General features: G+C 73.1%; 48 protein-coding genes, 1 tRNA gene and 1 pseudogene. 20 read left to right on the top strand and 30 right to left on the bottom strand.

The annotated features are described in order from the left end of the window. The first annotated feature begins 143 nt into the window (after positions 1-143). Both ADK86_RS20720 and idi read left to right on the top strand, forming a co-directional pair. Positions 144-1,079 carry a cation diffusion facilitator family transporter gene (locus tag ADK86_RS20720; RefSeq protein ID WP_053697902.1) on the top strand — a complete coding sequence of 312 codons (936 nt, stop codon included), beginning with the start codon at positions 144-146 and terminating at the stop codon, positions 1,077-1,079. Positions 1,080-1,135: 56 nt separating this feature from the next. Continuing rightward, entirely contained in the window at positions 1,136-1,747 is a 612-nt protein-coding gene (gene idi, locus ADK86_RS20725) for an isopentenyl-diphosphate Delta-isomerase (RefSeq protein WP_053697946.1), read from the top strand. Here the strand turns inward: idi and ADK86_RS20730 are convergent. The 4 genes from ADK86_RS20730 to ADK86_RS20745 all read right to left on the bottom strand — a co-directional run bounded on the left by ADK86_RS20730 (position 1,722) and on the right by ADK86_RS20745 (position 3,700). After that, on the bottom strand, positions 1,722-2,222 hold the full coding sequence (locus ADK86_RS20730; protein WP_053697903.1) for an ATP-binding protein: 501 nt from the start codon (positions 2,220-2,222) through the stop codon (positions 1,722-1,724). The two genes, idi and ADK86_RS20730, sit on opposite strands and share 26 nt — an antisense overlap. A gap of 105 nt (positions 2,223-2,327) precedes the next feature. Then, positions 2,328-3,032: an HdeD family acid-resistance protein gene (locus ADK86_RS20735; protein WP_053697904.1), complete on the bottom strand. Its 705-nt coding sequence runs from the start codon at positions 3,030-3,032 to the stop codon at positions 2,328-2,330. Positions 3,033-3,146: 114 nt separating this feature from the next. After that, positions 3,147-3,220, bottom strand: a tRNA-Met gene (locus ADK86_RS20740). Between the two features lie 54 nt (positions 3,221-3,274). After that, a complete protein-coding gene (locus ADK86_RS20745) occupies positions 3,275-3,700 on the bottom strand; it encodes a MarR family winged helix-turn-helix transcriptional regulator (protein ID WP_053697947.1) in 426 nt (141 codons plus the stop codon). Between the two features lie 119 nt (positions 3,701-3,819). Here ADK86_RS20745 and ADK86_RS20750 point away from each other — a divergent pair, with 119 nt between their 5' ends. Then, positions 3,820-4,461, top strand: coding sequence for an MBL fold metallo-hydrolase (locus ADK86_RS20750; protein ID WP_053697905.1), 642 nt, complete (start codon positions 3,820-3,822; stop codon positions 4,459-4,461). Between the two features lie 29 nt (positions 4,462-4,490). Here the strand turns inward: ADK86_RS20750 and ADK86_RS20755 are convergent, their stop codons facing one another. After that, entirely contained in the window at positions 4,491-6,149 is a 1,659-nt protein-coding gene (locus tag ADK86_RS20755) for an ABC-F family ATP-binding cassette domain-containing protein (RefSeq protein WP_053697906.1), read from the bottom strand. 232 nt (positions 6,150-6,381) lie between these two features. Between ADK86_RS20755 and ADK86_RS20760 the strand changes: the two genes are divergently transcribed. Beyond that, positions 6,382-7,134 carry an enoyl-CoA hydratase/isomerase family protein gene (locus tag ADK86_RS20760; RefSeq protein ID WP_053697907.1) on the top strand — a complete coding sequence of 251 codons (753 nt, stop codon included), beginning with the start codon at positions 6,382-6,384 and terminating at the stop codon, positions 7,132-7,134. A 46-nt stretch (positions 7,135-7,180) separates the two neighbouring features. Here the strand turns inward: ADK86_RS20760 and ADK86_RS20765 are convergent, their stop codons facing one another. After that, complete coding sequence (locus ADK86_RS20765) at positions 7,181-7,576, bottom strand: hypothetical protein (protein WP_053697908.1); 396 nt, start codon at positions 7,574-7,576, stop codon at positions 7,181-7,183. Between the two features lie 138 nt (positions 7,577-7,714). Between ADK86_RS20765 and ADK86_RS20770 the strand changes: the two genes are divergently transcribed. Then, entirely contained in the window at positions 7,715-9,865 is a 2,151-nt protein-coding gene (locus ADK86_RS20770) for an ATP-binding protein (protein WP_053697909.1), read from the top strand. On the opposite strand, the gene ADK86_RS20775 is transcribed toward ADK86_RS20770, so the two are convergent. Next, positions 9,849-10,487, bottom strand: a complete 639-nt coding sequence (locus ADK86_RS20775; protein WP_053697910.1) for a DJ-1/PfpI family protein — start codon at positions 10,485-10,487, stop codon at positions 9,849-9,851. The genes ADK86_RS20770 and ADK86_RS20775 overlap by 17 nt on opposite strands. Positions 10,488-10,529: 42 nt before the next feature. Beyond that, on the bottom strand, positions 10,530-11,498 hold the full coding sequence (locus ADK86_RS20780; protein ID WP_053697911.1) for a GlxA family transcriptional regulator: 969 nt from the start codon (positions 11,496-11,498) through the stop codon (positions 10,530-10,532). A gap of 411 nt (positions 11,499-11,909) precedes the next feature. On the opposite strand from ADK86_RS20780, the gene ADK86_RS20785 reads away from it, so the two are divergent. The 3 genes and pseudogenes from ADK86_RS20785 to ADK86_RS20795 all read left to right on the top strand — a co-directional run bounded on the left by ADK86_RS20785 (position 11,910) and on the right by ADK86_RS20795 (position 16,237). Next, positions 11,910-12,782, top strand: a complete 873-nt coding sequence (locus ADK86_RS20785) for an SCO6745 family protein (protein ID WP_053697912.1) — start codon at positions 11,910-11,912, stop codon at positions 12,780-12,782. Between the two features lie 114 nt (positions 12,783-12,896). Continuing rightward, a pseudogene (locus ADK86_RS20790) lies at positions 12,897-13,649 on the top strand (SAM-dependent methyltransferase). Positions 13,650-13,801: 152 nt separating this feature from the next. After that, a complete protein-coding gene (locus ADK86_RS20795; protein WP_053697913.1) occupies positions 13,802-16,237 on the top strand; it encodes a Tex family protein in 2,436 nt (811 codons plus the stop codon). Positions 16,238-16,828: 591 nt separating this feature from the next. On the opposite strand, the gene ADK86_RS20800 is transcribed toward ADK86_RS20795, so the two are convergent. The 3 genes from ADK86_RS20800 to ADK86_RS20810 form a co-directional block, all read right to left on the bottom strand. Beyond that, positions 16,829-17,071, bottom strand: coding sequence for a hypothetical protein (locus tag ADK86_RS20800; protein WP_053697914.1), 243 nt, complete (start codon positions 17,069-17,071; stop codon positions 16,829-16,831). A gap of 198 nt (positions 17,072-17,269) precedes the next feature. Beyond that, positions 17,270-19,348, bottom strand: coding sequence for an FUSC family protein (locus ADK86_RS20805; RefSeq protein WP_053697915.1), 2,079 nt, complete (start codon positions 19,346-19,348; stop codon positions 17,270-17,272). 271 nt (positions 19,349-19,619) lie between these two features. Continuing rightward, positions 19,620-20,657 (bottom strand): hypothetical protein, encoded by a 1,038-nt coding sequence (locus ADK86_RS20810; RefSeq protein WP_053697916.1) that lies wholly within the window; start codon positions 20,655-20,657, stop codon positions 19,620-19,622. 185 nt (positions 20,658-20,842) lie between these two features. Between ADK86_RS20810 and ADK86_RS20815 the strand changes: the two genes are divergently transcribed. Then, positions 20,843-21,820 carry an FAD-dependent oxidoreductase gene (locus ADK86_RS20815; RefSeq protein ID WP_053697917.1) on the top strand — a complete coding sequence of 326 codons (978 nt, stop codon included), beginning with the start codon at positions 20,843-20,845 and terminating at the stop codon, positions 21,818-21,820. Between the two features lie 51 nt (positions 21,821-21,871). Here ADK86_RS20815 and ADK86_RS20820 read toward each other — a convergent pair whose 3' ends face one another. The 3 genes from ADK86_RS20820 to ADK86_RS20830 all read right to left on the bottom strand — a co-directional run bounded on the left by ADK86_RS20820 (position 21,872) and on the right by ADK86_RS20830 (position 27,096). Continuing rightward, positions 21,872-23,614 (bottom strand): BCCT family transporter, encoded by a 1,743-nt coding sequence (locus ADK86_RS20820; protein ID WP_053697918.1) that lies wholly within the window; start codon positions 23,612-23,614, stop codon positions 21,872-21,874. 65 nt (positions 23,615-23,679) lie between these two features. Beyond that, positions 23,680-24,993, bottom strand: a complete 1,314-nt coding sequence (locus ADK86_RS20825; protein ID WP_053697919.1) for a M14 family metallopeptidase — start codon at positions 24,991-24,993, stop codon at positions 23,680-23,682. Positions 24,994-25,128: 135 nt separating this feature from the next. Continuing rightward, positions 25,129-27,096, bottom strand: coding sequence for a Xaa-Pro dipeptidyl-peptidase (locus tag ADK86_RS20830; protein ID WP_078952147.1), 1,968 nt, complete (start codon positions 27,094-27,096; stop codon positions 25,129-25,131). A 231-nt stretch (positions 27,097-27,327) separates the two neighbouring features. On the opposite strand from ADK86_RS20830, the gene ADK86_RS20835 reads away from it, so the two are divergent. Next, complete coding sequence (locus ADK86_RS20835; protein ID WP_053697920.1) at positions 27,328-28,839, top strand: M1 family metallopeptidase; 1,512 nt, start codon at positions 27,328-27,330, stop codon at positions 28,837-28,839. A 61-nt stretch (positions 28,840-28,900) separates the two neighbouring features. On the opposite strand, the gene ADK86_RS20840 is transcribed toward ADK86_RS20835, so the two are convergent. Beyond that, positions 28,901-29,362: a hypothetical protein gene (locus ADK86_RS20840; protein ID WP_159393902.1), complete on the bottom strand. Its 462-nt coding sequence runs from the start codon at positions 29,360-29,362 to the stop codon at positions 28,901-28,903. A gap of 348 nt (positions 29,363-29,710) precedes the next feature. Between ADK86_RS20840 and sph the strand changes: the two genes are divergently transcribed. Further along, positions 29,711-30,715, top strand: coding sequence for a sphingomyelin phosphodiesterase (gene sph / locus ADK86_RS20845; protein ID WP_053697922.1), 1,005 nt, complete (start codon positions 29,711-29,713; stop codon positions 30,713-30,715). 29 nt (positions 30,716-30,744) lie between these two features. On the opposite strand, the gene ADK86_RS20850 is transcribed toward sph, so the two are convergent. The 4 genes from ADK86_RS20850 to ADK86_RS20860 form a co-directional block, all read right to left on the bottom strand. Continuing rightward, entirely contained in the window at positions 30,745-31,395 is a 651-nt protein-coding gene (locus ADK86_RS20850; RefSeq protein ID WP_053697923.1) for a response regulator transcription factor, read from the bottom strand. Further along, positions 31,359-31,697: a sensor histidine kinase gene (locus ADK86_RS45430; RefSeq protein ID WP_324611406.1), complete on the bottom strand. Its 339-nt coding sequence runs from the start codon at positions 31,695-31,697 to the stop codon at positions 31,359-31,361. Before ADK86_RS45430 ends, ADK86_RS20850 begins: the two co-directional genes overlap by 37 nt. 87 nt (positions 31,698-31,784) lie before the next feature. Further along, positions 31,785-32,705: a sensor histidine kinase gene (locus ADK86_RS20855; RefSeq protein ID WP_324611407.1), complete on the bottom strand. Its 921-nt coding sequence runs from the start codon at positions 32,703-32,705 to the stop codon at positions 31,785-31,787. Beyond that, positions 32,695-33,549, bottom strand: coding sequence for a CPBP family intramembrane glutamic endopeptidase (locus tag ADK86_RS20860; protein ID WP_234345951.1), 855 nt, complete (start codon positions 33,547-33,549; stop codon positions 32,695-32,697). The genes ADK86_RS20855 and ADK86_RS20860 overlap by 11 nt, the downstream gene beginning before the upstream one ends. Before the next feature lie 176 nt (positions 33,550-33,725). Here ADK86_RS20860 and ADK86_RS20865 point away from each other — a divergent pair, with 176 nt between their 5' ends. Beyond that, a complete protein-coding gene (locus tag ADK86_RS20865; RefSeq protein ID WP_234345952.1) occupies positions 33,726-35,204 on the top strand; it encodes an MFS transporter in 1,479 nt (492 codons plus the stop codon). A gap of 76 nt (positions 35,205-35,280) precedes the next feature. Here the strand turns inward: ADK86_RS20865 and ADK86_RS20870 are convergent, their stop codons facing one another. The 3 genes from ADK86_RS20870 to ADK86_RS20875 all read right to left on the bottom strand — a co-directional run bounded on the left by ADK86_RS20870 (position 35,281) and on the right by ADK86_RS20875 (position 37,943). Further along, a complete protein-coding gene (locus ADK86_RS20870) occupies positions 35,281-36,777 on the bottom strand; it encodes an amino acid permease (RefSeq protein ID WP_053697926.1) in 1,497 nt (498 codons plus the stop codon). A 395-nt stretch (positions 36,778-37,172) separates the two neighbouring features. After that, positions 37,173-37,331: a hypothetical protein gene (locus tag ADK86_RS43215; protein WP_159393903.1), complete on the bottom strand. Its 159-nt coding sequence runs from the start codon at positions 37,329-37,331 to the stop codon at positions 37,173-37,175. Between the two features lie 336 nt (positions 37,332-37,667). Continuing rightward, positions 37,668-37,943, bottom strand: a complete 276-nt coding sequence (locus ADK86_RS20875; protein WP_053697927.1) for a hypothetical protein — start codon at positions 37,941-37,943, stop codon at positions 37,668-37,670. Between the two features lie 589 nt (positions 37,944-38,532). Here ADK86_RS20875 and ADK86_RS20880 point away from each other — a divergent pair. Together ADK86_RS20880 and ADK86_RS20885 are read left to right on the top strand one after the other, a co-directional pair. Then, positions 38,533-39,264, top strand: coding sequence for a MerR family transcriptional regulator (locus ADK86_RS20880; protein WP_053697928.1), 732 nt, complete (start codon positions 38,533-38,535; stop codon positions 39,262-39,264). A gap of 87 nt (positions 39,265-39,351) precedes the next feature. Next, positions 39,352-40,746, top strand: coding sequence for an ATP-binding protein (locus tag ADK86_RS20885; RefSeq protein ID WP_053697929.1), 1,395 nt, complete (start codon positions 39,352-39,354; stop codon positions 40,744-40,746). 54 nt (positions 40,747-40,800) lie between these two features. Here the strand turns inward: ADK86_RS20885 and ADK86_RS20890 are convergent, their stop codons facing one another. The 4 genes from ADK86_RS20890 to ADK86_RS20905 form a co-directional block, all read right to left on the bottom strand. Beyond that, positions 40,801-42,975 (bottom strand): 3-hydroxyacyl-CoA dehydrogenase NAD-binding domain-containing protein, encoded by a 2,175-nt coding sequence (locus ADK86_RS20890; RefSeq protein ID WP_053697930.1) that lies wholly within the window; start codon positions 42,973-42,975, stop codon positions 40,801-40,803. A 32-nt stretch (positions 42,976-43,007) separates the two neighbouring features. Then, entirely contained in the window at positions 43,008-44,222 is a 1,215-nt protein-coding gene (locus tag ADK86_RS20895) for an acetyl-CoA C-acetyltransferase (RefSeq protein ID WP_053697931.1), read from the bottom strand. Positions 44,223-44,294: 72 nt separating this feature from the next. After that, on the bottom strand, positions 44,295-45,437 hold the full coding sequence (locus tag ADK86_RS20900) for an acyl-CoA dehydrogenase family protein (RefSeq protein WP_053697949.1): 1,143 nt from the start codon (positions 45,435-45,437) through the stop codon (positions 44,295-44,297). A 61-nt stretch (positions 45,438-45,498) separates the two neighbouring features. Next, the gene (locus tag ADK86_RS20905) at positions 45,499-46,716 is read right to left on the bottom strand and encodes a CaiB/BaiF CoA transferase family protein (protein WP_107088522.1); all 1,218 of its coding nucleotides are present in this window, start codon (positions 46,714-46,716) and stop codon (positions 45,499-45,501) included. Positions 46,717-47,082: 366 nt separating this feature from the next. On the opposite strand from ADK86_RS20905, the gene ADK86_RS20910 reads away from it, so the two are divergent. Continuing rightward, the gene (locus ADK86_RS20910) at positions 47,083-47,820 is read left to right on the top strand and encodes an MgtC/SapB family protein (RefSeq protein WP_053697932.1); all 738 of its coding nucleotides are present in this window, start codon (positions 47,083-47,085) and stop codon (positions 47,818-47,820) included. Positions 47,821-47,878: 58 nt separating this feature from the next. Beyond that, positions 47,879-48,313: a protein-tyrosine phosphatase family protein gene (locus ADK86_RS20915; RefSeq protein WP_053697933.1), complete on the top strand. Its 435-nt coding sequence runs from the start codon at positions 47,879-47,881 to the stop codon at positions 48,311-48,313. Here ADK86_RS20915 and ADK86_RS20920 read toward each other — a convergent pair. Together ADK86_RS20920 and ADK86_RS20925 are read right to left on the bottom strand one after the other, a co-directional pair. Beyond that, positions 48,289-49,785 (bottom strand): sialate:H+ symport family MFS transporter, encoded by a 1,497-nt coding sequence (locus tag ADK86_RS20920; RefSeq protein ID WP_053697934.1) that lies wholly within the window; start codon positions 49,783-49,785, stop codon positions 48,289-48,291. The two genes, ADK86_RS20915 and ADK86_RS20920, sit on opposite strands and share 25 nt — an antisense overlap. Positions 49,786-49,814: 29 nt before the next feature. Beyond that, entirely contained in the window at positions 49,815-50,753 is a 939-nt protein-coding gene (locus ADK86_RS20925) for a dihydrodipicolinate synthase family protein (protein WP_053697935.1), read from the bottom strand. Positions 50,754-50,947: 194 nt separating this feature from the next. Between ADK86_RS20925 and ADK86_RS20930 the strand changes: the two genes are divergently transcribed. Further along, a complete protein-coding gene (locus ADK86_RS20930; RefSeq protein ID WP_053697950.1) occupies positions 50,948-52,174 on the top strand; it encodes a saccharopine dehydrogenase family protein in 1,227 nt (408 codons plus the stop codon). A gap of 16 nt (positions 52,175-52,190) precedes the next feature. Here the strand turns inward: ADK86_RS20930 and ADK86_RS20935 are convergent, their stop codons facing one another. Then, positions 52,191-52,925, bottom strand: coding sequence for an endonuclease V (locus tag ADK86_RS20935; RefSeq protein WP_053697936.1), 735 nt, complete (start codon positions 52,923-52,925; stop codon positions 52,191-52,193). 138 nt (positions 52,926-53,063) lie between these two features. Here ADK86_RS20935 and ADK86_RS20940 point away from each other — a divergent pair, with 138 nt between their 5' ends. Further along, positions 53,064-53,630: a GNAT family N-acetyltransferase gene (locus ADK86_RS20940; protein WP_053697937.1), complete on the top strand. Its 567-nt coding sequence runs from the start codon at positions 53,064-53,066 to the stop codon at positions 53,628-53,630. Between the two features lie 173 nt (positions 53,631-53,803). Here the strand turns inward: ADK86_RS20940 and ADK86_RS20945 are convergent, their stop codons facing one another. After that, complete coding sequence (locus tag ADK86_RS20945) at positions 53,804-54,481, bottom strand: TetR/AcrR family transcriptional regulator (RefSeq protein ID WP_234345953.1); 678 nt, start codon at positions 54,479-54,481, stop codon at positions 53,804-53,806. A gap of 168 nt (positions 54,482-54,649) precedes the next feature. Here ADK86_RS20945 and ADK86_RS20950 point away from each other — a divergent pair, with 168 nt between their 5' ends. After that, a complete protein-coding gene (locus ADK86_RS20950) occupies positions 54,650-55,840 on the top strand; it encodes a cytochrome P450 (RefSeq protein WP_053697938.1) in 1,191 nt (396 codons plus the stop codon). Positions 55,841-55,845: 5 nt separating this feature from the next. Continuing rightward, positions 55,846-56,061 carry a ferredoxin gene (locus ADK86_RS20955; protein ID WP_003986345.1) on the top strand — a complete coding sequence of 72 codons (216 nt, stop codon included), beginning with the start codon at positions 55,846-55,848 and terminating at the stop codon, positions 56,059-56,061. The last annotated feature ends 342 nt before the right edge of the window (positions 56,062-56,403 follow it).

The following is a 56,403-nucleotide window of genomic DNA, read 5'->3' on the forward strand; positions in this document are numbered from 1 at the left end:
GCCACCCCCCCCATCCCCGCAGGTCAGCGCATGACAACGGTGTTCAGCGTCGCGTTGCCACATACCCCCCACCCGTAGTTCACTGCAAGGGCCGACGGCGTTCGCCGGGCGGCACGGGCGCGGCTCTCCGGGAGGCGTACGGCATGGGCGCAGGACACGACCACGGGGCCGGGGGCGGCGCGGGTTCCGGTACGGCGGCCGCCGCGTACCGCGGGCGGCTGCGCGGCGCGCTGGCACTCACCTCGGGCGTCATGGTCGCCGAGATCGTCGGCAGCGCGGTCACCGGCTCGCTGGCACTGCTGGCCGACGCGGGGCACATGGCCACCGACGTGGTGGGGCTGATCATGGCGCTGACGGCGATCCGCCTGGCGAACCGGCCACCGTCGCCGCAGCGCACCTTCGGGCTCGCCCGCGCCGAGATCCTCGCGGCGGTGGCCAACGCGCTGCTGCTGTTCGGGGTGGGCGGATACGTGCTGGTCACAGCCGTCCCGCGGTTCTTCGAGCCGGTCGAGGTCGAGGGCGGTACGGCCATGGTCTTCGGCATCGTCGGCCTGCTGGCGAACCTGGTCTCGCTGGGCCTGCTGATGCGCGGGCAGCGCGACAGCCTCAATGTGCGCGGCGCGTTCCTGGAGGTGATGGCGGACGCGCTCGGGTCGGTGGCGGTCATCGTGGCGGCGCTGCTGGTCACCCTGACGGGCTGGTCGGCGGCGGACCCGATCGCGTCCATCGTGATCGGTCTGATGATCGTCCCGCGGACCTGGAAGCTGTTCCGGGAGTCCCTGGACGTCCTGCTGGAGACGGCGCCGAAGGGCGTGGACATGACGGAGGTACGGGCGCATCTGCTGGCGCTGCCGGGCGTGGCGGGCGTCCACGACCTGCACGCCTGGACGATCACGTCCGGAATGCCGGTGCTGTCGGCCCACGTCGTCGTCGCCCCTGAGGCGCTGGACCCGGCGGGCCACGAGAAGCTGCTGCACGACCTGCGCGGGTGTCTGGCCGGCCACTTCGCCGTCGAACACTGCACCTTCCAGCTCGAACCCGACGGCCATACGGCACATGAGGCGCAGCCGTGCCCATGATGCGGGCGCGCCTGGGGCAGACTTGAGCGGCGAGGAGACCTACGACAAGGATGGGCATGCCGATCACACCTGCCAACGGACAGACCGCCGGGACCGCGGCGGCGAACCCACCGGGCGAGGCCGCCGAACCGATCTTGCTGGAGCTGGTCGACGAGGACGGCACGACGATCGGCACCGAGGAGAAGCTCACCGCGCACCAGCCCCCGGGCCTGCTGCACCGGGCGTTCTCGGTCTTCCTCTTCGACGACCGGGGGCGGCTGCTGCTCCAGCGCCGGGCGCTGGGCAAGTACCACTCCCCCGGTGTCTGGTCCAACACCTGCTGCGGCCATCCGTACCCGGGCGAGACGCCGTTCGCCGCCGCGGCGCGGCGCACCGCCGAGGAGCTGGGCGTGGCCCCGGCGCTGCTCGGCGAGGCGGGTACGGTCCGCTACAACCACCCGGACCCGGACTCCGGGCTGGTCGAGCAGGAGTACAACCACCTGTTCGTGGGGCTGGTGCGGGCCGCTCCCCGGCCGGACCCGGAGGAGGTCGGCGAGATCGCGTTCGTGACGCCGCGGGAGCTGGCCGAGCGGCATGAGAAGGCGCCGTTCTCGGCGTGGTTCATGACCGTGCTGGACGCGGCGCGGCCGGCCGTACGAGAGCTCACGGGGCCGGCGGCGGGCTGGTAGGCCCGTCCGCCGGCGGGGCGAGCGGCAATTCGGCCCAGACCGCCTTGCCGCCGCTCGCCGTGTGCTCGACGTCGCATTTGCCGCCCGCCTCGGCGGTGAGCATCTTGACCAGCCACAGGCCGCGCCCGCCGATGTCGCCCTCGTCCGCCTCGACGGCCTTGGGGCGGTACGGATGGTCGTCCTCGACGGCGACCCGGATCCAGCCCGCGCCGACGGTGACCTCGACGGCGATCTCCGGGGAGAGCAGTGCGGCGTGCTGCACGGCGTTGGTGACCAGTTCGGAGGCGATCAGCAGCAGGGCGTCCACGACCTCCTCTGCCGCCGGTACGCGCTGCTGGGCGAGCAGGTCCCGGACCGCGTGCCGCGCCTGGGGCACCGAGGACTCCAGTGCCGGCGCGGTGAAGCGCCAGACACCTTCGTACGCGAGCGGGGCGGTCAGCTCCTCGGGGGGTTCGGCCGGTGGTCCGGAAGACATCCTCACGCTTCGAGTGTTGGTTCTGCGCTGGTCCGGACCGACCCGCTGAACAGAAGTCAGCCTCTATCGACGCCTTCTGACCGATAACGAAATCGGTGATCGGCCCTACGACCGTTCCTGGCCCTTTTGTTTCTCGTTCAAAAATTGGCCGGATGAGGCCGGTGGGCTGCCGGAGGCGTCCGGTGCGCCGTCCCGCGCGGTGCCGCGACCGCCCGCCACCATGCCGACGATCCGCCGGCCGCCGACCCCCATCGCGATCAGGCCGAGCCCGTCGAAGAGCAGCGCGAGGGAGAAGAAGCAGCCGATCACATACCGGCTGCTGTGCGGCCAGTCGCCGAGCACCAGCACGCCCAGCAGGATGCCGAAGGCCCCCTGCACCAGCGTCCAGCCGAACTGCGGCCCCCGGACGACCGCGCCGCCGACCAGCCGGAAGACGCCGCCGGTCAGGAACAGCAGCGCGGCGAACATCGTCAGGCCCGCGGCGGCGACCTCCGGCTGCCGGATGACGACCACGCCCGCCGCGATGTTCAGGGCCGCCACGATCACCGCGAGCCAGAAGAAGCTGGAGCCGCGCGACTGGATCGCGTGCAGCAGCCCCACCACGCCGCCGATCAGCAGCAGCCAGCCGAACAGCAGCATCGAGGTGAGGGTCGCGAAGCCGACGTACACCAGGCCCACCAGGCCCGCGAGCACCAGGATCGCGCCGAGCACCGCCAGCCAGGCGAAGCCGCGCCGCAGCTCTCCCGCCTCCCGCGTCCCCGGGGCCGTGCCACGCGCCGAGCGCTTCGAGGATCTGCTTGTGCCGATCATCACCGCCTCCTCACGGACGCCTTTGTCCCGGTATACCCCCTTCGGAACCGGATGGCAGCGCACAGACGCCAGCAGGCCCGGCGCTCGTCATGAGCACCGGGCCTGCTGCGGAAGTAGCGGGGACAGGATTTGAACCTGCGACCTCTGGGTTATGAGCCCAGCGAGCTACCGAGCTGCTCCACCCCGCGTCGGTAGCGCCCACCCTACGGGGCGCCGGGGCCGTACGCCAAATCGCCGGGCAGTCACTTCCCGGTGAGGTGCGCGGTCAGGCGCGACAGCAGGGCGACGCACTCCCGCAGCTGCCGCCGCTCCTCGGGGCCGCATGTGTCGCGGATGGCGGCGTTGAGCGTACGGGCCCGCCGCTCGCGTTCGCGCCGCAGGCGGGCGCGGCCGGCGTCCGTGATGTGCACCAGGAGCTTGCGGCCGTCGCCGGGGTGGGGCTCGGTACGCGCCAGGCCGCCGCCGACGAGGTCTTTCACGGACTTGGCGGCCGACTGGTGCGTGACACCGCGCCGCTGGGCGAGGTCGGCCGTGGTGAGCGGGCCGCCCCGGTCGAGGAAGCCGAGGGCGGCCGCTTCTCCGGGCGGCATGGTGTCCACCGCCCGTACCGCCCGCACCAGCTCGCCGATCGATTGCCGCAGATCCTCGGCCAGCACGTCTTCGGTCAGCACATCGTCGACCGGCATGTCTTCGTCCATGCCCCGCATCCTATCCGGCGTTATGCAACTTAGTTGTACAACTAAGTTGTACAGTTGCTCGTACGCACCCCGCCTGAAAGGCCCCTCCCATGCAGCTCACCAAGTTCGGCCACGCCTGTGTCCGCGTCGAGAAGGACGGTCGTCGCCTGGTGGTCGACCCAGGCGGACTCACCGACCCGGAAGCGCTGGACGGCGCCGACGCGGTCCTGGTCACGCATGAGCACTTCGACCACTTCTCGGAGGAAACGCTGCGCCGGGCGGCCGAGCGCAACCCGCGCCTGCGCGTCTGGACCAACTCCGCCGTCGCCGCGCGGCTGGACGGTCTCGGCACCCGGGTCACCGCCGTCGGGGACGGCGAGACGTTCACCGCGGAGGGCTTCGACGTGCAGGTCCACGGCACCTGGCACGCGGTGATCCACCCCGATGTCCCGCGCGTCACCAACGTCGGGTTCCTCATCGACGGCGCCCTCTTCCACCCCGGGGACGCCCTGACCGTCCCCGGGACGCCCGTCGACACGCTGCTGCTGCCGGTGCACGCCCCCTGGTCCACCACCGGCCACCTGATCGACTACGTCCGCGAGGTCGCCCCGCGGGATGCCTACGCGATTCACGACGGCGCCCTCAACGACGTCGGCACCGCTATGGTCGGCGGCTTCCTGGGAGACGGCGGCCCCGGCGTCCCGGCGCGCTACCACCGCCTGGCCCCGGGTGCATCCGTCCGGATCGGCTGAGCGCCGGACGGGACGCCCGCAGGCCGCCCTCAGCGAACCCGCTCGGTGATGCGCCCCGCACCGACCTCGATCCGGCGGGTGGTGTGCACCGCCTCCAGCATCCGCCGGTCGTGGGTGACCAGCAGCAGCGTGCCTTGGTAGGAGGCGAGCGCGGACTCCAGTTGTTCGATCGCGGGCAGGTCGAGGTGGTTGGTGGGCTCGTCGAGGACCAGGAGGTTGACGCCTCGGCCCTGGAGGAGGGCGAGCGCGGCGCGGGTCCGTTCGCCCGGGGAGAGCGTGGCGGCGGGCCGCAGTACGTGGGCCGCCTTGAGGCCGAACTTGGCGAGCAGCGTCCGTACGTCGGCCGGGGACATCTCCGGCACCGCGTTGCGGAACGCGTCCGCCAGCGGCTCGTCCCCGAGGAACGCGCCGCGCGCCTGGTCCACCTCGCCGACGACGACACCGGGCCCCAGCGCGGCGTGCCCGGCGTCCAGCGGCAGCCGGCCCAGCAGGGCGGCGAGCAGGGTGGACTTGCCCGAACCGTTGGGGCCGGTGACGGCGACCCGGTCCGCCCAGTCGATCTGGAGGTCCACCGGGCCGAAGCGGAAGTCCCCGCGCCGGGCCTCGGCACCGCGCAGGGTGGCCACCACCGCGCCCGCGCGCGGCGCGGCGGCGATCTCCATGCGCAGCTCCCACTCCTTGCGCGGCTCCTCGACGGCGTTGGCGTCCAGACGCTCGATCATGCGCTGGGTCTGCTTGGCCTTGGCGGCCTGCTTCTCGGTGGACTCCGTGCGGAACTTGCGGCCGATCTTGTCGTTGTCGGTGGCCTTGCGCCGGGCGTTCTTGACGCCCTTTTCCATCCAGTTGCGCTGGGTGTGGGCGCGCGCTTCGAGGGCCGCCCTGGTGTCCGCGTACTCCTCGTACTCCTCGCGGGCGTGGCGGCGGGCCCGTTCGCGCTCCTCCAGGTACGCGGCATAGCCGCCGCCGTAGGTGTTGACCTGCTGCTGGGCGAGGTCCAGTTCGAGGACGCGGGTGACCGTACGGGTCAGGAACTCGCGGTCGTGGCTGACCAGGACCGTGCCGGCGCGCAGGCCGGTGACGAACTCCTCCAGCCGGGCCAGGCCGTCGAGGTCGAGGTCGTTGGTGGGCTCGTCCAGCAGGAAGACGTCGTAGCGGGAGAGCAGCAGCGAGGCGAGGGAGGCGCGGGCGGCCTGGCCGCCGGACAGCGAGGTCATGGGCTGGTCGAGGCCGACGGCGAGGCCGAGCTGGGCGGCGGTCTCCTCGGCGCGCTCGTCGAGGTCGGCGGCGCCGAGCGAAAGCCAGCGTTCCAGGGCGGTGGCGTACGCGTCGTCGGCGCCGGGTGCTTCCTCGACCAGTGCCTGGGTGGCGGCGTCCAGGGCCGCCTGGGCCGCGGTGACGCCGGTGCGGCGGGCGAGGAAGGCGCGTACCGACTCTCCCGAGCGGCGGTCCGGCTCCTGCGGGAGGTGGCCGACGGTGGCGGTCGGCGGGCTCAGGCTCAGCCGGCCCTCCTCCGGGGTGTCCAGCCCGGCCAGCAGGCGCAGCAGCGTGGACTTGCCGGCGCCGTTGGCGCCGACCAGGCCGATGACGTCCCCGGGGGCGACCACAAGGTCGAGACCGGAGAACAGGACGCGTTCGCCGTGGCCGGCGGCGAGGGACTTGGCGACGAGGGTGGCGGCGGTGGCAGACATCAGACCGTCGATCGTATCCGGCCCGCTTCCGGGCGGTCGCGCCAATATCCGGTGGCCGCCCCGGACTCCGGCCATCGCCCCGACCCGCAGCAGGCCCGCTCCGGTCTCCGGCCATCACCCCGGCCCTCGGCAGACCGGCCCCGTCCCCGCCGCCCCACCCCTCGGTCGGCCGCCCCGGCCCCCGGCGCCGGCCGTCACCGCGCCATCCGGCGCCCGCCTTACCATCCGGGGCATGGAACCAGGGATCCTCACACGCGTCAGTGGCGGCACGGCGACCGTCACCCTCAGCCATCCCGACAAGCGCAACGCGATGACGACGGGGATGTGGCGGGAGCTGCCGCCGCTGCTGGACCGGCTGGCGGCGGACCGTGCCGTACGGGTGCTGGTGCTGACCGGCGCGGGCGGTACGTTCTGCGCCGGGGCCGACATCGGGTCGCTGCGCGGGTCGGCGGAGGCGGAGAAGGGGCTGGCGACGGCCGCCGAGGAAGCGCTCGCGGCGTTTCCCAAGCCGACGCTGGCGGCGATACGCGGCTACTGCGTGGGCGGCGGCTGCCAGCTGGCGGCGGCGTGCGATCTGCGGTTCGCGGAGGAGGGCGCGCAGTTCGGGGTGCCGCCCGCGAAGCTGGGGATCGTCTACCCGGCCACGTCCACCCGGCGGCTGGTGCGCCTGGTCGGCCCGTCGGCCGCCAAGTACCTGCTGTTCTCGGGCGAGTTGATCGACTGTGCGCGGGCGCTGCGGACCGGGCTGCTGGACGAGGTGCTGCCGGAAGGGGAGCTGGACAAGCGGGTGGCGCGGTTCACCGCCGTACTGGCGAGCCGGTCGCAGCTGACGCAGGCCGCGGCGAAGGAGTTCGCGGACGGTCCGGCGGACGGGGAGCGGGTCGCCCACTGGGAGGCGCAGGCGCACGAAAGCGGCGACACCGCGGAGGGTGTCGCCGCTTTCCTGGAACGCCGGGAGCCGCGTTTCACCTGGTCGGTGAGGTGAATCGAGCGGCTCCCGGCGGGCCGTGCGACGGGCGGACCCCCGTGGGTCAGGTGACCTCGCCGTCCGTCTTGAGGGTCAGGCGTACGTTCGTGTCGGCGGTGCCGTTGTTGGTGACGCAGGCGGTGTAGTCGCCGGCGCCGGGCCAGCCCGCCCAGGTGTCCCGCAGTTCCGCGGCGTACGCGGTGACCAGGCCGGGCGAGCCGGTGCCGGGCACGGTCGCGCCCTGGTACTGGAGCTTGAACTTGGCGCCCTGGCCCGTTGCCCTGCCGTCCGCGCGCACCGTGTGCTGGGCGGACTGCTGTACGCAGCGCTGCTCGCCCGGGTGCAGGGTCCCGCCGTAGAACTGCGAGGCGGCGGCCGGTCCGGCGGCCGACAGGGCCAGTCCGGCGGCCGAGGCGGCGGCGACCGCGACGCCCATGACGGTGGTGGTCCTGCGGTTCATCTTCCTTCGCCCCCTGTGTCGTTGGTGTGCGGCACCCAGGAAGCTAGGCGCGGTGAACGCCCGGAAAGCAGACCGTTACGTGTCCGCTTCACGTCCGATGAGGGTCCGTTGTGGCCGCCGCGGCGACATACTTGACGCGTGACCGACCGGTTGGGCGACCGGCTCGTGACGGCGCGCGAAGAGGGCTTCGTCGGCCGCCGCCGGGAGACCGCGGCCTTCCGCGCGCTGCTGGCCGCCGGGCGCGGCGCGGTGGTGTACGTCCACGGCCCCGGCGGCATCGGCAAGACCACGCTCCTGCACCACTTCGCGCACCTCGCGCGGGGCGCCGGGCGGCCCGCCGTACGGCTGGAGGCGGCCGGGGTGCGCTCCTACGAGGAGGAGCTGACGGAGCGCATTCCGGACCGGCCGGACCTGGTGCTGCTCATCGACGGCCTGGACGACCCGCGGGTGGCGCGCGACACCGTGCACCGCGAGCTGCTGCCCCGGCTGCCCGCCGACGCGCTGGTGGCGCTGGCCGGACGGACGGCGCCGCCGCTGTCCTGGCGCCTGGACCCGGCCTGGCAGGGGCTGTTGCACCTGCTCCCGCTCGGGCCGCTGGACGAGGCGGACAGCCGGGAGCTGCTCACCCGGCGCGGCGTGCCACGCGCCGTCCAGGACCAGGGGCTGGCCTTCACCCGCGGGCACCCGCTGGCCCTCGCGCTGGTGGCGGACGTCGCCGCGCACGGCGGCGAGGCGGCCGGGGCCGACCCGTCGCCGCAGATCGTACGGGCGCTGCTGGCGAGTCTGCTGGAAGCGGTGCCCACGCCGCTGCACCGGACCGCGCTGGAGGCGTCCTCGCAGGTGCTCTCGACGACCGAGCCGCTGCTGGCCGCGCTGCTCCAGGTGGCCGACGCCCGGCCGTACTTCGACTGGCTGTGCGGGCTGTCCGCGGTGGAGAGCGGGCTGCGTGGGGTGCATCCGCACGATCTCGTACGGGACGCGCTGGACGCGGAGCTGCGCTGGCGCGACCCGGAGCGGCGGGCGGCGCTGCACCGGCGGGCGAGTGCGTACTACCAGCGGCTGTTCACCCAGGAGGACGACCGGGCGCGGCAGCGGGCGGTGCTCGCGGACTTCGCGTATCTGCACCGGGACAGTCCGGTCGTCGGGCCGCTGCTGGAGCCGGTGGCGCGCGGCGCGGCGGGCGCGGCGCGGCTGGACCGGCTGTCCGTCTCGCCGGGCCCGGTCAGCGGCGGTGAGCTGGTGGAGGCGTGCACGATCGCGGCGATCCACGAGGGCATCGAGGCGGCGCGGCTGGTGCACGACTGGTCGCGGCGTCCGGAGGCGGAGACGTACACCGTGCGGGGCCCGGACGGGGTGGCGGCCGGGTTCTACACGCTGATCGAGCTGGGCGGCGCTCCCCCGCCGGACGCGCCGGACGTGCCGGACGATCCGGCGGTACGGGCCGCCCGCGGCTGGCTGGCGGAGCACGGGGAGCTGCGCGGCGGCGAGACGGCGCTGCTGGTGCGGTTCTGGATGAGCCGCGACGAGTACCAGGCCGTCTCGCCCGTGCAGACGCTGATCACCCTGCGGTTGACCCACCACTACCTGACCGACCACAAGCCCGCGGTGACGCTGCTGCCGTTCGCCGACCCGGAGTTCTGGGAGCCGGGCTGCGCGTATGTGGACTTCGCCCGGCTGCCCGCGGCGGACTTCACGGCCGCCGGGCGCCGCTTCGGGATGTTCGTGCACGACTGGCGGCGGGTGCCGGCGCTGGCGTGGCTGGCGATGCTGACCGAGCGGGAGCGGGCCGAGGACCCGTTCACGGTGGTCCCGCCCGCCGCGTCGGACCCGCTGCGGGTGCTGGACCGGGAGGAGTTCGCCGCGGCGGTACGGGACGCGCTGCGCGGGCTCGTACGGGCGGACGGTCTGCGGGACTCGCCACTGCTGCGGACGCGCCTGGTCGCGGGGCGGTGCGCGGCGGGTGAGGCGGGTCCGAAGGAGCGGGTGGCGGCGCTGCGGGAGGCGGTGCGCGCGGCGGCAGCGGCGCTGGAGGCGTCGCCGCAGGACCGCCGGGCCTTCCGGGCACTGCACCACACGTATCTGCGCCCGGCCGGCACCCAGGCGCGCGCCGCGGAGCTGCTGCGCCTGCCGATGACGACGTACCGGCGCCATCTGACCGCCGGCATCGCCCGCCTGACGGAGCTGCTGTGGCAGGAGGAACTGGAGGGTGGCGGGCCGGAGGGTGGCGGGCCGGGGGCCGGTGAGGGCGACCGCTCCGGCGGCCCGCCGGAGGTCAGCCGTCCAGAATGAACCGGCTCCGCTCCCGCATCGCCGCCGTGATCCCGGCGGGCGCCTTCTCGGGCGAGCCCGCGTCGTACGGCGGCTCCGGGTCGTACTCGATGCCGAGCTGGACGGTCTGCGCATGGGTGTCACCGGCGATCCGGCCCACCAGCGCGAGACCCATGTCGATGCCGGAGGACACGCCCGCGGCGGTCACGTACTTGCCGTCGAAGACGACGCGCTCGCCGGTCGGTTCGGCGCCGTGGGCCGGGAGCCGGTCCAGCGCGAGCCAATGAGAAGTGGCGCGGCGGCCCTTGAGGAGGCCCGCGGCGGCGAGGATCAGGGAGCCGGTGCAGACGGAGGTCGTCCAGGTGGTACGGGTGTCCACGGCGCGCAGCCAGTCGTGCAGCGGCCCGTCGTCCATGAGCGCGGCCTGGCCGGTGCCGCCGGGCACCACGAGCACATCCGGTGCGGTGACCTCGGACAGTACGGCGTCGGCGGTCAGCGCCAGGTCGCCGCTGCCGGTGCGGTGCTCGCCGGTGCGCTGGGCCACGAAGACGGTCTCGGCGCCCGGGATGCGGCTGAGGGTCTCGTACGGGCCGATGGCGTCGAGGGCGGTGATGCGGTCGTAGAGGAGGATGGCGATCTGCATGAGGAGCCTTTCGGTGGTGGGCGTGGTGAAGAGGCGGGGCGGTCAGGGGAACGGCGGCGGGGCCACGGGGCGGAAGCGGCGGCGGTATTCGGCCGGGGCGGCGCCCAGCGTGCGCAGGAAGGCGCGGCGCATCGCCTCGGGAGTGCCGTAGCCGCAGCGGCGGGAGATGCCCTCGATGCCGTCGGCGGTGTCCTCCAGGAGGCGCCGGGCGGCCTCCAGGCGCACCCGGTCGACATAGCGGCCCGGGGTCATGCCGACCTCGTCCCGGAAGGCGCGGGCGAAGTGCCGGGGCGACAGGCCCGCGCGGGCGGCGAGGGTTTCCACGGACAGGTCGGCCGCCGGGTTCTCGGTGATCCACTGCTGTACGTCGCGCAGCGGGCGCCGGTCCGCGGTCTGCGCGGCGAGCTGGGCGCTGAACTGGGTCTGGTTGCCGGGGCGGCGCAGGAAGACGACCAGGTGGCGGGCGACGGCCAGCGCGAGGTCCCGGCCGAGGTCCTCCTCCACCAGGGCCAGTGCGAGGTCGATGCCCGCCGTCACCCCGGCGGAGGTGGCCACGTCGTCATCACGTACGTAGATCGGCTCCGGGTCGACCCGTACGGCCGGGAACTCGGCGGCCAGCTCGGCGCACCGGGTCCAGTGGGTGGTCGCCCGCCGGCCGTCGAGCAGTCCGGCGGCGGCGAGCAGGAACGCTCCGGTGCACACCGACACCGTGCGGCGGGCCCGGGGCGCGTGCAGCCGCAGCCAGTCGACCAGGCGGGCGTCGGGTTCGCGGGTCCCCCGCCCGCCGGGCACGAGCAGGGTGTGCGGCGGCCCGGCGTCGGACAGCGCGAGGTCGGGGGTCAGCATCAGCCCGCTGCCCGTACGGACCGGGGCGCCGTCGAGCGAGGCGGTGCGGACCGGGTAGGCGCCGGGCATCCGCAGGGCCGCCTGGGTGAAGACCTCCAGGGGGCCGGTGACGTCGAGGCTCTGCACGCCGTCGAAGAGGACGACCAGCACGTCGCGCTGTTCCATGGCGACCATCCTGCGGGGGTGCCGACGATGGCGGCAATGACGAATTTCCCACCTTTACGGCCATGGGGAGCCCGGTGCGTCCGGGGGCCGGAGCTGTGTTCCGGCGGGCCGGGACTGTGTTCCATCCGGTACGGGACCAAGTACCGCCGGGGCCACGGCCGGGCACCGCCGGGTGCGGGGACTCGTACCACCGGGTGCGGGACCAAGTACCGCCGGGCCCGGGACCAAGTACCGCCGCGCCCAGGGCCACGCGCCGCCGGATCCGGAGCCACGTACCGCCGGATCCAGGACCACGCGCCGCCGTCCCCTGAACCCCGTACCACCGCCCCCGTACCACCATCCCCGGCCGACGGCCGCCGGAAGGCTCCCTGCCCCCTCCCCTCCATACCAACGGGTCGGTAACCTGCGGTCATGACCACCAAGACCTCGCTCCCCGAGCGCGCCGGCCGGCGTTGCCACAACGTCGTCAACCCGCTGCACTCGACCGTCTACTTCTCGCCCGACACCCCCGCCGAATTCGCCGCCCTCGGCATCGAGGACCGCAGTGCCGCCTACTTCGCGGGCCGGGCCGCGGCCCTGGGCGCGGTCGGCGCCGGCACCGTCACGGCGACCTTCTACAACTTCAAGCACGACCTGGTGGCCCGGCACATACCGCAGGTGTGGAAGGTGGCCGCGCCCGAAGAGGTGCTGGCCGCGCGGCTGCGGGCCGCCGACCGCACCCTGCGGCGGCTGCTCGGCGACGCGACGGTGGAGTCACCGGAGATGGCCGAGGCGGCCCGGCTGGCGCTGCGTGCCACCGAGGCGTGCACCCGGCACGCCCGCCCGCTGTTCGCCGCGCACGCCGACCTGCCGGTCCCCGACGCGCCGCACCTGGCCCTCTGGCACGCGGCGACGCTGCTGCGCGAGCACCGCGGCGACGGCCACCTGGCGGCGCTGCTGGACGCCGGGCTGGACGGACTGGAGGCGCTGGTCACCCACACCGCCAGCGACCGCGGCGCGGCCCGCTCCTGGGTGCTGGAGTTCCGCGGCTGGTCGCTGGAGGAGTGGCAGGCCGCCGAGGAGCGGCTGCGCGGACGCGGCTTCCTCGACGCGGCGGGCGCGCTGACCGAGGCGGGCAAGCAGTTGCGCGCGGACCTGGAGGACACCACGGACCGGCTGGACCGAGCTCCGTACGAGCACCTGGGCGCGGAGGAGGTGGCCCGGCTGACCGAACTGGCCACCGGCTTCACGCAGACCGCAGTGGCGGCGGGCGCTTTCCCGGCGGCGCTTCTCGGCAAGGGCTGAGCCGGAGCCCACGACTCCCGGGCGCGCCACGGGAGTTGCTGCACCTCCCGTACCGCATCCCGCGCACCCGGAAAGCAGGTGCGCGGGACGGTCCGCCGCTGCCACGCTGCCCCGATGAACCGTCAAGAGATCTCCCGGATCGCCCACGCCGGCCACCCCATCGCGGCACCGCTCGACGATGACTCGGTACGGCAGCTGCTGGACCACGGCCTGCCGCGCGGTGACGAGCGGGTGCTCGACCTCGGCTGCGGCGGCGGGGAGTGGCTGCTGCGCGCGCTGGCCCGGCATCCGCGGCTGCGGGCCGAGGGCGTCGACATCAGCGCGGAGGCTCTGGCGCACGCCCGTACGGGCCGCAGCCGAACAGGGCGTTACGGACCGTCTCGTCCTCCATCACGAGGACGCCGCGGATTTCCACTCCCCGCACCCGTTCGGCCTGGTGCTCAGCGTCGGGGCCGCGCACGCCTTCGGCGGCCTGCTGCCCACCCTGGCGGCGGCCCGCGCGCACCTGGCTCCCGGCGGGCGGGTCCTGGCGGGCGGGTCCTGGTCGGTGACGGATTCTGGGACCGTACGCCGTCCCCGGAGGCCGTCGAGATGCTGGGCGACTTCGCCGACCTGCCCACCACATTGGAACGCGTCGCCGCCGACGGGTGGACGCCCGTCCACGGGCACATCAGCACCCGCCGGGAACTGGACGCCTATGAGTGGTCCTGGACCGGATCGCTCGCCTCGTGGGCCCTGGACCGCCCCGACGGCCCCGACCGCGGCGAAGCGCTCGCCGTGGCCGAGGCCCACCGTACGGAGTGGCTGCGCGGCTATCGGGACAGCTGGGGATTCGTGAGTCTGGTGCTGCGCCGTACCGACGGCTGAGCGCGGGCCCCGTACGGACGGCCGGGTCCCGGGCACCGGTGCGTGCGGCTTCTCACACCTGGCGACAGCGGCGCGGGGGGCGCGACAGTGCGGCCCGGCAACCTGCACAATGCAGGCTCAAGCAAACGCTGGAAGGCGGGGCAGGAAACAACGTGACGGCATCCACCGAGGCCAACGGGGCGTCCGGGACCATCGGATCCATCGAAGCGAGGATCGCCGGCGAGCTCGGCGTCAAGGAGCGGCAGGTGAAGGCCGCGGTCGAACTGCTCGACGGCGGCTCGACCGTGCCCTTCATCGCCCGCTACCGCAAGGAAGCGACGGAGATGCTCGACGACGCGCAGCTGCGCGCGTTGGAGGAGCGGCTGCGCTACCTGCGGGAGCTGGAGGAGCGGCGGACCGCGATCCTGGAGTCCGTACGGTCGCAGGGCAAGCTGGACGCCGCGCTGGAGGCGCAGATCCGGGGCGCCGAGTCCAAGGCCCGGCTGGAGGACATCTACCTGCCCTTCAAGCCCAAGCGGCGCACCAAGGCGCAGATCGCGCGGGAGGCGGGTCTCGAACCGCTGGCCGACGGCCTGCTGAGCGACCCGTCGGTGGAGCCCACGGCTGCCGCGGCGGCGTTCGTGGACGCGGACAAGGGCGTGGCCGATCCGGCCGCCGCCCTGGAGGGCGCACGGGCCATCCTGACCGAGCGGTTCAGCGAGGACGCCGACCTGATCGGCGAGCTGCGCGAGCGGATGTGGGCGCGTGGGCAGGTGGCCGCGAAGGTGCGCGAGGGCAAAGAGGAGGCGGGCGCGAAGTTCGCCGACTACTTCGACTTCGCGGAGCCCTTCACCGCGCTGCCCTCGCACCGCGTGCTGGCCATGCTGCGCGGCGAGAAGGAGGAGATCCTCGACCTGTCGCTGGAGCCGGAGACCGAGCCGGTCGAGGGCATCACGTCGTACGAGCAGTCCATCGCCCGCAAGTTCGGCATCGCCGACCGCGGCCGGCCTGCCGACAAGTGGCTCCAGGACACCGTCCGCTGGGCGTGGCGCACCCGCGTCCTGGTCCACCTCGGCATCGACCTGCGGCTGCGGCTGCGGCAGGCCGCCGAGGACGAGGCGGTACGGGTCTTCGCGGCCAACCTGCGCGACCTGCTGCTGGCGGCACCGGCCGGCACCCGCGCCACGATGGGTCTGGACCCCGGCTTCCGTACGGGCGTGAAGGTCGCCGTCGTCGACGCGACCGGCAAGGTGGCCGCGACGGAGACCATCTACCCGCACGTGCCGCAGCAGAAGTGGGACCAGTCGCTGGCCACGCTGGCGCGGCTGGCCCGGGAGCACGACGTCGAGCTGATCGCGATCGGCAACGGCACCGCGTCCCGCGAGACGGACAAGCTGGCCGCCGACCTGATCGCGGCGCAGCCCGAGCTGAAGCTGACGAAGGTGATGGTCTCCGAGGCGGGCGCCTCGGTGTACTCCGCCTCCGCGTTCGCCTCGCAGGAGCTGCCGGACCTGGACGTGTCGCTGCGCGGCGCGGTCTCGATCGCGCGCCGCCTCCAGGACCCGCTGGCCGAACTGGTCAAGATCGATCCGAAGTCGATCGGCGTCGGCCAGTACCAGCACGATCTGTCCGAGGTGAAGCTGTCGCGCTCGCTGGACGCGGTGGTCGAGGACTGTGTGAACGGCGTCGGCGTGGACGTGAACACCGCGTCCGCGCCGCTGCTCTCCCGCGTGTCCGGCATCGGCTCGGGCCTGGCCGAGAACATCGTCGCGCACCGCGACGCCAACGGCCCCTTCCGCACCCGCAAGGCCCTCAAGGACGTGGCGCGGCTCGGCCCGAAGGCGTACGAGCAGTGCGCGGGCTTCCTCCGTATCCGCGGCGGCGACGACCCGCTGGACGCCTCCAGCGTGCACCCGGAGGCGTACCCGGTGGTGCGCCGGATGGTGAAGACGGCGGGCGGCGAGGTGTCCTCGCTGATCGGCAACACGGCGGTGCTGCGCTCGCTGAAGCCCGCCGACTTCGTCGACGACTCCTTCGGCCTGCCGACCGTCACCGACATCCTCCAGGAGCTGGAGAAGCCGGGCCGCGACCCGCGTCCGGTCTTCAAGACGGCCACCTTCAAGGAGGGCGTGGAGAAGATCGGCGACCTGGAGGCGGGGATGCTCCTGGAGGGTGTGGTGACCAACGTCGCCGCCTTCGGGGCGTTCGTGGACGTCGGTGTCCACCAGGACGGCCTGGTGCACGTCTCCGCGATGTCCAAGACGTTCGTCAAGGACCCGCGCGACGTGGTCAAGCCGGGTGACATCGTGCGCGTCAAGGTGCTCGACGTGGACATCCCGCGCAAGCGGATCTCGCTGACGCTGCGCCTGGACGACGAGCCGGGCAAGGGCGGCGGCGCGGCCGACGGCGGGCAGCGCGCGGGCGGCCCGCGCGAGGGCCGCCGCGGCGACCGGCCGGACCGCGGCGACCAGCGGCGCGGCGGCACGCCCCGGCAGCGCCAGAGCGGCGACCGCCGCGGCGGCCCCCGCGACGCGGCCCCGGCAAACGGCGCCATGGCCGACGCGCTGCGGCGGGCGGGACTGCTGGGCAAGGAGAACGGGGGACGCTGAGCCGGGGGCGGCCGGGGCCGGCGGATGCCGGTCCCGGCCGTACGGGGTGCGGGGCGCGCTCGGTTGTAGGGGGTGCGGGTCATGCTCTGGCGTATGGGGCGAGCCGTGTCCGGTCCTACGGATCGCGAGCCGTGTCCGGTTGTACGAGTTTCGGGCCACGCCGGGCAGGGATTCCGGTTCGCACCCTGGCGTACGGGGTGCGGGGCGCGCCCAGCCGTTGGGGTCGCGAGCCGTACCCGGCCGTAAGGGTGCCGGGCCATGTCCGGCCGCACAGGTCTCGGGCCACATCCGGCCGCAGCGATTCCGGTTCGCTCCCTGGCGTACGGGGTGCGAGGCACGCCCAGCCGTAGGGGACGCAAGCCGTACCCGACCGGACAGCTTCCGGGCCATGTCCGGCCGCACAGGCTTCGGGCCACGTCCGGCCGTAGGGAGTTCCGGGTCGCACCCTGGCGTACGGGGTACGAGGCGCCCCCAGCCGTACGCCGTACGGATTGCGAGCCGTACCCGGCCGGTACGCAGCCCGGGTAGCGCCCGGCTCGGGAGACCGCGGCCCGGCGGACCGGCCGGGTCACGACGGGCGGCCCGTACGGATCACTCCGGCGCGTCCTCGCGCGGTACCGGGCCGGGGCCCTTCCGCTGCCGCCCGGCGTCCGGCTTCGCCACATGGCTGACCCACCGGCCGTTCTCCTCGGAGACGTAGCTCTCCTCCGCGGGGGCTTCCCTGGCGCTGCGCTCACGGGAGGCGGGGGCGTCCTCCCGCGCCGCGCGCTGTGCCCTGCGCTCCCGCTCGGGGCGGTCCTTCGACATGTCATCACCCGTGCTCATGTCACCCATGCCGGCTCCCTGCTCACGCTTCGGTCGATGGTCCGGTGGCGCCCGGCGGTGCCGCCCGGCTCCTCCAGTACCGCACCGGCCCGGCTCCGTCGGCATGCCCGGCGTGCCAAGCGGGTGGCGGCCGGGGGCAGCCGCCCGGCGCCCGTCGGCGGCACGCCTACCCGCCGGCGGCCGGTTCAGGCCGCCCCCGCGACGCCGTTACGCCGCTCCCGCGAAGCCCCGCAGGTGTTCCAGTTCGGCGGCAACGTCCGTGAGCGTCGCGCAGCCCGGTACGGGCGGGATCTGCGCGGCGAGCGCGGGCGGGCCCGGGCGCCCCGGGTCCTCCAGGGCGTCCGCCATCGCGGTCAGCGCCTCGCACAGCCGGCGCGCCTCCTGCGGAGTGGGGCGGCGGGCGCCGTGGTCGAGCCGTACCGCGCAGGCCGTCGCCGCGTCCACGATGCGCTCGGCGGCGGTGACGACGGTGAGCCAGTCGGGGTTGCGGCCGCGCGCCGCGACGAGTTCGGCGGCGGCGGTCTCGGCCGCCGCGCGGGCCTCCCCCAGCGCCCGGTAGGCCGCCCGGCGCCGCACCAGGCGCTCGCCCCGGTCGTGCCCCGGCTCGGTCCGCAGCACTTCTCCCAGGTACGTCTCGGTGGCGCGCAGCGCGGCCGTCACCTTGTGGCCGACGCGGCGGCGCGGGTCGGCGAGCCGCGGCAGATGGCCGACGACGAGGACCAGGGCGCAGGCGGCCGAGGTGTCCACGATCCGCTCCAGCGCGGCCTGCGGATCGCCGCTGACGTGCACGAACGACAGCACCATCAGCGTGATCGCGACGGTCTGCAGCGCGAAGTGGCGGGTGGCGAACGGCAGCAGCGCGCCGCCCGCGCCGGCCACCAGCGCGGGCCACCACCAGCCGTCCAGCAGGGCCCCCGCCGCCGCGAAGACCAGCACACCGGCGACGGTCCCGGCGAAGCGGTTGACCGTACGGGAGAACAGCGGTCCCAGATCGGGCTTGACGAGGAAGGTGGCGGTGGCGGGCAGCCAGTACCAGTGCTCGGCGCGCAGCGCGAGGGCCACCGCCGCGCTCACCGCGATGCACAGGCCGACCCGGAGCCCGTAGTCGCGGCCGGCCGGCCCGAACATGCTCCGGCCGCGCCGGACGGGCGGGGCCTCGGACCGGAGCTTGCGCGGCTCTCCGGACTTGAGCTGATCTCCGGACTTGCGCCGCGCTCCGGGCTCGCGCCGATCCTCGGGCTCGCGCCGGTCTTCGGACCCACGTCCGGGCTCGCGCTCGTCCGGCCGTACCGCCCCCGAGATCACCGCTGGCCCCCCGTCGGCCCCGGCGGCGTCCACCGGCTCCGTACGGGCGAAGACCAGCGCCGCGTCCAGCAGCGCGCGGTCGAAGGCACCGCGCGCCGGTGAGCTGGTCTCCGGCGCGGAGAGGCGGCCCGGCGGGCGGCCGGTGCGCAGTGCTTCGGCGAAGCGGCGCGGGCCCTCGGCGACCCGGGCCGGCAGCGGCCGGGCCTCCCACAGCAGCGCGACGCTGGCCTCGCACAGCGCGGTCGCGGCGGCCAGCCGCTCGGCGAGCAGCCGTTCGCCCGGGCTCGGCCGGCGGCGCAGCAGACGGCGCAGGCGCAGGGCCTCGTCGGCGCGGTCGAGGGCGGCGGTCAGGCGGCGCCGGGCCGCTTCGGCGCCCGGCCCGCCGACGGCGTCGAGGGCGTCCGCGAGCGCGTCGAAGACGGTGGCGACGGCCGCCCGCTCACCGCTGAGCGGCCCGCCGGCCGGGCGGGGCGGGTGGAACACCAGGCGCAGCAGGAGCAGCCACAGGCAGCCGGCCAGCAGGTAGAGGGCCTTGAGCCATGGGGCGCCGGACAGCGGCATGCCCGCGCCCAGGATGGTGCTGGCCAGCATCTGCATGCCCGCGTTGGAGCGCACCGGTCCGGCGACGCTGCCCGCTCCCGAGACGAAGCCGACGGCGAACAGCGCGGGGACCACCCACCAGCCCGCGCCGACGGTCTGCAACGTGGCGCCCATCAGCATGCCGAACGCCGACGCGAGGGCGGGCAGGCCGATGTGCACGATGCCGCGGCGCCGGGTGCCGGGCCGGTCGTTGACGCCCGCGAGCATGGAGCCGAGCCCGGCCAGCACACCGGCCGCCGGGTGGCCGGTGGCCAGGCCGGCGGCGAGCAGCGGGCCCGCGCACAGCGCGCCGCGTACCACGGCGGCCCAGGGGACGGGCAGCCGCTGCCAGCGCAGGGGGTGGGCGAGCCAGGTGGGCACGGCGCGCGGGGCGCGGGGCATGGGCCTCCTTGGTGCGGCGGATGACGGTGTACGGGAAACGTAGGGGTACGTACCCGGATGGAACGGGACATACTGTCCCGTACAGGGCCGGGCGGGTTCCGGTACGCGGATCGGGGGCAGGTGTCCGAGGGGCGTCATCGGCCGACGGTGCTGACATCCAGCTTACGGTCCTGTTTGTACGGATCAGGACGTACGGGTTACGGGGATGTCAAGATCACATTCAGCCGTACCGAACGGCGCCCGGCCCCACGCCTGCCCGCCCCATCCGGCCCTACTCCCCCGCCACCTCCGCCACCAGCACGCTCCCGCTCGTCCGGGCGACCACGTACGCCGTGCCCTTCGTCGCCCGCGCGTCCACCGCCAACCGGTGGGTGCCCGCTTCCACTTGTCCCGCGAACAGCTCGGCCGTCCGGGTGCGCGCGAGGCGGTCCACGCGGTACGCGGTGAGGGTGACCCCGCACGGCACGGCGGTCTCGACCGTGACCTCGCCGCGCGTGGCCGCCAGCCGCAGCAGCCGCCGCTGGTCCTGCGGACAGCGGTCCAGGGCCTCTTCGATCCGCGCGACGAGCAGCGGGACGACCGGCACCGGCAGGTCCACGAAGACCGCCGAGGAGCCCGCCGCCGCGAACGCGGCGCGCACCGCGGCCCGCTCCGCCCCGCCCACCGCGCTGCCGAAGGCCACCGCCCCGTAGGACCGCAGTTCGTCCGGCGAGGCGCCCGCCGCGTCCCGGGTGATCTCCGCGCCGATGCCGATGCCGCGCAGGGCCGCGGCCAGCCGGGCGGGCAGCGCGACCCGCTGTCCGACGAGCAGGACCCGCCGGGCGGTCGCCGCGCCGTGCGCCGGGCCGCCGTCGGACAGCAGGCGTTCCAGCGCGGCCCGGTACTGCGCGCCGTCGAAGCGGAACGGGCCGACGCCCGGGTAGCCGTCGCGCCCCAGGTCCGCGGTCTCCCCGGTCTGCCAGGCGAAGTCCCGCCATACCACGTCCGCGCCGTCGCGCTCGATGACGGCGGTGACCGCGCCGCACTCCAGCCCCTCGCACTCCGGGCAGCCGTACAGGACGTAGCGTCCGCCGGCGAGCGGGGCGTCCTCCTCCAGGAGCAGCCGCCGCACGTGCGCGGTGAACAGGGAGGGGCCGAGGTCGGCGGCGAGCGGGGAGACCGCGTCGAGGTCCGCCAGGCGCAGCAGCAGCGGTCTGCCGTCCACGATGAAGTCCCAGAAGTCGCGGTGGACTTCGTACGCGCCGTTGGACAGGACGGCGCCGGCGCGCGTCGCGGGGGCCAGTCCGAAGGTCGCGTGGTGCGCAGACATGTCCTGAGTATCCCCACGCAACGGGCGCCAAGTGCCCGGCTGCGGCAAAACCCTTGGAGGGGCCCATTCCGCGTCCCTCCGGCATTCTCCTCGCGACGGCACGCACCGGCCGTTGCGGGCTTCCGTCCGCCGCCGCCCCGCCGCACCCGTCGCCCCCGGGCGGCACAGCGGATAGCGTCCTGGGCATGACGACGAGCGATGTGATCGTGATCGGCGGCGGGGTGCTCGGCCTGACGGCCGCCGTCGCGCTGGCGGAGGGCGGGCGCGGGGTGCGGGTCGTCAGCCGCGATCCGGCCCGGGACACCACCTCCGCGGTCGCGGGCGGGCTGTGCTGGCCCTATCGGGTGCGGCCCGAGGAACGGGCGGTGGCCTGGTCCGTACGCTCCTTCCACGTGCTCGCGGAGCTGGCGGAGCGCCCGGCGGAGACCGGCGTGCGCATGGTCACCGGCACCATGGCCGACGAGCCCGGCGCGGCGCCGGAAGCCGGTTCGGACGGCTGGCACGCGGCCGTTCCGGGCCTGCGGCGGGCCACGCCGGACGAGCTGCCGCCGGGCTACGGCTCGGGGTGGCGCGCGCGGATGCCGCTGGTCGACATGCCGTCCCACCTGGGCTACCTGGAGCGGCGGTTGGCGGCGGCGGGCGGCACGGTGCAGCGGCGGCCGGTGACCTCGCTCGCGGAGGCGGCGCGGGAGGCCGGCACGGTCGTCAACTGCTCCGGGCTGGGCGCCCGCGAGCTGGTCCCGGACGTGGCGGTCCAGCCGGTGCAGGGACAGCTGGTGATCGCGGAGAACCCGGGCATCGAGGAGTGGTTCGGGTCGGCCGGCGAGCACGCCGGGACCACGACGTACATCCTGCCGCAGCCGTACGGGGTGGTGCTCGGCGGTACGGCTCGCGAGGGCGCCTGGTCGCGGGAGCCGGACCCGGCGACCGCCCGCGCGATCGTGGAGCGCTGCGCGCGCGTCCACCCGAAGCTGGCGCACGCCCGCGTCCTGGCCCACCGGGTGGGCCTGCGCCCGGCGCGCACCTCCGTACGGCTGGAGACGGAGCGGCTGCCCGGCGGCGCGCTGTGCGTGCACAACTACGGGCACGGCGGGGCCGGGGTGACGGTGGCGTGGGGCTGCGCGGACGAGGTGGTGCGCCTGGCCGGGGGCCGTACGGCGTGAGCAGGGGGCCGGTGTGCACCGGCCCCCTGTGGATCAGCTGTGTGGCCGCCGCTACGGCTTGCCCTCCTCGGCGGTCGCGGCCGTACCGCCCGTCCCCGCGCCGGCGCCGTTGCCCGGCCCGATGCGGATCTCGAAGTCGCCGTCGTAGCGCTCGTGGCCCGCGATGACGGCCAGTTCGACGACCTCCTCGCCCTTTTGCCCGCGGACGATCAGCGGGTCGCGGCGCAGGTCCTTCATCAGCGCCCAGCACATCGCGATCATCACCAGGGTGAAGGGCGCCGCGACCAGGATCGTCAGGTTCTGCAGTCCGGTGAGCGCGTCGCCCGACCCGCCGCCGATCAGCAGCATGATCGCGGCGACCGCGCCGGTGACCACGCCCCAGAAGACCACCACCAGCCGGGACGGTTCGAAGGAGCCCTTCTGCGACAGCGTGCCCATGACGATGGACGCGGCGTCCGCGCCGGAGACGAAGAAGATTCCGACCAGGATCATCACCAGGATGCTGGTGACGGTGGCCACCGGGTACTGGTGCAGCACGTCGAAGAGCTGCCCCTCCGACGTGGTCTCGCCGGAGAGCTTCTTGGTGTCCTGGAGGTGCATGGCCGAGCTGCCGAAGACCGCGAACCACAGCAGACTGACCACGCTCGGCACCAGGATCACGCCGCCGATGAACTGCCGGATGGTGCGCCCGCGGCTGATCCGGGCGATGAACATGCCGACGAACGGCGTCCAGGAGATCCACCACGCCCAGTAGAACACCGTCCAGCTGCGCAGCCAGTCACCGACCTTGTCGCCGCTGCTCGCCTCCGTGCGGCCGGCGAGCTGCGGCAGGTCGCCGATGAAGGTGCTGACGGAGGTCGGCAGCATGTTCAGGATGAGGATGGTCGGCCCGACCACGAACACGAAGACGGCCAGGATCAGCGCCAGCACCATGTTGATGTTGGACAGCATCTGGACGCCGCGGGCGATGCCGGAGACCGCCGACAGGACGAAGGCGACCGTCAGTACGGCGATGACGACGACCAGCAGGGTGGTGCTGACACTGTCCATCCAGCCCAGCACCTTGATCCCGCTGCCGATCTGGAGCGCGCCGAGGCCCAGGGAGGCCGCCGAGCCGAAGAGCGTGGCGAAGATGGCGAGGATGTCGATGACCTGCCCGCCCCAGCCGTTGGCCCGCCGTGTGCCGATCAGTGGCGTGAACACCGCGCTTATCGTCTGCCTTCTCCCCCGCCGGAAGCAGCTGTACGCGATGGCCAGGCCCACGACCGCGTAGATCGCCCATGGGTGGAGGGTCCAGTGGAAGAGCGTGGTGGCCATGGCCGTGTCCATGGCCTGCGCGGCATCCTTGGGGTCGGTGCCCGGGGGCGGCGTGCCGAAGTGCCCCAGCGGCTCGCTGACGCCGTAGAACATCAGGCCGATGCCCATGCCCGCGCTGAACATCATCGCGACCCAGGACACCGTACGGAACTCCGGCTCCTCCCCCTCCTTCCCCAGCGTGATCCGCCCGTACTTGCTGACGGCCAGCCAGATCGCGAAGACGACGAAGCCGGAGGCGGAGAGCACGAAGGCCCAGCCGCCGTTCTTGATGATCCAGTCCAGCATCGTCGAGGAGGCGCTCTTCAGCGACTCGGTGGAGGTGGCGCCCCAGGCGATGAAGGCGAGGGTGAGCAGCGCGGTGACGCCGAAGACCACGCGGTCGGTCTGTGGAGGGCCGGTGCGGTGCGGTGCGCCGGGGAGGTCCGGCGCGACCGTCGCACCTCCCCCGCCGCCCGTGTCCTTGTCTGATTCCGACACGTGTCGACCTTTCAATCGGCCAGTTTTTCCCTACCCGTTACCCCCTACCACACGGTGGGAAGCGTTCAGCAGCCCTTGAGCGGGGTCGCGGCCGTAAGGTGATATTCGGCCCGGCCGTCCAGCAGCAGCGGGACGAGTGCGCGCAGCGACTGGCGCAGCGGGACCACGGCGCCGCCCCGGCCGTCCCGCCGCAACGCCACGCCGTGCAGCGCCAGTTCATCCCTGACCTGGGCGTACTGCCGGCTGTCGAGACGGTAGGCGCACGGCGGGTCGCGCAGGATCTTCTCGGCCGCGGGCGGTTCATTGTCCGCGCCGCCGAGGTACACCGGCCCCCGGTCGGCGTAACCGGCCAGCCGGGCGCGGGCGGTGGCGGACTCGATCCGGGCCCGGCGTTCGGTGGTGAAATCGAACAGCCCGCGCAGGGCGGTTCGTTGCGAGGTGACCCGGCGGCGGTTGTTCAGCGCCGGGTCGGCCTTCTCGGCGTCGGTCAGCGCGTCGACCCGGGTCTCCACGAGCAGCCCTACGGAGTTCTTCACCCCGGCGGTGTTGCGCAGGATGCGCTCCTGGCCGTCACCGGCCACCTGCTTGACCGGCTCGCCGGTCTCCGGGTCGGTCCAGATGCCGTAGATCCCGGTGCTGAAGCCCGCCCCGGCGGCCGCGGGCCGCACGTACCGCTCGGACAGGGCGGTGGACTCCCCGTGCACCGCACGCGCGGTGTTCAGGTTGCGCGGCCACAGGGACAGCAGGTCCTTCGTGTAGTAGGGCACGACGGGCGTGTACTCGTGCAGGTCGTAGACGATGTCCGGGCGGTAGTCGCGCTGTACGGCGGCCATCGCCCGCGCCTCGGCGGTCTTCAGGGCGAGGTGGTCGCGGTTGATGTCCACCCCGGCGGAGTTGCCGCGGGTGTCCGCGGCCCGGCCGTCCGGGTTGGCGGTCGGCACGACCAGCACGCTGGTGCGCTCCAGGAAGCGCCGGGTGGCCCGGTCTCCGGCGAAGGCCAGGTCGCGGACGGTGGACAGGCACGCCTCGCGCCCGGACGGCTCGTCGCCGTGCTGCGAGCAGATGAGCAGCACCGTGGTGCCGTGCCGTGCGGCCTCGGCGCTCCTCGGTGCCGGTGCGCCGATCCGTACGAGCCGGATCGGGCGGCCCTGCGCGGTGGTGCCGATCCGGTCCGTGCGGACCCGGTCGCTCGCCCGGTCCACGGCGGCGAGGAAGTCCCGCTCTTCGGGCTGGGTGGTCCAGCGGGCACCCTTGCTGGTCTCGAAGCCGGTGCGGGGCAGGTCGGCACCGGCCGCCCCGGCGGGTGCCGAGGCCAGCAGGGTCGTGGTGAGCGCGGCGGCCAGCGCCGCGCAGGCGAGGCCGCGGGAGAGGGGATTCACGAGGGGGTGCCTCCGGTGTCGGTCGGTGGGGCGAACGGTGGAGGAGGGTGCGGGCGTCGCGGCTGCGGTACGGAGGGCCGGACGCGGTACGGGGCGGCGGGGCCGGGGCGCGGTGCCCCGGCCCCGCCGGGCCTGTCAGCGCGTACCGGGTATGCGGCTCGGTACGGGCGGCTCGACGCCGGTCAGCGGCGCCGGGGCCACGCGGGCCGGTCCGCCGGCACCGGCCGTGGCGGCGGCCAGCGCCTTGTTCCCGCCGACGACGGGCAGGCGGGCGGCGGTGCGGGCCAGGTCGAGGGTCAGGCGCGGGGTGGTGGACGGCGGGTCGATCAGCCCGGCGTCCGTACCGGCGATGATGAGCGCGAGCCGGTGCCCCGCGGGGACGACATGGTCGCTGGCGGCCAGGTCGAGGGTGATCGTGTAGCGCTTGCCGGGGGTCAGCGGGCGGCCCTTGCCGGGGTCGGCCCAGTTGCCCAGATCGGCCCAGCCGCGGCTGAAGACGGTGTGGCCGACATCGGCCGTGTCGGCCTTGGTCTCCTTGTAGCAGGCACTGTCACCGGCGGTGCTCGCGCCCCAGCAGGTGCGGTCGGCGAGGGTGGTGATGCCCTCGCCCGCGGCGCCGTAGTTGCGGATGGTGTCGGGGCCGAGGTCCACCAGGACCGCGGAGAGATGGGCGGTGGAGGTGCTGGGCGTGGCGGTGACGGTGACCTTGCCGGAGCCGGACAGCCGCAGCGGCTCGGCCAGCGGCTTGGTGGTGAATCCCGCCTTGGCGGGGGTGGACGTGTCGATCTGCGCGGCCCAGTCCTGCTCGTTCAGGCTCGGGTCGTCGGTGAAGGTCTCGGTGGCGCCCTGCGGTGCGCGCCAGGTGCCGAGTTCGCCGACGCCGGGCGCGGTCCCGTTGCGCGGCCGTACGGTGGTGGCCGACGTGCCGGCCGCGGGCCAGACGCGGTCGGTGGTCCACCGGTCGGGCGCGCGCTCGATGTCGGCCATCGGCTCCTCGTCGATGCCGTTCTCGTAGCCCATCAGGTAGTGGTCGAACCAGCGGTGCAGGGTGGGCACCCAGTCCGACCGGCGGAAGTCGAACGGGTCGACGTGGCCGGTCTGGGAGAGCCAGACCTTGCGCTCCACGCCGTTCTCGGCGAGCGCGTCCCACCACTGGCCGAAGTGCTTGGTGCGGACGTTGAGGTCCTGCATGCCGTGGACGGCGAAGACGCTGGCGGTGACGTTCTCCGCGTCCTTGACGTAGTCGCGCTCGGTCCACAGCGGGGTCCAGTCGCCGGTGCGCGGCGCGCCTTCGGCGAGCTTCTTCTGCATGGCCGCGCAGCGCAGGCGCGCCTCGGGGCTCTCGACGCGGTCGGCGAGCCGGTCGGGGCCGGAGTTGTACAGCGGTGCGCCCTTCGCGAAGTAGTAGTCGTACCAGGAGGAAATGGCGGCGATGGGCACGATCGTCTTCAGGCCCTCGACGCCGGTGGCGGCGACGCCGTTGGCGATGGTGCCGTCCCAGCTCTTGCCGATCATGCCGGTGTCGCCGTTGGACCACGAGGCGGTGACGCGTTTCCCGCCGGTACGGGAGTCGTAGGCGCGGCCCCGGCCGTTGAGCCAGTCGACCACGGCGCGCGCCGACTGGATGTCGGAGCGCCCGCCCACGTCCACGCAGCCGTCCGAGCGGTTGGTGCCGGCCAGGTCGACCAGCACCGTCGCATAGCCGCGCGGCACGAAGTAGTTGTCGTAGAAGAGCGGGAACCGCACCGGCCGCCCGGCGCTGTCATAGGTCTTCTTCTGGCTCTCGTTGCCCCGCCCGCAGCAGGAGTAGTACGGGCTGGCGTCCATGATCACGGGGACCCGGCGGCCCCGCTGCGCGGGCTCGCGCGGCCGCACGATGTCGACGGCGACCCGGTCGGTCCGCCCGTCCGAGTCGCCGTCGATCCGCGTGTCCACCCAGACCGATTCGCGTATCGCGCGGTCGTAGGAGTACACGGGTCTGGACTCGGCGGGCGCGGCCCGTGCGGCGGACACCGGGCCGACGAGCGAGGACAGCAGGGCGGCCACGACCGCCGTCACGAGCGCTTTCCAGGGGATGCGGGTGATCCGCGCGCTATTGGTCACGGGCGGACGGTAGCGCGGGGGAACTCCTGTGCGTAAGAGTGCGCGAGGCGGCGGGAGGGGACGCGGGGGCGGTCGTGCCGGGCGTGGTGACCGGCCTGTGACGTGCTGATGTCGGTCATGTGTCAGATGCGGCCATGGACATGACGGGTGGCTTCCGAGTACATAAGGTCTGAGCAACTGAAGAGATGACGACCCGAACGGGCTCACCTCCCCTACACGCTGGAGGATTTCGTGCGTCACAGACTCATCGTTCCGGGTGCGGCCGCCCTCAGCCTGCTGCTGGCGATCCCGGCTTCCGCGGCCAGTTACACACCCGGCGCTCCGGGCGCGGGCGACTCCTACTACCCCGAGAGCGGCAACGGCGGGTACGACGTCTCCCACTACGACCTGCGCCTGAAGTACCAGCCGAAGACGGACCTGTTGGAGGGCACGGCGACGCTGCTCGCCACGACCACCCAGGACCTCAGCCGCTTCAACCTGGACTTCGGCCTGAAGGTCAGCGAGATACGCGTCAACGGCAAGAAGGCGGCCTTCGCCACCTCCGGCAAGCACGAGCTGGAGGTCACCCCGGCCGCGCCGCTGCCGAAGGGCAAGCAGATCAGCGTCGTCGTGCGCTACGCGGGCAAGCCGTCCGAGCTGAAGATCGACGGTTCCTCCAACTGGCACCGCACGCCGGACGGCGGCGTGATCGCGCAGGAACCGGACGCCGCCGTGTGGTGGTTCCCCAGCAACGACCACCCGACCGACAAGGCGACGTACGACATCTCCGTCTCGGTGCCGGACGGCAACCAGGCGCTCAGCAACGGCGTCCTGCTGTCGAAGACCTCCAAGCTCGGCTGGACGCGCTACAACTGGCGCTCGGACAAGCCGCAGGCGACGTACCTGACCACGCTCGCGGTCGGCAAGTTCGACGTCACCCAGGACACCACGGCCAACGGTCTGCCGGTGATCACCGCCGTCAGCAAGGACCTCGGCTCCTACGAGGGCTCGGCGCGCGCGAGCATCGAGCGCACCACCGAGGTCACGGAGTGGCTGGAGTCGGTCTTCGGCCCCTACCCGTTCAACTCCGTCGGCGGCTACGTCCCGAACGTCAAGGCCGGGTACGCGCTGGAGACCCAGACCCGCCCGTTCTACGGCAAGGAGGCGTTCGCCAACGGCACCAACGTCTCCGTGGTGGTGCACGAGCTGGCGCACCAGTGGTACGGCGACAGCGTGTCCGTCAAGGACTGGAAGGACATCTGGGTCAACGAGGGCTTCGCCCGCTACAGCCAGTGGCTGTGGTCGGAGAAGGAGGGCGAGGGCACCGGTCAGGAACTGGCCGACTACGTGTACGCCCAGCACCCGGCCGACGACCCGTTCTGGAAGGTCAAGCCGGGCGACCCGGGCCCGGACAACCAGTTCCACGGCGCGGTCTACGACCGGGGCGCGCTCGCCCTCCAGGCGCTCCGCAACGAGGTCGGCGACCAGGCGTTCTTCGGGCTCCTGAAGTCCTGGCCGACCGACAAGAAGTACGGCAACGCCTCGGTGCACGACTTCGTGGCGTACGCCGAGCGCAAGACCGGCAAGCCGCTGGCCGGTCTGTTCGACACCTGGCTGTTCCAGCCGTCCAAGCCCGCTGCCGCGGCGGCGAAGAAGGCCCTCGGCGCCCGCTCGGCCGCCCCGGCCAAGGCCGTCGCCCAGCCGAAGTCCTGGAAGTCGATCCAGGCGACGAACCACGTGCACGACCACGGACACGGCCACTGATCCATGAGCCGGCGGGGCCCGGCGCGGCGCGCCGGGCCCCTTTCGTCCGTGCTCGGCCGCCCTAACCGGCCTTTTCCAGCTTCCAGTAGGCGAATTCCTTGCCGAAGTTCGGCAGAATGGTGTTGAAGGCGTAGAGCCAGCCCTTGCTGCCGGTGCCGTACACCAGGTAATTCTCGTACGACTTGAACAGGGCGCCCTGGCCGCCGGATTCCGGCACCCACACGTGCGCGTCGCCTTCCTGGACCAGCTTGACGCCGTTCCCGACGGCCTGCAGATAGCTGTATCCACCCCAGTTGCTCGACGTCATCTCGATGGTGAAGCCGGAGCCCTTGGTGTGGAAGACCACCGGATAACCCTTGTTGCCGCGGTCGTTCGCGAGCAGACAGTAGTCCCAGTTCATATAGGGTTCCCGGCTGATCCCCCGGTCGCTGCCGTCGTTGAGCACCATGTGGTAGCGGATCTCAGGGGTGATGTCGACCGCCATTGCGGCCCCCTTTCCCTGCCGCGCCGTCTTCCGCGGCAACGGCCCGTCCCTTCGGCTGACCGTGTTCATGCTTCCGGCCGCCGAGGGGCGCGTCCATGCCGTCCCGTCCGTAGCGGGCGCCGTGCGGCGGCATTTCGGCCCGCGCCCTTCCGGCCACACCGGCAGCGACCGGCTGACGGGCGGCTTCCGCATGGCCGCCGTGGCCGGAACGCCCCGGTGCAGAGCGACCGAAAATATGGCGGCGGCACATGAACTTTTCCGGCATCACCCGCACCTCACGTGTCACGGCTTGTACATTCCGGCATCACGCGGAGGTTACTCAGAAGTAAGTGCGCCTGATTCACTGTGCGGCGGCCCGCCACCCCACCCATTCGACCGGGAGATTCCATGCCGCACCGCAGCCCCCGCCGCCGCCACCGAGCCGCGACCGGCGCGACGCTGGCCGCCGTACTGGCCGCGACGACGCTCGCCGCCACGGCCCCCGTGGCACAGGCCGCTCCGGCGCCGGCCGCCGCGCCCGCGGTGAAAGTGCTCTCGTACAACGTCTTTCTCATGAGCAAGAACCTCTACCCGAACTGGGGGCAGGACCACCGGGCCAAGGCCGTACCCGCCGCGGACTTCTTCCGCGGCCAGGATGTCGTCGTGCTCCAGGAAGCCTTCGACAATTCCTCGTCCGACGCGCTCAAGTCGACGGCCGCGGCACAGTATCCGTATCAGACGCCGGTCGTCGGACGTTCGAAGAGCGGCTGGGACGCCACGGGCGGCGCGTATTCCGCCACCACTCCCGAGGACGGCGGTGTCACCGTGCTCAGCAAATGGCCGGTGATCCGCAAGGAGCAGTACGTCTTCAAGGACGCGTGCGGCTCCGACTACTGGTCCAACAAGGGCTTCGCCTACGCGGTGCTGAATGTACGCGGCGCCAAGGTGCACGTGGTCGGCACGCACGCCCAGTCCACCGACCCGGGCTGCAAGGCGGGCGAAGCGGCGGCGGTACGGGCGAAGCAGTTCGGGGAAATCGGCGCTTTCCTGGACGCGAAGAGGATTCCGGCGGACGAAGAGGTGATGGTCGCCGGGGACTTGAACGTCGACTCGCGCAGCGCCGAATTCGCGTCCCTGCTCACCGACGCCGGTCTGGTGGCGGCCGATACGCGCACGGGCCACCCGTACTCCTTCGACACCCGGGAGAATTCCGTGGCGAAATACCGCTACCCGGACGACCCGCGCGAGGACCTGGACCACATCCTGCACCGCCGCGGCCACGCCCGGCCCGCCGGCTGGCGCAACGAGGTCGTCAAGGAGCGGTCCGCGCCCTGGACCGTGTCGAGTTGGGGCACGGACCACACCTACACCAACCTCTCGGACCACTACCCCGTGGTGGGTGCCGCCGGATGACCGTCCGGGCGGCGTACCGCGCCGCCCGGTCAGTGCTTGAGGTAGGCGAGAACGGCCAGCACTCTGCGGTTGTCGTCCGCCGACGGGCTGATCCGGAGCTTGCCGAAGATGCTCGCGGTGTGTTTGGCGACCGCGCTCTCGCTGATGTGCAGGCCGACGGCGACGGCGGCGTTGGACCGGCCCTCGGCCATCAGCTCCAGCACCTCCCGCTCGCGCCGGGTCAGCTCGCCGATCATGCCGCGGGCATCGCTGCGCGACAGCAGCTTGGAGATGACCTGGGGGTCCATCACCGTGCCGCCGGCCGCCACCCGGCGGACCGCGTCGATGAACTGCTCGGTGTTGGTGACCCGGTCCTTGAGGAGGTAGCCGATGGCGCCCTCGCCGCCGGCCAGCAGTTCGTTGGCGTAGAGCTGCTCGACGTACTGGGAGAGGACGAGGACCGGCAGGCCGGGCCGCCGTCGCCGGGCTTCGAGGGCGGCCTGCAGGCCCTCGTCGGTGAAGGTCGGCGGCAGCCGCACGTCGACCACGGCGACATCCGGTCCCGGGCCGTCCTCGTCGAGGAGCTCGCGCAGCAGAGCGGGGCCGTTGTCCACCGCGACAACCTCGCAGCCGTGCTCCTTGAGCGTGCGTATCAGCCAGTCTCTCAGTATGAAGAGGTCTTCGGCGAGGACAACGCGCACGGAATCTCCATCGTCACGGTGGTCGGCCCGCCCTGCGGACCGTGCAGGGCGAGTGTGCCGTCGAAGGTATCCAATCGCTGTCGCACACCGGTCAGCCCGGTCCCCCGTGCGGGGTCCGCGCCGCCCCGGCCGTCGTCCGTGACGGTCATCCGCAGCAGGCCGCTCCCGTGGGTCAGGACGATGACAACCTCGCGGGCCCCGGAGTGCTTCGCCGCGTTCGTCAGCGCCTCGCCCACCGCGAAGTACGCGGCGGAGGCGACCGGCGCCGGGAGGTGGCGCGGGAGCCGGCTCTCGACGCGCACGTCGAGGAAGCTGTCGAGGGTCAGAACGTTTCTGATGGATCTCCGTGGAAGACGGAATACTGGGCGTCGCGAGGCCGCGGAGGTCCGTCAGAAGCGCCCTGGTGCCCGGACCGCGTCGCCGAGGCCCCGGTCGGCGAGGACCGGCGGGTGGATGCCGTGCACCAGGTCGCGCAGGTCCTGCAACGCCCCCTCGGACGTGCGGCGGACGTCCAGCAGGAGTTCGCGCGCCCTCGCCGGGTCCGTCTCCGGCACACGGGTGGCGCGGTCCAGCGTCATTCCCAGGGCGACCAGCCGGGCCTGCGCCCCGTCGTGCAGATTCCGCTCGATGCGCCGGAGTTCGGCGGCCTGGATGTCCAGGGCCCGGGTGTCGGTGAGCCGCTCGACCCGCCGGGCCAGCCGGACGCCGCGCGGTACGGAGAGCAGCGGCCGGCTCACCCGGGTGTGCAGCCGCAGCGTGGCGGGGGCGGCCAGCAGTCCGGCGGCCATGAAGGCAAGGGCCGGCACCAGCGCCGCGAGCATGGTCGCAGTGCTGCGTACGGGGACGAACGCGTACCAGTTGCCGTCGTCGATCAGCCGCCAGATAGACGGCTGCACCAGCGCGCCGAACGCCCCGTACTCGATCAGCGCGAGCGGGACGGCGACGAGCAGCCCGCCGGCCACCGGCTCCAGCCAGGCCCGCGCCAGGTCGCGCCAGAACCCTTCGTCGGCGATGATCGCGCCCGACCTCTTGCGGGCGTTGAGGGTGCGGTCCGCGGGCAGGGGCGGCGGCGGGGCGATCCGGACGCCCGTCCACCGTTCGGCGCGGGAGCGGGCGCGGTCGGACGGGACGCGCAGCGCCCGGGCGGCGGGCGGCAGCAACCGGAACCCCACGCCCACCGGCATCAGCAGCAGGGCGAGGACCACCAAGGAGCCCACCGCCGACACGGCGATGGCGTCGAGGCTCGCCAACTGGCAGCGGGCGACGGCGACACCGGCGCGGGAGGCGAACGTACGTGGTCTATCGAGCATCGTCCATGATCGGGCAGATCCTGGCTCGTGCGTGTGCCCGCGCAGGTGTCTGTGTCCCTGCCGGTGCCTGTGCCGACGCCTTTGCAGGTTCCTGTCCCGACGCCGACCGTGCCGCCCTGCCGACGCCCCACCACGTCCACACTCCCGCCGCGACCACGCACGACGCGCCGAACAGCGCCATGGGCAGCACCGCGCCGGACTCCTCGTCCATGAACAGCAGCAGGCCCAGGTTGATCAGGGCGTGGAAGCCTCCCGCGAGCGGCAGCGTGGCGGCCCGCGCCCCTTCGAGGGCCCACCCCAGCACGACCGACATGGACACGGCCATCGTGAGGAACGCCGCCGCGTACAGCGGGTGCTCGGCGAAGATCTGGACGTGCCAGACGCCCCACACCACGCCCACCACGACCGATGTCGTGAGCGGGCCGAAGCGGGTGCGCAGCAGCGGCTGGAGGAAGCAGCGCCACCCGATCTCCTCGCCGCACGCGCCGATCAGCTGCGCCACGGCGATCAGCGCGAACGGGGCCTTCGGCGGGGTGAACCGGGGGTCCCCGGTGAGCGCCGCGTACGTACCGACGCTCAGCGCGATGACCACAGGCGCGGTGACGAGCAGGAGCGCTCCCCGGCCGCGGCCGCCCGGCCCGGTGCCGGCGAGCAGTTCCCGTACCCGCGACGGCCACAGCAGCGCGGCCAGCCCCACTCCGAGTGCGGGTCCGAACTGGGTCAGCTGGATGATCTCGGCGGGTATCCCGGTCGCGGGCTGGACCGCGCCGAGCGCTCCGGCCGCGACGAAGGCGACGGTGAGGAACAAGGCCATCGCCTTGATGTCAGCAGGTTTCCTTGGCATGGCATCGACGATGCCGTCCGGCGGGCCCGCCGCCATTGCGTCTGGGTGCCGGGCCGGGGTGTATCCAGGTACACCCCCACGCGGAAGCGGCCGACCGGGCACGGAGCGGCGGGCGCACGCGAGTTGCGGCCCGGCGGCCGTTTGCATCCTGGACACAGTGGGTCCAGGATGCTGGCGTGACCGAGTTAACCGCTGATCAACGGGCCGCCGCCGCACGGCCCGCCCCCCTGCCCTCCCACCCCGGTGCCATGCTCACCGTCCTGCTGTCCGCCTGGTTCATGGCGCAGTTCGACTTCTTCGTGGTCAATGTCGCCGCTCCCTCGCTCGAACACGACCTGCGCACCGGGCCCGCCGCGCTGGAGCTGATCGTCGGCGGCTATGCCTTCGCGTACGCCAGCGGCATGATCACCGGTGGCCGGCTGGGCGACCTGTTCGGCCACCGGCGCACGTTCGTCGCGGGCCTGGCCGCCTTCGCCGTCACCTCGCTGCTGTGCGGCATCGCGGTCAGCCCGGGCCAGCTGGTGGGCGCCCGGCTGCTGCAGGGCTTCGCCGGCGCGGTGATGGTGCCGCAGGTGCTCGCCACGATCACCGCCACATTCCCGGCACACGCCCGGGGCCGGGCCATGGCCTGGTACGGCGTCGCCGGCGGCTCGGCGTCGGTCGCCGGCCAGGTGCTGGGCGGACTGCTGCTGGACGCCGACGTACTGGGGCTGGGCTGGCGGATCCTGTTCCTGGTCAACGTGCCGATCGGCGTGGCCGCCGCGGTGCTGGCGATGCGGTTCCTGCCCGCGGTGCGCCCCGCCCGCCGGGCCCGGCTGGACCTCCTCGGCGCGAGCGGCGTGGCGCTGGCGCTCGGGCTGGTCCTGGTCCCGCTCGCGATGGGCCGGACCGCCGGCTGGCCGGTCTGGACGTGGCTGTGCCTGGCCGCCGCCGTGCCGGTGGGCGCGGCGACCGTGTACTGGCAGCGGACGCTGACCGCCCGCGGCGGCGACCCGGTCGTCGACCTGACGCTGTTCCGCGAGGGGTCCTACCTGGCCGGCGTGGTGGCCCAGGCCGCCTTCATGGCGTACTGGGCGAGCCTGATGTTCACCCTGACGCTGCTGCTCCAGGGCGGTTTCGGGCTGGGGCCCTTCGAGGCGGGACTGGCCTTCGCGCCGACCGGCGTCTGCTTCGCGGGCAGCTCGCTGCTCAGCCGTCCGCTGGTGCAGCGCTACGGCCTGCGCATCCTGCAACTGGGCAGCGTCGTCACGGTGACCGGCCTGGCGGCGCTCACCCTCGTCCTCGCCCTCCGGCCGGACCGCGGGGCGCTGCCCTGGGTGATCCTCACCATGGCGGTGGCCGGGGTGGGCAACGGGCTCACGTTCCCGCAGCTGATCGGCGCCTCCCTGGTACGGGTGCCGGCGCGGCGGGCGGGCACCGGCGCCGGGGTGCTCACCACCGCCCAGCAGTTCGGCGGCGCCGCCGGTGTGGCGGTCATCGGCGCGGCGTTCTTCGCCCTGGCCGGCACCTCGCCGGACACCGCCGGCCACGCCCGCGCGGCCATGTGGACCACCTTGGTCTCGGTCGCTCTGACCTGCGTGGTCACGGTGCTGACCACGGTCCTCCGGCGGGCGGCCGACCGCGCCGCGCGGGCGGAGAAGGCGGCGGGCGGCTGAGCCTCGCGTACGTACGGCGAAGGGCGGCCGCGTGAGGTCCACGCAGCCGCCCTTTTCCGTGTGTACGGCCCGGTGATCAGCCCTTGTCGAGGGTGCCCCGGCCGGCGGCCGCGGCCTGCTCGCGCTCGGCCGCGAGCCGGCTGACCCGGCCGCGGACCGCGAACCAGCCGACGACCAGCGCCGCGCCGATGACCGGCACCAGCATCACGGTCTGCCGCCCCACGCCTTCGCTGTCGAAGGCCATCAGGACGATGACGCCGACCAGGAAGACGATGGTCGCGATGTCGGTGACGGGGGTGCCCGGCAGCTGGAAGCGGGGGCGCTGCACCAGGCCCGCGCGGGAGCGGCGGACGAAGACCATGTGACAGATCATGATCGTGCACCAGGTGCTGATGATGCCGAGCGCCGCGATGTTCAGCACGATCTCGAAGGCCTTGCCGGGCAGCCAGGCGTTGAGCCCGACGCCCAGCACGCACACCGCGGAGGTGAGCATGATGCCGCCGTACGGCACCTGGTTGCGGTTCATCAGGCCGGCGAACTTCGGCGCCGAGCCGGCCATCGACATCGAGCGCAGGATGCGACCGGTCGAGTACAGGCCCGAGTTGAGGCTGGACATGGCGGCGGTGAGCACCACGAGGTTCATCACGTCGCCCGCGGCCGGCACGCCGACGTTGGACAGCACCGTCACGAAGGGGCTCTCGGAGCCGGTGTACTTGTTCCACGGCAGCAGCAGGGCGAGCAGGATGACCGAACCGACGTAGAAGACGCCGACCCGCCACATGATCGAGTTCACGGCCTTGGGGACGACCTTCTCCGGCTCGCTGGTCTCACCGGCGGTCACGCCGACCAGCTCGACGGCGGAGTAGGCGAAGACCACGCCCTGCAGCACGATCACCACGGGCAGCAGACCGGTCGGGAAGAAGCCGCCGTGGTCGGTGATCAGGCTCAGGCCCGGGGTGCTGCCGCCGACCGGGTGCTGGGTGGCCAGCAGGAAGATCCCGATGAACATGAAGACGACCAGCGCCGCGACCTTGATGATCGCGAACCAGAACTCCAGCTCGCCGAAGATCTTCACCGAGATGAGGTTGATGCTCAGCACCACGGCCAGCGCGATCAGCGCCATCACCCACTGCGGGACGGCGGTGAACAGGCTCCAGTAGTGGGTGTAGAGCGCGATGGCGGTGATGTCGGCGATACCGGTCGTGGACCAGTTGACGACGTACATCCAGCCCGCGACGTAGGCGCCCTTCTCCCCCAGGAACTCACGGGCGTACGAGACGAACGAGCCCGACGACGGGCGGTGCAGCACCAGTTCGCCCAGGGCCCGTACGACGAAGAACGCGAACAGGCCGCAGACCGCGTACGCGACGGCCAGCGCGGGCCCGGCGGAGGCGAGCCGGCCGCCGGCGCCCAGGAACAGGCCGGTGCCGATCGCCCCGCCGATCGCGATCATGTTGATGTGCCGGCCCTTGAGGCCCTTGCTGTATCCGGCGTCGCCCGCGTCCTGCGCGACCTCGGCCTTCCCCCCGTCCGGTGGCCTGTGTGCGTGCTCCTGGACGGTTTCCGTGCTCACAGCTGGTTCATCTCGCTTTCGGGCAGGCGATGGAGCCGACGGCGGCCCCACGGGTCACGCGGAGTCCGACCGACGGCACACCTTCCCCCAAGGCCGCCCCCTCGTCTGTGTGCTGGATCACAGCGTGTATAAGACATCGAGATTTCACCCGGATATGCCCGGAATGCCGTACGGAAGTCATCTGCACGAGTCCAGCAATTCGCCACCCTCCGGTCATCACTCCTCACTCAAGGGAGTGGTCCGGGGGGTGTGATCCGGTCGCCGGTGGCCGGAAATCGCCCCTTGACGTCCGTGCGGGTTCAGCGGGCATCGACCGGCACGCGGTCCGGCGGCTCTTCTTCCGGGCCGGTCAGAGACGGGAGCGACGGGAGCGACGAGACGCCGCAGCCCCGGCCCTAATCCGCACCGGGGCTCAAGATGTTCGCGTCGAGGTCCTGCAAGTGCAGCACGGTCAGGGCGTCCTGGAGCTTCGCTTTGCCGTCGAGCGCCTTCTTGAGCGCGACGAGATCATGACGGATGCGCGATTCATCCGTTTTCTCCAGGTCGGGTTTCACATCGGCACCGCCGCACTGGTTGAACGGGCCGGCGAGAGGAAGTCGCCGATGCCCCCGGCGGAGGCGGGTGCGGCCGCGGCCAGGCCGCCTGCGACAGCGGCAGCGGTCACTCCAACGACGGCACCGACCCGAGACGTGTTCACGGACGGCCGACGACCGCTTCATGGCACGGTCACCCCGGCTCCGCCGACCCGGTGAGGCAGCACACGGTGCGGAGGAGCGGACCGCGCCGCTTCCCGGTCTCCGCGAGGGAGCCGTGCGGGATTCGGCAGCGGGCACCCGTTCGGTGCGACTGCCTCATGCCACCGCCTGCTCGCTGTCGGAAGGCAGTTCCGGTCAGTCCTTCTCCACGGCGTAGGTGCAGGCCACCCTGGCGTACGCGGAACTCACCTTCTGGGCCACGAGTGCCGAGTGGCACCGCGATCTGGTGATCTTGCCCGTGGCGGTGTCCGTGCAGATGGAGGTGATCGCGTCGGAATAGTAGCCGCGTTCACTGAGGTAACCGGCGCACGCTTCCCAGGTGGCATGAGCGTCGGGGGCCAGGACGACTCCCCCGGCGAGGGTGAGCATGACCGTGGTCCCCGCTGCGGCAATACGCTGTACGATCCGCATGATCTGTCGCTTTCCGTGCAAGCCCCGGCCATGGCAATGACGAGGGGGCGGAGGATGTGCGCGCCCCACATGACGGGCGGCGTGCGGTGACGCTCCGCGCGGCTGACAGCACGCGGACATGCCGTCTGCTTGGTCGACGGGGCCTGGGGCACACCCGGGCATCACCTTCTGCGCACCATGTGTTCCCCGTGGTGACAGCGATGATGCGGGTCCTGCGGCCGATCGGGTGAGTCACCGGACGTCAGGCCCGGGCAGTGCGGCAGCGAGGATGCCGGATGCGCGCAACGTCCGGCCGGCGGCTCCGGCACCCGGCGAGTCCGGCACCCGACGTCTCTTGCACCCGACGGCTCCGGCAACGGACAGCGCACGGCCGGTGATCACCCGGTGGCCTCGGCCCGCCACGTTTCGCGGCCACCCGCCCCTGCCGCGAACCGTCCCACCACCGCGCTCCAGCGCCCCGTCCCTCCCAGGAGGTTTCACAGGGCTGGTGAGACAGCAATACTGTTGAACACGGACCGCGCCACGGAACGCGGTGGACCGAGGGGCGCGGGGACCCGCGCGGACGCAGCGAGGGAAGTGAGGCGCGGCAATGGCCACCGGGACCGGGGAAGAACCGACGCTGACCGTCGACGAGTTGGCCGCCCGCGCCGGGGTGACCGTGCGGACCGTCCGCTTCTACAGCACCCGCGGGCTGCTGCCCCCGCCCGCCATCGGCCCGCGCCGGGTCGGCCGGTACGGTGCCGCCCATCTGTCCCGGCTCGCGCTGATCGAAGAACTCCAGCACCACGGCATGACGCTGGCCGCCATCGAGCGCTACCTCGCCCGGCTGCCCGACGACCTCAGCGAACATGACCTGGCCATCCACCGCGCGCTGGTCGCCTCCTGGTCGCCGGACTCCGCCGAGGAGGCCACCCGGGCCCAGCTGGAGCGCCGCGCGGGCCGGGCGCTGAGCGAGGACGACATCGACCGGCTGGCGGCGATGGACGTCCTGGAGCGCACTGCGGAGCCCGACGCGTTCCGGGTCGATCCGGCCGTCCTCCACCTCGGCATCCGGCTGCTGGACGTCCCCGTATCGCTGGAGACGCTGCTCGCCGCCCGCGCCGTCGTCCAGGACCACACCCGCGCGGCGGCGCGCGAGCTGACCCGGCTCTTCCACGACGAGGTGTGGGGCCCCTACCGCGAGCGCGAGCCGGACCCGGAGCAGGTGGAGACGATGAAGTCGCTCTCCGCGCATATGCAGCCGATGGTGGTGCAGGCGCTGGTGACGGCCTTCCAGCGGTCGATGCGCGAGGAGTTGCGGGCGACGTACGCCGAGGAGTGAGCCCGCGCACGGCGGGCATAGCGTGGGTACCGGCCCGGCGTGCGGCCGGCCGGGCGGCACAGCCCTACGAGCGAGACGAGGCCGCGGGTGGAGGGGCGCACCGTTTCCCGGGCCGAGGCGGCGGACCTCCTCGGCCGGCAGGAAGACCACTTCTGGGAGTTCAAGAGCGCCCGCAGCGGCGGGGCGGTCGTGCAGGTCATCGCCGCCGCCCTGGCCAACGCCGAGGGCGGCGAGTTCATGGTGGGCATCGAGGATCCGCGCAGCGGACAGGGGCTCGCGCGGTGGCGCGGCTTCGCCTCGCTGGAGGACGCCAACTTCGTCCAGCAGGCCATGGTCGACCAGGTGGAGCCGCCGGTGCCGTACGACATCGAGTTCCTGCGCGTCGCGGGCCGCCCGGAGCTGGGCTGGGCCTGCCTGGTCACCGTGCACAAGAGCCCGGACGTGCACCGGACGGCGCGCGGTGAGGTGCCGCAGCGGCGCGGCGCCCAGTCGCGGCGGCTGAAGGGCACCCAGATCACCGATCTGTCGCTGTCCAAGGGCGCCCGCTCCTACGAGGACCAGCCGCTCGGCGACTACGGCCTGGAGGAGTTGCGCGACGAGGAGGAGCTGCATGTCTTCCTCGGCCGGTACAGCCCGCGCACCTCCGCCGAACGGTTCCTGCGCCGGCAGCGCCTGGTGGACCGCGACGGCTGCCTGGCGACCGTCGCCGGCGCCGTCCTGTTCGCCGCCGAACCGCCCGCCGTCGTACCGAAGAAGTGCTCGGTGAAGATCGCCCGGTACGAGACCGCCGAGCAGCTGCCGGACCGCCGGCATCTGAAGTCGCCGCCGACGACGGTCGACGGACCGGTGCGGCCGCTGATCGAGCGGACGCTGGCGGCGGTGACCCGGATCATCCAGTCGGTGCCGGTGCCGGGCCCGGACGGCTCGCTGTCGCCGATGGCCTATCCGCCGGAGGCGCTGAAGGAGATCATCGTCAACGCGGTGATCCACCGGGACTACAACCTCTCCGACGACATCCTGATCTCGGTCTTCGACAACCGGGTGGAGGTGCGCAGTCCGGGCCGGCTGCCCGGCCATATGACGCCGGACAACCTGCTCACGGACCGCTTCGCGCGCAACCCCACGATCGTGCGGCTGCTGAACAAGTACCCGGACGCCCCCAACAAGGACATCGGGGAGGGGCTGGACACGGTGCTGAGCACGATGAAGGCGGCCAGGCTCAAGGAGCCGCGGTTCTTCGTCGAGGCGAACGCGTTCGTGGTGGTGCTGGAGCACACCCCGCTCGCCCGGCCGGAGGAACTGGTGCTCCAGTACCTGCGGTCGAACCCGGAGATCCCGAACCGGATCGCGCGCCGGATCACCGGCATCGCCTCCGAGGCCCGCATGAAGCGGGTCTTCCACCGGCTGCGCGACGCCGGGCAGATCGAGCCGGTGCCGGGGCGGACGGGGTCGCGTGCGGCGTGGCGGCTCCGGCAGGACTGACCGGCGGCGTGCGGCGGTGCGGGCCGGCCGGGACCGGCCCGCACCTCGTGTACGTCACGCGTCGCTGAACTTCTCCCCCTTCTCCGCCTTCTCCACCAGCAGCGCGGGCGGCGCGAACCGGTCACCGTACGCCGCCTGGAGCTCGCGGGCGCGGGCCACGAAGCCGGGGAGCCCGCCCTCGTAACCGTTGATGTACTGGAGGACGCCACCGGTCCAGCCGGGGAAGCCGATGCCCAGGATGGAGCCGATGTTGGCGTCGGCGACCGCGGTGAGCACGCCTTCCTCGAAGCACCGGACGGTGTCCAGCGCCTCGGCGAACAGCATCCGTTCCTGCATGTCGCGGAACGGGATGGCGGTGCCCTCCCGGGTGAAGTGCTCGCGCAGGCCCGGCCACAGGCCCGTCCGGCCGCCGCCTTCGCCGTACTCGTAGAAGCCGGCGCCGCCGCTGCGGCCCGGCCGCCCGAACTCGTCCACCATGCGGTCGATGACGGCGTCCGCCGGGTGCTCCTGCCAGGTGCCGCCGGCGGCCTCGACCGCCCGCCGGGTCTCGTCGCGGATCTTGCGCGGGAGGGTGAGGGTCAGCTCGTCCATCAGGGAGAGCACCTTGGCCGGGTAGCCGGCCTGGGCCGCGGCCTGTTCGACGGAGGCCGGCTCGATGCCCTCGCCGACCATCGCCACGCCCTCGTTGATGAAGTGGCCGATGACGCGCGAGGTGAAGAAGCCGCGCGAGTCGTTGACCACGATGGGCGTCTTGCGGATCTGGCGCACCAGGTCGAAGGCGCGGGCCAGCGCCTCGTCGCCGGTCCGCTCGCCCTTGATGATCTCGACCAGCGGCATCTTGTCGACGGGCGAGAAGAAGTGCAGCCCGATGAAGTCGGTGTCCCGCTCGACGCCCTGGGCGAGGGTGGTGATGGGCAGGGTGGAGGTGTTGGAGCACAGCAGCGCGTCGGGGGCGACGATGTGCTGGATCTCCTGGAACACCTTGTGCTTGAGGGCGGTGTCCTCGAAGACCGCCTCGATGACGGCGTCGCAGCCGGCCAGGTCCCGCGCCTCGGCGGTGGGCCTGATGCGGGCGAGGAGTTCGTCCCGCTTCGCCTCGGTCGTCCGGCCGCGGCTCAGCGCCTTGGCGAGCAGGGCCTCCGCATACGCCTTGCCCTTCTCGGCCGCCTCCGGGGTGACGTCCTTGAGGACGACCTCGATCCCGGCCTTGGCGCAGGCGTACGCGATGCCGGCGCCCATCATGCCCGCGCCGAGCACCGCGACCTTCTCGACCGTGCGGGGCGTGACGTCCTTGGGGCGGCTGGCGCCGGAGTTGACGGCCTGGAGGTCGAAGAAGAACGCCTGGATCATGTTCTTCGAGATCTGGCCGGTGACCAGTTCGGTGAAGTAGCGCGCCTCGATGGTCTGCGCGGTCTCGAAGTCGACCTGGGAGCCCTCGACGGCCGCCGCGAGGATGTTGCGCGGGGCCGGGTAGGGGGCGCCGTTCAGCTGCTTCTTGAGGTTGGCCGGGAAGGCGGGGAGGTTGGCGGCGAACTTCGGGTGCGCCGGGGTGCCGCCGGGGATCTTGTAGCCCTTGACGTCCCAGGGCTGCTGGGACTCGGGATGCGCGTCGATGAACGCGCGCGCCTTCCCGATCAGTTCCTCGGGGGTGGCCGCCACGTCGTGGATCAGGCCGTTGTCCCGGGCCCGTACGGCGTTGTACTGGGTGCCCTGGAGCAGCACCTTCAGCAGCGCGTCGGCGATGCCGAGCAGCCGGACCGTACGGACCACGCCGCCGGCCGCCGGGAGCAGGCCGAGCGTGACCTCGGGCAGGCCGATCTTGGTGGCGCGGGTGTCCAGGGCGACGCGGTGGTGGCAGGCGAGCGCGATCTCGTAACCGCCGCCGAGGGCCGCGCCGTTGATGGCGGCGACGACCGGCTTGCCGAGGGTCTCGATGCGGCGCAAGTCGCGCTTGATGCCCTGGCCGCTCTCGAACGCGCGCTGGGCGTGCTCGGGGGTGACGGCGATCAGGTCGCGCAGGTCGCCGCCGGCGAAGAAGGTCTTCTTGGCGGAGGTGACGATGATGCCGCGTACGGAGTCCCGCTCGGCCTCCAGGCGGTCGGCGACGGCCGTCAGGGAGGTCTTGAAGGCGTCGTTCATCGTGTTGGCCGACTGGTTCGGGTCGTCCAGGACGAGGGTGACGACGCCGGTTTCGTCCTGTTCCCAGCGGATGGTGGTGGACTCGGTCATGGTGGGTGCTCCGGGGTGGGGTCGGACGGGGGTCAGACGCGCTCGATGACGGTGGCGATGCCCATGCCGCCGCCGACGCAGAGGGTGGCCAGGCCGTACCGCTTGTCCTGGCGCTCCAGTTCGTCGACGAGGGTGCCCAGGATCATCGCGCCGGTGGCCCCGAGCGGGTGGCCCATCGCGATGGCGCCGCCGTTGACGTTGACCTTGTCCAGGCTCAGGCCCATGTCCGCCACGAAGCGCAGCACGACTGCGGCGAACGCCTCGTTGATCTCCACGAGGTCGATGTCGTCGATGGTCAGTCCGGCCTTGGCCAGCGCCTTGCGGGTGGCGGGGGCCGGGCCGGTCAGCATGATCGTGGGTTCCGAGCCGGAGACCGCGGCGGAGATGATGCGGGCGCGCGGGGTGAGGCCGTAGCGCTCGCCGACCTCGCGGGAGCCGATGGCGACCAGGGCCGCGCCGTCCACGATGCCGGAGGCGTTGCCCGCGTGGTGGACGTGGTCGATCTTCTCGATCCAGTGGTACTTCTGCAGGGCCACCGCGTCGAAGCCGCCCATGTCGCCGATGGTGGCGAAGGACGGCTTGAGGCCGGCCAGCGAGTCGGCGGTGGTGCCGGGCCGCATGTGCTCGTCATGGTCGAGGACGACGAGGCCGTTGCGGTCGGTGACGGGCACGACGGAACGCGCGAAGCGGCCGTCCTTCCAGGCCGCGGCGGCGCGCTCCTGGGACAGCGCGGCGTACTCGTCGACATCGCGGCGGGAGTAGCCCTCGATGGTGGCGATGAGGTCGGCGCCGATGCCCTGCGGGACGAAGCCGGTGTCGAAGTTGGTCATCGGGTCGGCGAACCAGGCGCCGCCGTCGGAGGCCATCGGGACCCGCGACATCGACTCGACGCCGCCCGCGAGCACCAGGTCCTCCCAGCCGGAGCGGACCTTGGCGGCGGCCATGTTGACCGCTTCGAGGCCGGAGGCACAGAAGCGGTTCTCCTGGACGCCCGCGACGGTGTCCGGCAGTCCGGCGGCGATCGCCGCGATCCGGGCGATGTCCGAGCCCTGGTCGCCGACCGGGCCGACGACGCCGAGCACGATGTCGTCGACGGCCGCCGGGTCGAGGCCGGGGAAGCGGGCGCGGATCTCGTGGATGAGGCCGACGACGAGGTCGATCGGTTTGGTGCCGTGCAGTGCGCCATTGGCCTTGCCGCGTCCGCGCGGGGTGCGGATCGCGTCGTATACGTACGCTTCGGAAGTCACGGTGGGCAGCCTTTCGAGCTGTGGGTCGGGGCGGCGGGGGGTACGCGTCGAGGCGCCGGTCCTGGCGGCCGGTCAGCCGAGGAGGGAACGGCCGATGATCTCCTTCATGATCTCGGTGGTGCCTCCGTAGATGGTCTGGATACGGCCGTCGGTGAAGGCCCTGGCGACCGGGTACTCGCTCATGTAGCCATAGCCGCCGTGCAGTTGCAGACAGCGGTCGGCGACGCGTTTTTGCAGCTCGGTGGCCCACCACTTGGCCATCGAGGCGTGCACGGCGGCGAGCTGCCCCGCGGAGTGGTCCACGATGCAGCGGTCCAGGAACTCGCGGGTGACGGCGCACTCGGTCGCCATCTCGGCTATCTCGAAGCGGATGTGCTGGAGCTTGGCGAGCGGCCGGCCGAACGCCTCGCGCTCCTTCACATACCGCGTGGTGATCTCCAGCAGATGTTCGGCGGCGGCGATCCCGGCGACCGCGATGCCCATCCGCTCCTGCGCGAGATTGGTCATCAGGTGGACGAAGGCGCCGTTCAGCTCGCCGAGCAGGTTCTCCTTGGGCACCCGGACGTCGGTGAAGAACAGCTCGGCGGTGTCCTGAGCCTTCTGGCCGATCTTGTCCAGGTTACGGCCGCGTTCGAACCCCGGCATGTCCCGCTCCACGACCAGCAGGCTCAGGCCGTGCGCGCCGCCCTCGGGCGTGGTCTTGGCGACGACGATGACCAGGTCGGCGAGGATGCCGTTGGAGATGAACGTCTTGGCGCCGTTCAGCAGCCAGTGGTCGCCGCGGTCCTCGGCGGTGGTGCGGATGGCCTGGAGGTCGGAGCCCGCGCCGGGCTCGGTCATGGCGATGGCGGTGATGGTCTCGCCGCTGCAGAAGCCGGGCAGCCAGCGGCGTTTCTGCTCGTCGGTGGCGAGCTGGGTCAGATACGGGCCGACGATGTCGTTGTGCAGGCCGACGGCGAGTCCGGCGGCGCCGGCCCGGGTGAACTCCTCGGCCAGCACGGCGGCGTAGCGGAAGTCGGGGTTGCCGCCGCCTCCGTACTCCTCGGGGACGGCCAGGCCCATCAGGCCCTGTTTGCCCGCCGCGCGCCAGGCGTCGCGGCTGACGATGCCGTCCTTCTCCCACTGGTCGTAGTGCGGCGTCACCTCCCGTTCGAGGAAGGTCCGTACGGTGCGGCGGAAGGCGTCGTGGTCCTCGGTGAAGATCTGGCGCTTCAACTGCGCGGTCATCGCTGCGGGCCTCCTCGGGGGCGGGCGGTGGGTCGGCGGACGGCGGCCATCAGCCGGCCCCGCCCTCGGGCCGGGCGCGGCCGTCCCCGGCCCGGGTGCCGTCGGGCCAGGCCGTGCGGCGGCCGGTGCCGGTCTCCGGCTCCCGGCGATCGGTGAGGGCCGGGACGCCCCAGTCGCGGGCCACCTCGACGGTGTCCGCACCGGGCCGGGCGGGCGGGCGGCGGATGGCGCCGGGGGTGGCGGAGAAGCGCGGGGCCGGTGCGGGCTGGGTGATGCCGCCGTGGCCGGTGAAGGTGCCGCGGGCGGCGAGATGCGGATGTCCGGGCGCCTCGCGCAGTGACAGTACGGGCGCGACGCAGGCGTCGGACGCCTCGAAGACGGCGGTCCACTCCTTACGCGTACGGGTCTTGAAGCGGGCGGCGATGGCGGCCCGCAGCTCCTCCCAGGCGCCGATGTCGTCGCGCGCGGGCACGTCGTCCTCGATGCCGAGCAGCCGGACGAACTCGGCGTAGAAGCGCGGCTCCAGCGCGCCGACGGCCATGTGGCGGCCGTCGGCGGTTTCGTAGGTGCCGTAGAACGGCGCGCCGCCGTCCAGGAGGTTGGCGCCGCGCCGGTCCTGCCAGCCGCCGGCGGCCAGCATGCCGTGGATCATCGCGGTGAGGTGGGCCGTGCCGTCGACGATGGCCGCGTCCACGACCTGGCCGCGGCCGCCTTCGGTCTGGGCGTGCCGGAGCGCGGCCAGGACGCCGACGACCAGATACAGGGAGCCGCCCGCGTAGTCGCCGAGGAGGTTGGCGGGGGCGGCGGGCGGGCCGTCGGGCGGGCCGGTCATGCCGAGGGCGCCGGTGACGGCGATGTAGCCGATGTCGTGTCCGGCGGTCGCGGCCAGCGGGCCCTGCTGGCCCCAGCCGGTCATCCGGCCGTACACCAGGCGCGGGTTGCGCTCCAGGCAGGCGTCCGGGCCGATGCCGAGCCGTTCGGCGACGCCGGGGCGGTATCCCTCGATCAGCACGTCGGCGCGCTCGGCGAGGTCGAGGACCTGGCCGGGTCCTTCGGCGGACTTCAGGTCCACGAGCACCGAGCGCTTATTGCGGTTGGTGATGTCGTACGCCGGGTCGATGCCGAGTCCGGACCCGCCGGGGCGGTCCACGCGCACCACGTCGGCGCCGAGGTCGGCCAGCAGCATCGCGGCGAACGGGCCGGGTCCGATACCGGCCAGCTCCACCACGCGCACCCCGCTCAGCGGGCCGTTCCCTGTCCCTGCCATCGGGCCCCCTGAGCTCCGCAGGACTGTGCCATTACCGAGACTGTGACACTACTGATGTAACACTCGTGATGTTAAGAACGTGTTCCACTTTCCACAAGACCCCGAGGACAACGGGCGGGCACCGGAAAGACCCGTGGCGGCGGTGGTCAACTCCCACCGCCGCCACGGGCCTTCGCGCGTCACCTCACCAGCGGCGCGCTCCCCCGAAGAAACCGGCGATGGGCCCGCGCCCGGATATGGACCGCCGCACCGACGCACCCACCACCTTGCGCTCCCGACCGGCCGTCCACCGGTCACCGTGAAAACCACGCTAGCGGCGACCACTGACAACGGCCCGCGCGCCGGGCACGGAGGGACAATGGCCGAATGCCTCATACGCACCTCGCATCACCGCTGTTCGACGTCAGCCACGGTCAGGGCCTCCGCCAGTTCGCCGAACTGGCCCTGGCGCTGCTCCTGTCCTCCCTCATCGGGCTGGAGCGACAGGTACAGCAGAAGAGTGCGGGGCTGCGCACCCACACCCTCGTCGGCGTGGGCAGCGCGCTGTTCATGGAAGTCTCGATCCACGGCTTCTACGCGCTGCTCGGCACGGACGGCGTCGCGCTCGACCCGTCCCGGGTGGCCGCGCAGATCGTCTCCGGCATCGGCTTCATCGGCGGCGGCCTGATCTTCGTGAAGAAGGACGCGGTACGGGGCCTGACGACCGCCGCGACGATCTGGCTGACCTGTGCCATCGGCATGGCGTGCGGCGGCGGCCTGCCCCTGCTGGCCGCCGGTGCGACGCTGGTCCACTTCCTCGTCGTACGCGGCTTCCCGAAGCTGTTCTCGGGCCGCCGGCGTGCGCCGTACGTCGAGCGCTTCGAGCTGCGCCTGAGCTACCGTGCCCAGCACGGCCTGCTGGGCCGGATGCTGCAGATGTGCACCAGCAGTGGCTTCCAGGTGACCGACGTCCAGGTGGAGACGGGTTCGGACGACCGGGTGCCGGCCGAGGTACTGCTGCGCCTGGAGGGCCGGGGCTCGGCACACCCGCTCGTGGAGCGGCTGACGGAACTGGACGGGGTGCGCGGGGTGTCCATGGGACAGGAATCGGACCGTACGGAATGACAGGGGTGAGCACGGCGTGGGACACGGTGCACACGGCGTGGGACACGGAGAACACGGCATGGTGAACGCGGCCTGGCCGGAGGACGCCCCCGGAGTGCTGCGGCTGCCCTCCGGACGTACGGTGCGGGGCCGCGGCCTGCGCCATCCACTGCCGCCGGGCCCGGAGCCCGAGTTCGCCGTGTACCTGCTCGGCAAGGAGCCGCCCGAGGTCCGCTGGGAGCACCGCTGGCTGCGCTGGCCGGACTTCCGGCTGCCGTCCGACCGGGCGGCGGCCCGTGACGTGCTCGCCGAGGCGTGGGAGCGCGCGGGCACCGAACGCGTCGAGCTGGCCTGCGGCGGCGGCCGCGGCCGTACCGGTACGGCGCTGGCCTGCCTCGCCGTCCTGGACGGGGTGCCGGCCGACCAGGCCGTGGACTTCGTACGCCGCGGCTACGACCCCCGCGCCGTCGAGACGTCCTGGCAGCGGCGTTACGTGAGCCGCTTCGGGCGCTGACCGCCGGGGCCGGCCGCCGGGCCCGCGCCGGGCTCCGGCCCCGTGCCGCCCGCCGCTCCCGTACCGCCCCCGTCAGCCGGCACCAGGTGATCGCCCACCACCTCCCGGTCCACCAGGCGGGCCAGCCGTACCGGCACGTCGCCGCCCACCAGGACGATGACGACCAGCGTCAGCCCGAAGGTGAGGACGGCCAGCGCCCGGCCCAGTGACATGCCCTCGGCGAGCCGGGCGCCGAGCACCGGGGCGACCGCGCCGCCGAGCGCGCCGACGTTGTAGACGAAGCCGAGCGAGGCGGCGCGGACCGGGGTCGGGAAGTGCCCGGCGATGTATTTCGGCAGGATGCCCGAGATGCCCTGGCCCAGGGCGAGCAGCCCGAAGAGCAGCACTCCCAGGGCGACCAGGTTGTCCTGTACCGCGAACACCGGGAAGACGAAGGCCAGGGAGGCCAGCAGCGTGCCGGCGTACGCGCGCCGGGTGCCGAACCGGTCGCCCGTGAAGCCGGCCAGCCAGCAGCCCGCCATCGTGCCGAACCCGGCGTAGAACATCACGTCGGCGACCTGGGCGGGCGCGTACCCCAGCTCGGTCTTGAGGTAGGTGGGCAGCAGCGCCTGGACGGGCCAGCTGTAGAGGAAGGCGCAGAACACGGTGACCGTCAGGGACACGTACAGCACCCGGCCGCGCCGCCCGCCGAGCTGGACGGCGAACGCGGTCAGGCAGAGCGCGGCGAGCGCCGCCAGCCAGGGCACCTGTCCCGTACCGGCCGGGGTGAAGACGCAGAAGAGGGCGGCGGACGCGACGGCCGCGAGCACCCCGTTGAGCCATCGCCGGGCCCGCCCGGCGAACAGCGGGCGGAACGGGTTGGGGCGCTCCCCGGCGGCCGCCACCTCGGCGTTCCAGTCGCCCGCCTCCGGCAGCGACCTGCGGACCCACAGCGCGACCAGCACCGGCAGCACCCCGATCCAGAACATCCAGCGCCAGCCCCAGTTCGGCACGACCCACCGGTAGAGCTGGGCGGCGAGGACCGTGCCGCCCGCGTATCCGGATATGAGGAAGCCGGAGGCGCGGTTGCGCAGGGCGGCGGGCCAGCTCTCCAGGACGTAGGTGGCGCTGGCACTGTACTCCCCCGCCATGCCCGCGCCGATGACCAGCCGGGCGGTGAACAGGCTGGTGTAGTCCCAGGCGAAGCCGCAGGCGAAGGTGCCCAGCGAGTACAGGAGGATGCTGGTGATCATCGCGGCCTTGCGCCCGTACCGGTCCCCCAGCGCGCCCAGCAGTGCCCCGCCGAGCCAGCGGGTGATGAACGCGCCGGAGACGAGGGCGGCGGCCTCGGCCGTACTCAGGCCGAACGTGTCGGCGATCTCGGTCAGCACAAGGGTGATCAGCACGAAGTCGAAGCCGTCCAGGAGGTAGCCCACCCAGGCGGCGAACAGGGACTTCCACTGGCGCGGCGTCACCTGCCGGTACCAGGGCACCGGCCCGCCCCTCTCCGGGGAGCGCGCCCTCACAGCAGTCCGGCCTCCTCCAGGCACCGCCGGACGCGGCCGACGGCGGCCTCGTCCAGCGGCACCTGCGGCGGCGCGGTGGCCGGGCAGGCGATGACGCCCTGGAGGTGCAGGGCCGCCTTGAAGGCGCCCAGCGCGGAGGAGTTGCGGCCCATCACCGCCGGATCGCCCGCTTCGGTGAGCGCGAAGAGCGCGGCGAGCCGGTCCTGTTCGGCGGCGGCCTCGCGCCAGCGACCGGCGGCGGCGTGCTCGTAGAGGCGTACGTAGCCGTGCGGATCGACGTTGCCGAGGCCGGGCACGACGCCGTGGGCGCCCGCCAGCAGGGCGCCGTCCACGGTCAGCTCCGATCCCGTGAGCACGGCGAAGTCCGGTGCCTGCGCGCGCACCCGTACCAGCAGGCGCCGCAGCGCGCCGTCCTCGCCGCTGCTGTCCTTCAGGCCCGCCAGTACGCCGTCCCGCGCGAGCGTGACCACCGTGTCGGCCGGCAGTTTGGTGTGCACGGCCATCGGGATGTCGTACGCGAACAGCGGCAGCCCGGCACCGTCGCGCACCCGCCGGAAGTGGTCGGCGATCTCCGCAGGGTGGGTGCGCGTGTAGTAGGGGGCGGTGGCCACGATCGCGTCGACGCCCAGGCCGCGGGACTGCCGGGCGTGTTCCAGCACGCGCGGCGTGGTCATGTCGATGACCCCGGCCAGGACGGGCAGCCGTCCCGCGGCCTCCTCGGTCACGGTCTCGACGACGGTACGGCGCTGCGCGTCGGTCAGATAGGCGGCCTCCCCGCTGGAGCCGAGGACGAACAGCCCGCTCACTCCGGCCGCGATGAGCCGGCCGGTGAGCGCGGCCAGCGAGCCGGTGTCGATCCGGCCGTCCGGGGTCAGCGGGGTGCACAGCGGCGGGACGACGCCGGTGAGGGGTGTGGGGAGGGCGGGGAGCGGCATCGGCGGGGGTCTCCACATTCCGGACATCGGACGTCCCATGTTGGCGGATGTGCGGGTGAATGTGGTCCAGCCGCCCAGGCGTGTCAATACCGCACGGCCCGGACCCTTCGTTGACGGGAGGTCAACCGCTGCCTAGCGTGGCGCCGACCGGCCCGCGCTACGGAACGGCCGGGGAAACCGAGGCGGAGGCAGGCGTGACAGGACCGCAGGAGACCGCAGCACGGCCGCACGACCTGGTGCTGTTCGGCGCCACCGGATTCGTCGGGCGGCTCACCGCCGCGTACCTGGCCCGGCACGCGCCCGCCGGCTGCCGCTGGGCGCTGGCCGGCCGCGACCGCACGAAGCTGGCACGGCTGCGCGAGGACCTGGCCGCGATCGACCCGGCCTGCGCGGAACTGCCCCTGCTGCGCGCGGATGTGGACGACCCCGGCTCGCTGCGCGCGCTCGCCGCGGGCACCCGCGTGCTCGCCACGACCGTCGGCCCGTACCTCACTTACGGGGACGCGCTGGTCGCCGCCTGTGCGGAGGCCGGTACGGACTACGCCGATCTCACCGGTGAGGCCGAGTTCGTCGACCGGACGTATGTGCGTTACGACGCGGCGGCGCGGGCGTCCGGCGCCCGCATCGTGCACGCCTGCGGCTTCGACTGCGTACCGGCGGACCTCGGCGCGCACTTCACCGTCGGCCGGCTGCCGGCCGGTGTGCCGCTGCGCGTCGACGGCTTCGTACGGAGCAACGGCGCCATCTCCGGTGGCACACTGGCCTCCGCGCTGATGGCCGTCTCGCGTCCGCTGGGCCTGGTGCGCGCCGCCCGCGACCGGCAGCGGCTGGAGCCGCGGCCCGCGGACCGCACGGTGCGGGCCCCGCTCGGCCGCCCGTACCGCAACGGCGCGGTACGGGCCTGGGGCCTGCCGCTGCCGACGCTCGACCCGCAGGTGGTGGCGCGCTCGGCGGCCGGACTGGAGCAGTACGGGCCGGACTTCCGCTACCGCCACTTCGCCGCCGTCAAATGGCTGCCGGTCGCCGTGGGCGCGGTGGGCGCGGCCTCCGCGGCGTGCACGCTCGCGCAGGTGCCGCCCGCGCGCCGGTGGCTGTCCGGCCGCCTGGCGCCGGGCACCGGGCCGAGCGCGGAGCGGCGGGCGCGCAGCACGTTCAGCCTGCGGTTCGTCGGCGAGGGCGGGGGCCGCCGCGTCCTGACGGAGGTCTCGGGCGGCGATCCGGGCTACGACGAGACGGCGAAGATCCTCGCGGAGTCGGCGCTGAGCCTGGCCTTCGACGATCTGCCCGCCACCTCCGGGCAGGTGACCACGGCGGTCGCGATGGGCGACGCGCTCACCGGGCGGCTCCGGCGGGCGGGCATCACGTTCCGGGTGGTGGCCGAGTCCGGGTCGCGGACGGAGCGTACGGCCCCGGTGGGCTGACCGGGCGCCCGGTCCGTCAGCCGGCGCGCGCCTCCGAGAGGGCGCGCCGGCACAGCGCGTCGGCGGCCCGGGTCGTCTCCGGGATGCGGTACTTGGGCGACAGGTGGAGGGTGTGCGCGCAGGCCCGGTCGAGGTCGATGCGGTGGCCGATGGACACGAAGACGGGCTTGACGCCCTTCTGCGTACGCAGGGCCCGACCGACCACCTCGTCCTCGCCGGTACCGTCTCCGGAGCCGTCCACCAGTGGCGAGGACTCGCCGCGCTCCACGCCGGGAAGCTCGTAGCGCGAGGTGAACGGGTTCTTGGCGACGCCGATCGTGGGCAGCCCGGTGAGCACGCCGAGGTGGCTGGCGAGGCCGAAGCGGCGCGGGTGCGCGAACCCGTAGCCGTCGCAGACCACCAGGTCCGGCGTGCGGCCGAGGCGGCCGAGCGCGTCCACGACGGTGGGGATCTCCCGGAAGGCGAGCAGTCCCGGTACGTAGGGGAAGGAGACCCGGCCGACGGCGGTGGCCTCCTCGACGACCGCGAGGGTGACGGCGTCCAGGGCGACGGCCGCCGCGGCCACCAGGTCGTGCTCGTCGTCGTAGGCGACGTCCACGCCGACGACCGTCCCGGCGAAGCCCGGCTCGGGGCCGGACTGCTCCCGTCGCACATGGGCGCGCAGCCGGTCCTGGACCGCGAGCGCCCCGGTCTCGTCGGTGGGCCAGTGGGCCAGTTCGTCTTCGAGGGAGATCGTGCCGTCGTTCGTCATGGTGCGGCCACGGTATCGAACGGCCTGGTGGGTGGGGTGCGGTGGGCGTGGCGGCCGTGTGTGATGATGCGCGCGGTGCGTGTGTGGCGCGCCGCGGAGCCGCGCCCGTATCGGCGCAGAGAGCAAGGGGGAACGGGGATGTTCGCGATCTCGCTGGGTGACGACGGTGCCGAACTGCGGCCCCTGGAGCCGTACCACGCCGAGGAGTACCTCGCGCACATCGACCGCGGCCGGGAGTACATCGGCCGCTTCATCGGGCTGGCGGACGTCTGCACCGACCTCGACTCCGCGCGGGCGTTCCTGCGGTCCTACGCGGAGAAGGCGGCGGACGACAGCGGGCGGCTCTACGGGATCTGGACGGCGGACGGCACACTCGTCGGCGGCGTCCTGTTCCGTACCTTCGACGCCGCGGCCGGAACCTGCGAGGTCGGCTGCTGGCTGGAGGAGGCGGCCGTCGGGCGCGGCCTGGTGACCCGGGCGATCCGGGTGATCGTCGACTGGGCGGTCGAGGAACGCGGCATCCACCGCGTGGAGTGGATCGCGGCCGCCGGCAACACCGCGAGCATCAAGGTGGCCCAGCGGCTCGGGCTGGTGCGCGACGGAGTGCAGCGGGAGAAGTACGCACGCGGCGGCGTACGCCACGATGTGGAGATCTGGTCGGTGCTGGCGCCGGAGTGGCGGGAGCTGCGGGCGGGGGCGCGCTGACGGGGGCGGCGGGACCGGTCAGGCGGTCGGTGGCGGCGATCGCGGCAGGTCCTCCAGAAGGGTGCCGAGCGCGCCGACGACCACCCGCATCAGACCGATACCGAGCATCCATGAGAGCGCGAGGTCGGCGCGAGAAGCGGGCGGGCGCGCGCTGACGGGGACGACGGGACCGGTCAGGCGGTCGGCGCCGACCGTGGCAGGTCCTCCAGAAGAGTGCCGAGCGCGCCGGTGACCAGCGCGCACACCTCGTCCGGGTCGGCGTCGGCGAGCGGCTGCTTGCCGACGACCACCCGCATCAAGCCGATGCCCAGCATCCATGAGAGCGCGAGGTCGGCGCGCAGCCCGCGGTCGTCGGCGGTGCTGAGCGTGGCCAGCACCCGCGCGTAGTCGTCGCCCATCTCCCGTACGGCGGTGGCGATCTCGTCACTGTCGCCGATCGAGCGCAGGAACGTCTCCAGGGCCCGGTCCCCCGCCTCCTCGCCGCGGCGGCCGAGCATGCCGCGCAGGGCCACCTCGAACAGCTCGGCGGGCGGGGTGCTGTGCAGCTGTTCCTGGCCGCCGCGCGCCACCACCTCGCCGAACAGCGCCTTCTTGGAGCCGAAGTAGCGGAAGAGCAGCGCCTGGTTGACCCCGGCCCGCTCCGCGATGTCGCGTACGGTCGCCCGTTCGTACCCGCGCTCGGCGAACAGCGCCTCCGCGGCCTCCAGGAGCAGCAGCCGGGTGCCCTGCGCCCCGCGGCGGCGCGTCGCGACGCCCGCCTCGGGACCACCCGGAACCTGCGGTACGTCCGGTCCGCCCGGTACGTATCCGGTACCGGTTCCCGCCCCGGCCCACGCCTCGTTCCCGGTCATCCGCGTACTCCTTCCGCTCGCCCCGTGCGCGCTCTCGCCGCGCGCACCCGCCCTGTACCGCCCCCGGCGACCCGACGCAGCGCCAGCACGCGGATCACGCAAGGCCGTTGACCGTACCAAGAGCCCCGCTCTACTTTGTAAGCACCTGCTTACACGAGGGAGGCCCCGGTGACCACAGCCGACACGATGCCCCTTGCCTACCCGTTCAACGACGCCGACGGACTGGCCCTGTCCGAGACCTACGAACAGGTCCGCGACCGGCCCGGACTGCTCCGGGTACAGATGCCGTACGGCGAACCGGCCTGGCTCGCCACCCGCTACGCCGACGCCCGGCTGGTCCTCGGCGACCGGCGCTTCAGCCGCGCGGAAGGGCTCGAACGGGACGAGCCGCGGCAGTCGGAGGGCCAGCGGGACAGCGGGATACTGAGCATGGACCCGCCCGACCACACCCGGCTGCGCACCCTGGTCGCCAAGGCGTTCACCGTGCACCAGGTGGAGAAACTGCGGCCGTGGGTGCGCGAGTTGACACACGGCCTGATCGACGAACTGGAGGCCGCGGGCCCGCCCGTGGACCTCGTGGACCGCTACGCGCTGCCCATCCCGGTCGCGGTGATCTGCCGGATGCTCGGCGTACCGGAAGAGGACCGGCCCAAGTTCCGCACGTGGAGCGACGCCGCGCTGTCCACCAGCTCGCTGACGGCCGAGGAGTTCGACGCCAACCGCGAGGAACTGCGCGCCTACATGGCCAAGTTGATCGAGGATCACCGCACGACGCCGCGGGACGACCTGATGACGCGGCTGATCGAGGCCCGCGACGTCGGCGACCGGCTCTCCGAGCTGGAACTGATCGACCTGTGCGTCGGCATCCTGGTCGCCGGACACGAGACGACGGCCACCCAGATCCCCAACTTCGTCCTGTCGCTGCTGGACCACCCGGGCGAACTGGAGCGGCTGCGCGCCGAACCCGAGCTGATCAAGAGCGCCGTCGAGGAACTGCTGCGCTTCGTGCCGCTCGGCAGCGGCGCGGGCTTCCCGCGCTACGCCACCGAGGACATCGAGGTGGGCGGCACACTCGTCCGTGCGGGTGAACCGGTACTGGTCGCCGTCGGCGCGGCCAACCGGGACGCGCTGCGCTTCGACGAGCCGGGCACCCTCAACATCGCCCGCGACGGCAACCAGCACCTCGGCTTCGGACACGGCGTGCACCACTGCCTCGGCGCGCCGCTGGCCCGGCTGGAGCTCCAGGAGGCGCTGCTCGCCCTGATCACCCGCTTCCCGAAGCTGCACGTGGCCGGGGACGTGGTGTGGAAGGACCAGATGCTGGTCCGCGGCCCGCGCGTGATGCCGGTGGGGTGGTGAGCCGGATGACGTGGAAGGCGGCGATCGACGGACAGCAGTGCATGGCGTCCGGCATGTGCGCCGGCATCGCCCCGGACCTCTTCGTCCTGGACGGCCCGCACGCCCGGCCGCTCCAGGAGGAGATCCCCGAGGACGAGGCCGCGCTGGACGCGGCGGACTCCTGCCCCGCCATGGCGATCCTGATCCGGGACGGGGAGAAGGTGGTCGGGCCGCGGCCCTGAGGGGAGCGGTGGTGCGGGGGCGCTGTAGGGGAAGGCCGGAGATCGGGTTCCGTACGGGGAGGGCGGAGCTTGGCTTCCGTACGGGGAGGGCGGAGCTTGGCTTCCGTACGGGAAGGGCGGGCTCGGGTTCCGTACGGCCGGGGGCGGGCAGGCCGCGGCCGTACGGAACCTGCGTCCGTCGCATGACCGGCCCATGCCCGCCCTGTGCCCGGCACGCGCACGGCCACGAGGCCGGGCACCCGCCCTCCCGAACGGCCTACACCGGCCCCGCCGCCGCTCACCCGTCTGTCCCTGCCGGGCGCGGACAAATCGCTGACCGCCCCTCAGCGCAGTGACCTGCCA

The sequence above is a fragment of the Streptomyces sp. NRRL F-5755 genome, assembly GCF_001279365.1.
GTDB lineage: Bacteria > Actinomycetota > Actinomycetes > Streptomycetales > Streptomycetaceae > Streptomyces > Streptomyces rimosus.

What these genes read in the sequence shown, in the direction of transcription:
- ADK86_RS20765 (WP_053697908.1), bottom strand. Translation starts at nt 7,576, where the DNA reads ATGAACCGCAGGACCACCACCGTCATGGGCGTCGCGGTCGCCGCCGCC.
- ADK86_RS20890 (WP_053697930.1), bottom strand. Translation starts at nt 42,975, where the DNA reads ATGACCGAGTCCACCACCATCCGCTGGGAACAGGACGAAACCGGCGTC.
- ADK86_RS20925 (WP_053697935.1), bottom strand. Translation starts at nt 50,753, where the DNA reads ATGCCGCTCCCCGCCCTCCCCACACCCCTCACCGGCGTCGTCCCGCCG.
- ADK86_RS20805 (WP_053697915.1), bottom strand. Translation starts at nt 19,348, where the DNA reads ATGCCCCGCGCCCCGCGCGCCGTGCCCACCTGGCTCGCCCACCCCCTG.
- ADK86_RS20945 (WP_234345953.1), bottom strand. Translation starts at nt 54,481, where the DNA reads ATGACCGGGAACGAGGCGTGGGCCGGGGCGGGAACCGGTACCGGATAC.
- ADK86_RS20800 (WP_053697914.1), bottom strand. Translation starts at nt 17,071, where the DNA reads ATGGGTGACATGAGCACGGGTGATGACATGTCGAAGGACCGCCCCGAG.
- ADK86_RS20785 (WP_053697912.1), top strand. Translation starts at nt 11,910, where the DNA reads ATGACCACCAAGACCTCGCTCCCCGAGCGCGCCGGCCGGCGTTGCCAC.
- ADK86_RS20775 (WP_053697910.1), bottom strand. Translation starts at nt 10,487, where the DNA reads ATGCAGATCGCCATCCTCCTCTACGACCGCATCACCGCCCTCGACGCC.
- ADK86_RS20750 (WP_053697905.1), top strand. Translation starts at nt 3,820, where the DNA reads ATGCAGCTCACCAAGTTCGGCCACGCCTGTGTCCGCGTCGAGAAGGAC.
- sph (WP_053697922.1), top strand. Translation starts at nt 29,711, where the DNA reads ATGCCGCACCGCAGCCCCCGCCGCCGCCACCGAGCCGCGACCGGCGCG.
- ADK86_RS20905 (WP_107088522.1), bottom strand. Translation starts at nt 46,716, where the DNA reads ATGGCAGGGACAGGGAACGGCCCGCTGAGCGGGGTGCGCGTGGTGGAG.
- ADK86_RS20810 (WP_053697916.1), bottom strand. Translation starts at nt 20,657, where the DNA reads ATGTCTGCGCACCACGCGACCTTCGGACTGGCCCCCGCGACGCGCGCC.
- ADK86_RS20940 (WP_053697937.1), top strand. Translation starts at nt 53,064, where the DNA reads ATGTTCGCGATCTCGCTGGGTGACGACGGTGCCGAACTGCGGCCCCTG.
- ADK86_RS20760 (WP_053697907.1), top strand. Translation starts at nt 6,382, where the DNA reads ATGGAACCAGGGATCCTCACACGCGTCAGTGGCGGCACGGCGACCGTC.
- ADK86_RS20755 (WP_053697906.1), bottom strand. Translation starts at nt 6,149, where the DNA reads ATGTCTGCCACCGCCGCCACCCTCGTCGCCAAGTCCCTCGCCGCCGGC.
- ADK86_RS20915 (WP_053697933.1), top strand. Translation starts at nt 47,879, where the DNA reads ATGGTGAACGCGGCCTGGCCGGAGGACGCCCCCGGAGTGCTGCGGCTG.
- ADK86_RS20730 (WP_053697903.1), bottom strand. Translation starts at nt 2,222, where the DNA reads ATGTCTTCCGGACCACCGGCCGAACCCCCCGAGGAGCTGACCGCCCCG.
- ADK86_RS20910 (WP_053697932.1), top strand. Translation starts at nt 47,083, where the DNA reads ATGCCTCATACGCACCTCGCATCACCGCTGTTCGACGTCAGCCACGGT.
- ADK86_RS20735 (WP_053697904.1), bottom strand. Translation starts at nt 3,032, where the DNA reads ATGATCGGCACAAGCAGATCCTCGAAGCGCTCGGCGCGTGGCACGGCC.
- ADK86_RS20780 (WP_053697911.1), bottom strand. Translation starts at nt 11,498, where the DNA reads ATGGAACAGCGCGACGTGCTGGTCGTCCTCTTCGACGGCGTGCAGAGC.
- ADK86_RS20955 (WP_003986345.1), top strand. Translation starts at nt 55,846, where the DNA reads ATGACGTGGAAGGCGGCGATCGACGGACAGCAGTGCATGGCGTCCGGC.
- ADK86_RS20855 (WP_324611407.1), bottom strand. Translation starts at nt 32,705, where the DNA reads ATGCTCGATAGACCACGTACGTTCGCCTCCCGCGCCGGTGTCGCCGTC.
- ADK86_RS20815 (WP_053697917.1), top strand. Translation starts at nt 20,843, where the DNA reads ATGACGACGAGCGATGTGATCGTGATCGGCGGCGGGGTGCTCGGCCTG.
- idi (WP_053697946.1), top strand. Translation starts at nt 1,136, where the DNA reads ATGCCGATCACACCTGCCAACGGACAGACCGCCGGGACCGCGGCGGCG.
- ADK86_RS20875 (WP_053697927.1), bottom strand. Translation starts at nt 37,943, where the DNA reads ATGCGGATCGTACAGCGTATTGCCGCAGCGGGGACCACGGTCATGCTC.
- ADK86_RS20880 (WP_053697928.1), top strand. Translation starts at nt 38,533, where the DNA reads ATGGCCACCGGGACCGGGGAAGAACCGACGCTGACCGTCGACGAGTTG.
- ADK86_RS20860 (WP_234345951.1), bottom strand. Translation starts at nt 33,549, where the DNA reads ATGCCAAGGAAACCTGCTGACATCAAGGCGATGGCCTTGTTCCTCACC.
- ADK86_RS20720 (WP_053697902.1), top strand. Translation starts at nt 144, where the DNA reads ATGGGCGCAGGACACGACCACGGGGCCGGGGGCGGCGCGGGTTCCGGT.
- ADK86_RS20935 (WP_053697936.1), bottom strand. Translation starts at nt 52,925, where the DNA reads ATGACGAACGACGGCACGATCTCCCTCGAAGACGAACTGGCCCACTGG.